Annotated in this window: 54 protein-coding genes, 1 tRNA gene and 1 pseudogene (1 of these 56 only partly in view); 38 read left to right on the top strand and 18 right to left on the bottom strand. The window is 62.6% G+C overall.

The window, feature by feature from the left end; genetic code table 11:
• Positions 1-262 precede the first annotated feature (262 nt).
• The 3 genes from clpS to Mame_RS13730 all read left to right on the top strand — a co-directional run bounded on the left by clpS (position 263) and on the right by Mame_RS13730 (position 3,934).
• Complete coding sequence (gene clpS / locus Mame_RS13720) at positions 263-616, top strand: ATP-dependent Clp protease adapter ClpS (RefSeq protein ID WP_018063049.1); 354 nt, start codon at positions 263-265, stop codon at positions 614-616.
• 10 nt (positions 617-626) lie between these two features.
• Positions 627-3,005, top strand: a complete 2,379-nt coding sequence (gene clpA / locus Mame_RS13725) for an ATP-dependent Clp protease ATP-binding subunit ClpA (RefSeq protein WP_018063050.1) — start codon at positions 627-629, stop codon at positions 3,003-3,005.
• Positions 3,006-3,337: 332 nt separating this feature from the next.
• Positions 3,338-3,934 (top strand): LysE family translocator, encoded by a 597-nt coding sequence (locus Mame_RS13730; protein ID WP_018063051.1) that lies wholly within the window; start codon positions 3,338-3,340, stop codon positions 3,932-3,934.
• A gap of 60 nt (positions 3,935-3,994) precedes the next feature.
• On the opposite strand, the pseudogene Mame_RS27525 reads toward Mame_RS13730, so the two are convergent.
• Positions 3,995-4,543: pseudogene (locus Mame_RS27525) on the bottom strand (RNA polymerase sigma factor); the annotation flags it as partial.
• Complete coding sequence (locus Mame_RS13740; RefSeq protein ID WP_018063052.1) at positions 4,440-4,832, bottom strand: COG4315 family predicted lipoprotein; 393 nt, start codon at positions 4,830-4,832, stop codon at positions 4,440-4,442. The pseudogene Mame_RS27525 and the gene Mame_RS13740, both read right to left, overlap by 104 nt.
• A 133-nt stretch (positions 4,833-4,965) precedes the next feature.
• Here Mame_RS13740 and Mame_RS13745 point away from each other — a divergent pair, with 133 nt between their 5' ends.
• Complete coding sequence (locus Mame_RS13745) at positions 4,966-6,096, top strand: ATP-dependent DNA helicase (protein ID WP_018063053.1); 1,131 nt, start codon at positions 4,966-4,968, stop codon at positions 6,094-6,096.
• An 81-nt stretch (positions 6,097-6,177) separates the two neighbouring features.
• On the top strand, positions 6,178-6,930 hold the full coding sequence (locus tag Mame_RS13750; RefSeq protein ID WP_018063054.1) for a pyridoxine 5'-phosphate synthase: 753 nt from the start codon (positions 6,178-6,180) through the stop codon (positions 6,928-6,930).
• Positions 6,931-6,942: 12 nt separating this feature from the next.
• Here Mame_RS13750 and Mame_RS13755 read toward each other — a convergent pair whose 3' ends face one another.
• Positions 6,943-7,821 carry an SDR family oxidoreductase gene (locus tag Mame_RS13755; RefSeq protein ID WP_018063055.1) on the bottom strand — a complete coding sequence of 293 codons (879 nt, stop codon included), beginning with the start codon at positions 7,819-7,821 and terminating at the stop codon, positions 6,943-6,945.
• Positions 7,822-7,963: 142 nt separating this feature from the next.
• Here Mame_RS13755 and Mame_RS13760 point away from each other — a divergent pair, with 142 nt between their 5' ends.
• Positions 7,964-8,380, top strand: a complete 417-nt coding sequence (locus tag Mame_RS13760; RefSeq protein WP_018063056.1) for a winged helix-turn-helix transcriptional regulator — start codon at positions 7,964-7,966, stop codon at positions 8,378-8,380.
• A gap of 219 nt (positions 8,381-8,599) precedes the next feature.
• Here the strand turns inward: Mame_RS13760 and Mame_RS13765 are convergent, their stop codons facing one another.
• The 4 genes from Mame_RS13765 to Mame_RS13780 form a co-directional block, all read right to left on the bottom strand.
• Positions 8,600-9,112 (bottom strand): acyloxyacyl hydrolase, encoded by a 513-nt coding sequence (locus Mame_RS13765; RefSeq protein ID WP_157624485.1) that lies wholly within the window; start codon positions 9,110-9,112, stop codon positions 8,600-8,602.
• A 184-nt stretch (positions 9,113-9,296) separates the two neighbouring features.
• Positions 9,297-9,971: a phosphoribosylformylglycinamidine synthase subunit PurQ gene (purQ, locus tag Mame_RS13770; protein WP_018063058.1), complete on the bottom strand. Its 675-nt coding sequence runs from the start codon at positions 9,969-9,971 to the stop codon at positions 9,297-9,299.
• A gap of 11 nt (positions 9,972-9,982) precedes the next feature.
• Positions 9,983-10,225 carry a phosphoribosylformylglycinamidine synthase subunit PurS gene (purS, locus tag Mame_RS13775; protein ID WP_018063059.1) on the bottom strand — a complete coding sequence of 81 codons (243 nt, stop codon included), beginning with the start codon at positions 10,223-10,225 and terminating at the stop codon, positions 9,983-9,985.
• Between the two features lie 30 nt (positions 10,226-10,255).
• Positions 10,256-11,017, bottom strand: coding sequence for a phosphoribosylaminoimidazolesuccinocarboxamide synthase (locus Mame_RS13780; protein WP_018063060.1), 762 nt, complete (start codon positions 11,015-11,017; stop codon positions 10,256-10,258).
• Positions 11,018-11,258: 241 nt separating this feature from the next.
• Here Mame_RS13780 and Mame_RS13785 point away from each other — a divergent pair, with 241 nt between their 5' ends.
• The gene (locus Mame_RS13785) at positions 11,259-11,582 is read left to right on the top strand and encodes a DUF1476 domain-containing protein (protein ID WP_018063061.1); all 324 of its coding nucleotides are present in this window, start codon (positions 11,259-11,261) and stop codon (positions 11,580-11,582) included.
• Positions 11,583-11,676: 94 nt separating this feature from the next.
• On the opposite strand, the gene Mame_RS13790 is transcribed toward Mame_RS13785, so the two are convergent.
• Genes Mame_RS13790 through Mame_RS13810 form a run of 5 tightly spaced genes read right to left on the bottom strand, consistent with a single transcriptional unit; the run spans position 11,677 to position 17,122 of the window.
• Entirely contained in the window at positions 11,677-12,882 is a 1,206-nt protein-coding gene (locus tag Mame_RS13790) for a molybdopterin molybdotransferase MoeA (protein ID WP_018063062.1), read from the bottom strand.
• A 3-nt stretch (positions 12,883-12,885) separates the two neighbouring features.
• Positions 12,886-13,377 (bottom strand): cyclic pyranopterin monophosphate synthase MoaC, encoded by a 492-nt coding sequence (gene moaC, locus Mame_RS13795; protein ID WP_018063063.1) that lies wholly within the window; start codon positions 13,375-13,377, stop codon positions 12,886-12,888.
• Positions 13,374-14,183: an indole-3-glycerol phosphate synthase TrpC gene (gene trpC, locus Mame_RS13800; RefSeq protein ID WP_018063064.1), complete on the bottom strand. Its 810-nt coding sequence runs from the start codon at positions 14,181-14,183 to the stop codon at positions 13,374-13,376. Before trpC ends, moaC begins: the two co-directional genes overlap by 4 nt.
• A complete protein-coding gene (gene trpD / locus Mame_RS13805) occupies positions 14,180-15,214 on the bottom strand; it encodes an anthranilate phosphoribosyltransferase (protein WP_018063065.1) in 1,035 nt (344 codons plus the stop codon). Before trpD ends, trpC begins: the two co-directional genes overlap by 4 nt.
• A gap of 12 nt (positions 15,215-15,226) precedes the next feature.
• A complete protein-coding gene (locus Mame_RS13810) occupies positions 15,227-17,122 on the bottom strand; it encodes a SurA N-terminal domain-containing protein (protein ID WP_018063066.1) in 1,896 nt (631 codons plus the stop codon).
• Between the two features lie 253 nt (positions 17,123-17,375).
• On the opposite strand from Mame_RS13810, the gene Mame_RS13815 reads away from it, so the two are divergent.
• The 17 genes from Mame_RS13815 (at position 17,376) to Mame_RS13895 (ending at position 35,927) form a co-directional block, all read left to right on the top strand.
• Positions 17,376-21,251: an autotransporter domain-containing protein gene (locus Mame_RS13815; RefSeq protein ID WP_079920809.1), complete on the top strand. Its 3,876-nt coding sequence runs from the start codon at positions 17,376-17,378 to the stop codon at positions 21,249-21,251.
• 78 nt (positions 21,252-21,329) lie between these two features.
• Entirely contained in the window at positions 21,330-22,208 is an 879-nt protein-coding gene (locus Mame_RS13820) for a VOC family protein (protein ID WP_018063068.1), read from the top strand.
• 1 nt (position 22,209) lies between these two features.
• Complete coding sequence (gene kdsA, locus Mame_RS13825) at positions 22,210-23,049, top strand: 3-deoxy-8-phosphooctulonate synthase (protein WP_018063069.1); 840 nt, start codon at positions 22,210-22,212, stop codon at positions 23,047-23,049.
• A 207-nt stretch (positions 23,050-23,256) separates the two neighbouring features.
• Entirely contained in the window at positions 23,257-24,531 is a 1,275-nt protein-coding gene (gene eno / locus Mame_RS13830; protein ID WP_018063070.1) for a phosphopyruvate hydratase, read from the top strand.
• Between the two features lie 274 nt (positions 24,532-24,805).
• Positions 24,806-25,126, top strand: coding sequence for an FtsB family cell division protein (locus Mame_RS13835; protein WP_018063071.1), 321 nt, complete (start codon positions 24,806-24,808; stop codon positions 25,124-25,126).
• Positions 25,127-25,273: 147 nt separating this feature from the next.
• The gene (gene pdhA, locus Mame_RS13840; protein WP_018063072.1) at positions 25,274-26,296 is read left to right on the top strand and encodes a pyruvate dehydrogenase (acetyl-transferring) E1 component subunit alpha; all 1,023 of its coding nucleotides are present in this window, start codon (positions 25,274-25,276) and stop codon (positions 26,294-26,296) included.
• A 16-nt stretch (positions 26,297-26,312) separates the two neighbouring features.
• Positions 26,313-27,707 carry a pyruvate dehydrogenase complex E1 component subunit beta gene (locus tag Mame_RS13845; protein ID WP_018063073.1) on the top strand — a complete coding sequence of 465 codons (1,395 nt, stop codon included), beginning with the start codon at positions 26,313-26,315 and terminating at the stop codon, positions 27,705-27,707.
• Positions 27,708-27,758: 51 nt separating this feature from the next.
• Complete coding sequence (locus Mame_RS13850; protein ID WP_412768641.1) at positions 27,759-29,126, top strand: pyruvate dehydrogenase complex dihydrolipoamide acetyltransferase; 1,368 nt, start codon at positions 27,759-27,761, stop codon at positions 29,124-29,126.
• Positions 29,127-29,136: 10 nt separating this feature from the next.
• On the top strand, positions 29,137-29,775 hold the full coding sequence (locus Mame_RS13855; RefSeq protein ID WP_018063075.1) for an SGNH/GDSL hydrolase family protein: 639 nt from the start codon (positions 29,137-29,139) through the stop codon (positions 29,773-29,775).
• A gap of 76 nt (positions 29,776-29,851) precedes the next feature.
• Complete coding sequence (locus Mame_RS13860) at positions 29,852-30,088, top strand: YdcH family protein (RefSeq protein ID WP_018063076.1); 237 nt, start codon at positions 29,852-29,854, stop codon at positions 30,086-30,088.
• A 66-nt stretch (positions 30,089-30,154) separates the two neighbouring features.
• Positions 30,155-31,600, top strand: coding sequence for a dihydrolipoyl dehydrogenase (lpdA, locus tag Mame_RS13865; RefSeq protein WP_018063077.1), 1,446 nt, complete (start codon positions 30,155-30,157; stop codon positions 31,598-31,600).
• A gap of 70 nt (positions 31,601-31,670) precedes the next feature.
• The gene (locus tag Mame_RS13870; RefSeq protein WP_018063078.1) at positions 31,671-31,922 is read left to right on the top strand and encodes a GlsB/YeaQ/YmgE family stress response membrane protein; all 252 of its coding nucleotides are present in this window, start codon (positions 31,671-31,673) and stop codon (positions 31,920-31,922) included.
• Between the two features lie 139 nt (positions 31,923-32,061).
• On the top strand, positions 32,062-33,036 hold the full coding sequence (gene lipA, locus Mame_RS13875; RefSeq protein WP_018063079.1) for a lipoyl synthase: 975 nt from the start codon (positions 32,062-32,064) through the stop codon (positions 33,034-33,036).
• 55 nt (positions 33,037-33,091) lie between these two features.
• Positions 33,092-33,469: a fluoride efflux transporter CrcB gene (crcB, locus tag Mame_RS13880; protein WP_026173179.1), complete on the top strand. Its 378-nt coding sequence runs from the start codon at positions 33,092-33,094 to the stop codon at positions 33,467-33,469.
• A gap of 61 nt (positions 33,470-33,530) precedes the next feature.
• Positions 33,531-34,520 carry an RluA family pseudouridine synthase gene (locus Mame_RS13885; protein ID WP_018063081.1) on the top strand — a complete coding sequence of 330 codons (990 nt, stop codon included), beginning with the start codon at positions 33,531-33,533 and terminating at the stop codon, positions 34,518-34,520.
• Position 34,521: 1 nt separating this feature from the next.
• The gene (locus Mame_RS13890) at positions 34,522-35,187 is read left to right on the top strand and encodes an HAD-IA family hydrolase (protein ID WP_026173180.1); all 666 of its coding nucleotides are present in this window, start codon (positions 34,522-34,524) and stop codon (positions 35,185-35,187) included.
• On the top strand, positions 35,184-35,927 hold the full coding sequence (locus Mame_RS13895; RefSeq protein WP_018063083.1) for an ATP12 family chaperone protein: 744 nt from the start codon (positions 35,184-35,186) through the stop codon (positions 35,925-35,927). The genes Mame_RS13890 and Mame_RS13895 overlap by 4 nt, the downstream gene beginning before the upstream one ends.
• A gap of 328 nt (positions 35,928-36,255) precedes the next feature.
• Here Mame_RS13895 and fghA read toward each other — a convergent pair whose 3' ends face one another.
• Genes fghA through Mame_RS13915 form a run of 4 tightly spaced genes read right to left on the bottom strand, consistent with a single transcriptional unit; the run spans position 36,256 to position 39,137 of the window.
• A complete protein-coding gene (gene fghA / locus Mame_RS13900; RefSeq protein WP_026173181.1) occupies positions 36,256-37,086 on the bottom strand; it encodes an S-formylglutathione hydrolase in 831 nt (276 codons plus the stop codon).
• A gap of 13 nt (positions 37,087-37,099) precedes the next feature.
• The gene (locus Mame_RS13905; protein ID WP_018063085.1) at positions 37,100-37,549 is read right to left on the bottom strand and encodes a YaiI/YqxD family protein; all 450 of its coding nucleotides are present in this window, start codon (positions 37,547-37,549) and stop codon (positions 37,100-37,102) included.
• Positions 37,546-38,010: a GNAT family N-acetyltransferase gene (locus tag Mame_RS13910; RefSeq protein ID WP_018063086.1), complete on the bottom strand. Its 465-nt coding sequence runs from the start codon at positions 38,008-38,010 to the stop codon at positions 37,546-37,548. Before Mame_RS13910 ends, Mame_RS13905 begins: the two co-directional genes overlap by 4 nt.
• Positions 38,010-39,137 carry an S-(hydroxymethyl)glutathione dehydrogenase/class III alcohol dehydrogenase gene (locus Mame_RS13915; RefSeq protein WP_018063087.1) on the bottom strand — a complete coding sequence of 376 codons (1,128 nt, stop codon included), beginning with the start codon at positions 39,135-39,137 and terminating at the stop codon, positions 38,010-38,012. Before Mame_RS13915 ends, Mame_RS13910 begins: the two co-directional genes overlap by 1 nt.
• Before the next feature lie 192 nt (positions 39,138-39,329).
• Here Mame_RS13915 and Mame_RS13920 point away from each other — a divergent pair, with 192 nt between their 5' ends.
• Positions 39,330-39,707, top strand: a complete 378-nt coding sequence (locus Mame_RS13920) for a helix-turn-helix domain-containing protein (RefSeq protein WP_018063088.1) — start codon at positions 39,330-39,332, stop codon at positions 39,705-39,707.
• Between the two features lie 5 nt (positions 39,708-39,712).
• On the opposite strand, the gene lipB is transcribed toward Mame_RS13920, so the two are convergent.
• A complete protein-coding gene (gene lipB, locus Mame_RS13925) occupies positions 39,713-40,429 on the bottom strand; it encodes a lipoyl(octanoyl) transferase LipB (RefSeq protein ID WP_018063089.1) in 717 nt (238 codons plus the stop codon).
• Between the two features lie 194 nt (positions 40,430-40,623).
• On the opposite strand from lipB, the gene Mame_RS13930 reads away from it, so the two are divergent.
• A tRNA-Leu gene (locus Mame_RS13930) sits at positions 40,624-40,708 on the top strand.
• A 161-nt stretch (positions 40,709-40,869) separates the two neighbouring features.
• Here the strand turns inward: Mame_RS13930 and Mame_RS13935 are convergent.
• Entirely contained in the window at positions 40,870-41,511 is a 642-nt protein-coding gene (locus Mame_RS13935; RefSeq protein ID WP_018063090.1) for a trimeric intracellular cation channel family protein, read from the bottom strand.
• A 575-nt stretch (positions 41,512-42,086) separates the two neighbouring features.
• On the opposite strand from Mame_RS13935, the gene Mame_RS13940 reads away from it, so the two are divergent.
• The 12 genes from Mame_RS13940 to Mame_RS13995 all read left to right on the top strand — a co-directional run.
• Positions 42,087-43,067 carry an ABC transporter permease gene (locus tag Mame_RS13940; protein WP_018063091.1) on the top strand — a complete coding sequence of 327 codons (981 nt, stop codon included), beginning with the start codon at positions 42,087-42,089 and terminating at the stop codon, positions 43,065-43,067.
• 48 nt (positions 43,068-43,115) lie between these two features.
• Positions 43,116-44,168: a sugar ABC transporter substrate-binding protein gene (locus Mame_RS13945; protein WP_018063092.1), complete on the top strand. Its 1,053-nt coding sequence runs from the start codon at positions 43,116-43,118 to the stop codon at positions 44,166-44,168.
• A gap of 119 nt (positions 44,169-44,287) precedes the next feature.
• Positions 44,288-46,393: an ABC transporter permease gene (locus Mame_RS13950; RefSeq protein WP_033409443.1), complete on the top strand. Its 2,106-nt coding sequence runs from the start codon at positions 44,288-44,290 to the stop codon at positions 46,391-46,393.
• Positions 46,390-47,502, top strand: a complete 1,113-nt coding sequence (locus Mame_RS13955; protein WP_033409392.1) for an NHL repeat-containing protein — start codon at positions 46,390-46,392, stop codon at positions 47,500-47,502. The genes Mame_RS13950 and Mame_RS13955 overlap by 4 nt, the downstream gene beginning before the upstream one ends.
• Positions 47,499-48,995: a sugar ABC transporter ATP-binding protein gene (locus Mame_RS13960; RefSeq protein WP_018063095.1), complete on the top strand. Its 1,497-nt coding sequence runs from the start codon at positions 47,499-47,501 to the stop codon at positions 48,993-48,995. Before Mame_RS13955 ends, Mame_RS13960 begins: the two co-directional genes overlap by 4 nt.
• A 158-nt stretch (positions 48,996-49,153) precedes the next feature.
• Positions 49,154-49,894 (top strand): SDR family NAD(P)-dependent oxidoreductase, encoded by a 741-nt coding sequence (locus Mame_RS13965; protein ID WP_033409446.1) that lies wholly within the window; start codon positions 49,154-49,156, stop codon positions 49,892-49,894.
• A 67-nt stretch (positions 49,895-49,961) separates the two neighbouring features.
• Positions 49,962-51,332 carry an MmgE/PrpD family protein gene (locus Mame_RS13970; protein ID WP_018063097.1) on the top strand — a complete coding sequence of 457 codons (1,371 nt, stop codon included), beginning with the start codon at positions 49,962-49,964 and terminating at the stop codon, positions 51,330-51,332.
• Complete coding sequence (locus Mame_RS13975; protein ID WP_018063098.1) at positions 51,329-52,294, top strand: branched-chain amino acid ABC transporter permease; 966 nt, start codon at positions 51,329-51,331, stop codon at positions 52,292-52,294. The genes Mame_RS13970 and Mame_RS13975 overlap by 4 nt, the downstream gene beginning before the upstream one ends.
• A complete protein-coding gene (locus tag Mame_RS13980; RefSeq protein WP_018063099.1) occupies positions 52,291-54,072 on the top strand; it encodes a branched-chain amino acid ABC transporter ATP-binding protein/permease in 1,782 nt (593 codons plus the stop codon). The genes Mame_RS13975 and Mame_RS13980 overlap by 4 nt, the downstream gene beginning before the upstream one ends.
• On the top strand, positions 54,059-54,769 hold the full coding sequence (locus Mame_RS13985) for an ABC transporter ATP-binding protein (RefSeq protein WP_018063100.1): 711 nt from the start codon (positions 54,059-54,061) through the stop codon (positions 54,767-54,769). Before Mame_RS13980 ends, Mame_RS13985 begins: the two co-directional genes overlap by 14 nt.
• Before the next feature lie 28 nt (positions 54,770-54,797).
• Positions 54,798-56,015: an ABC transporter substrate-binding protein gene (locus Mame_RS13990; RefSeq protein WP_033409395.1), complete on the top strand. Its 1,218-nt coding sequence runs from the start codon at positions 54,798-54,800 to the stop codon at positions 56,013-56,015.
• 79 nt (positions 56,016-56,094) lie between these two features.
• On the top strand, positions 56,095-56,830 hold the 5' portion of the coding sequence (locus Mame_RS13995) for an N-acyl homoserine lactonase family protein (protein WP_018063102.1). 68 nt of this gene lie beyond the right edge of the window; 736 of the gene's 804 nt are visible here — the first part of the coding sequence; its start codon is at positions 56,095-56,097; the stop codon falls past the right edge of the window.

The raw sequence follows: 56,830 nt of genomic DNA on the forward strand, positions 1-56,830 counted from the left end.
ATCTCTTCAGTTCCTTTGTCGTCAGTTTCGTTTTCTGAGACCACGTCCGTGTCGCGGCCTGTTCCGCCCGCGCGGACGCCGACCGTGTCCCTGCAATCCCGAGATGCTCGAAATTCCGCTATTTTGTTAATGACAAGCCCGGAACATCGGCATTAAGATCGGATCAGTCGAAGGGAGCTTGAAACGGACTCGGTAGATACAGATATGAACACCAACAAAAGACTTGGTGAACACGCCTGAGAGACTTACGGAGTTAGTGAGAATGATCGCGATGTCGATCCGGATGCAGAACGATCCCTCCAAGAATGGGGACAATCCGAGCCGCGGAACGGCGGTCATCGCGCGTACCAAGCCGAAAACAAAGAAACCCAGCCTGTACCGGGTTCTCCTGTTGAATGATGACTACACACCAATGGAATTTGTCATCCATATTCTGGAGCGTTTCTTCCAGAAGGATCGCGAAGCGGCGACCCGTATCATGCTCAACGTGCACAACAATGGCGTGGGCGAATGCGGGGTCTTTACCTTCGAAGTGGCCGAAACCAAGGTCACGCAGGTGATGGATTTCGCGCGCCAGCATCAACATCCATTGCAATGTGTCATGGAAAAGAAGTGAGGAACTGATCGTGCCAACTTTCTCCCCCAGTCTTGAAAAGGCGCTGCATCAAGCTCTGACCTATGCCAACGACCGGCACCACGAATATGCAACGCTGGAACACCTCCTGCTGGCGTTGATCGATGATGGTGACGCAGCCGCCGTCATGGGTGCCTGTAATGTCGATCTCGACGCATTGCGCAAGATTGTTACCGAATATGTCGATACCGAACTTGCGAACCTGATCACCGGCTATGACGAGGACTCCAAGCCCACATCGGGCTTCCAGCGCGTCATTCAGCGCGCGGTGATCCATGTGCAGTCCTCCGGTCGCGAGGAAGTGACCGGCGCCAACGTGCTCGTCGCCATCTTTGCCGAGCGCGAGAGCCATGCCGCCTATTTCCTGCAGCAGCAGGAGATGACGCGTTACGACGCGGTGAACTACATTTCCCATGGCATCGGCAAGCGTCCTGGCTCCTCCGAGACCCGTACGCCGCGTGGCGTCAACGAGCCGGAGGAAAGCGATGCCAGCGGCCAGCGCGAGAGCGAGGACAGCGCTCGCAAGCAGCCGGATGCGCTGAAGGCCTATTGCGTCAACCTCAATGAAAAGGCGATGAGCGGCAAGATCGATCCGCTGATCGGCCGCGACGCCGAGGTCAACCGCACCATCCAGGTGCTGTGCCGCCGGTCCAAGAACAATCCGCTCTATGTCGGCGATCCCGGCGTCGGCAAGACGGCGATCGCCGAAGGTCTTGCCAAACGGATCGTTGAAGGCAAGGTGCCCGAAGCGCTGATCGACGCCACCATCTTCTCGCTCGACATGGGCACGCTGCTGGCCGGCACACGCTATCGCGGCGACTTCGAGGAGCGGCTGAAGCAGGTCGTCAAGGAACTTGAGGAGTATGAGGGCGCGGTGCTGTTCATCGACGAGATCCATACCGTGATCGGCGCCGGCGCCACGTCCGGCGGGGCGATGGACGCCTCGAACCTGTTGAAGCCGGCGCTGTCATCGGGCGCGATCCGCTGCATCGGTTCGACCACATACAAGGAATACCGCCAGTTCTTCGAAAAGGACCGCGCGCTGGTGCGCCGGTTCCAGAAGATCGATGTCAACGAACCCTCCGTGGACGATGCCATCGCGATCATGAAGGGCCTGAAGCCCTATTTCGAGGAATATCACAACCTGCGCTACACCAACGACGCCATCAAGGCGGCGGTGGAACTGTCCGCCCGCTACATCACCGATCGCAAGCTGCCCGACAAGGCGATTGATGTGATCGATGAGAGCGGTGCGGCGCAGATGCTGGTGCCGGTATCGCGCCGTCGCAAGATGATCACCGAAAGGGAGATCGAGGCGACGATCGCGACCATGGCGCGGATCCCGCCGAAGACCGTCTCGAAGGACGACGAGCAGGTGCTCGCCAATCTGGAACAGGAACTGCGCTCGGTGGTCTATGGGCAAGACAAGGCGATCGACGCGCTGGCGACCTCGATCAAGCTCGCCCGGGCGGGCCTGCGCGAGCCCAACAAGCCGATCGGCTCCTACATCTTCTCCGGCCCTACGGGCGTCGGCAAGACCGAGGTGTCGAAGCAACTTGCCTCCTCGCTCGGCGTCGAGCTTTTGCGCTTCGACATGTCGGAATACATGGAGCGGCACACTGTCTCGCGTCTGCTCGGCGCGCCTCCCGGCTATGTCGGTTTCGACCAGGGCGGTCTTTTGACCGATGGCGTCGACCAGCATCCGCATTGCGTCGTGCTGCTGGACGAGATCGAGAAGGCCCATCCAGACATCTACAACATCCTGTTGCAGGTGATGGACCACGGCTCGCTGACCGACCATAACGGCAAGAAGATCGACTTCCGCAACGTCATCCTGATCATGACGACCAATGCGGGCGCTGCCGAAATGTCGAAGTCGGCGATCGGCTTCGGGTCGTCGCGGCGCACCGGCGAGGACGAGGAAGCGCTCAACCGCATCTTCACACCGGAATTCCGCAATCGTCTCGACGCGATCATCCAGTTCGCGCCGCTGCCGACCGAGGTCATCCATCAGGTCGTCCAGAAGTTCGTCATGCAGCTCGAAAGCCAGCTTTCGGAACGCAATGTCACCTTCGAACTGGAGGACAAGGCCGTCGAATGGCTCGCCGAACGCGGCTACGACGAGAAGATGGGCGCGCGGCCGCTGTCGCGGGTCATCCAGGAGTACATCAAGAAGCCGCTCGCCAACGAGATCCTGTTCGGCAAGCTCAAGAAGGGCGGCGTCGTCCGCGTCGGCGTGGCCGAAAAGGATGGCAAGCCGGAACTGACGCTGGAGGCGATCCCCGAGGCAACGCCGATCAAGCCCAGCGAGCTGAAGTCGGACGGCCCCAAGGGCAAGTCCGGCAAGGCGGCCTCGGCCGCCGATACCTGATCTTTAACCGGGCCCGCCTTCAATCGAAGCGCGGGCCCGCTTTTACCGTGACATATTGGGCGGAAGGTCTGTTCTGCCGTTCTCTCGGGATGGTGCCGAGAGCGCCATTTTTCGCTCATCCCCCGTTTGCGATCGCTCTGGTTGTTTTGCTTGGAAGGCCGGATTCTCGTCAGGGGAGGCTTGAGCTATGGGGCCGGGGATATCGGAAAAGCTTGCTCCCGGACTGCTATGGAAGGTAGAAGACGAGTTTCTGCCGATGGCGTTTCCCTTTACGGCGAACAGCGGCGGCAGAGGCTTTGCTGGCGGCAAATTCAGTTCGGGAAACGGGCGACATGAACCATGAAACATTGCTGGCCCTGTTCGGTTTCGCGGTCGCCGCCTCGTTCACGCCGGGACCGAACAATTTCATGGTGTTTGCGTCGACGGTGAATTTCGGCTTTTACCGCACGATCCCGCATATGGCCGGCGTCGTGATCGGCTTTATGGTGCTGCTGGCTTCGATCGGCGCCGGGCTCGGCGCGGTCGTCGCCGCCTTTCCCAAACTGCTGATCGTCGCCAAGATCGCTGGAGGCGCGTATCTTGTCTGGATCGCCTGGAAAATCGCCAACACAAGGCAGATGGATTCGGGCCGGACGGTCTCCGGCCGGCCGTTGACCTTCCTTCAGGCCGCCGCCTTTCAATGGGTCAACCCGAAGGCCTGGATCATGTCGCTGACGGCGATATCGGTTTATACCTATCCGGACCGCTATGCGTTTTCGGTCGCGCTGGTGTCAGGCATGTTCGGCGTGGTGTCGGTGCCGAGCCTTTCGATCTGGGGCGGTTTCGGCGCTGGGCTGCGCGACTGGCTGTCTGTCGGCAACCGGCTTCGATGGTTCAACATCGCGATGGCGATCCTGCTGGTGGCAAGCCTCTGGCCGATGCTCTCCTGATAGCGCTGCGGCCAGCCGCCGCCGCGCCCGCGACAGGCGCGACATCACCGTGCCGAGGGGAATGGCGAGCCTTTCCGCGATCTCCTCATAGCCATAACCCTCGATATCCCTGAGGATCACGACGGCGCGGAAATCCGGCTCAAGCGCGTCAAGCGCGGCCTCGACGCCGAGCCGGTCGATCTCGACGGCTTCCGTCGAATTGTCGGCAAGGCCGCAATCCTCGTCCAGAACCATCATCGGTAATACGCGGTCATGGCGGCGACGATTGGCGTCGATGTGGCGCATGATCGCGTAAAGCCAGCCGCCGAGATTTTCGCCCCGCCACTGGCCGCGGCGCTCGAAGGCGACCGTGAGCGTGTTCTGCAAAAGATCGTCGCCGTCGGCGGCCGATCCGGCCAGCGCACCGGCCATGCGGCGAAGCCGCGGCAGTTGCTCGAGCAACTGAGTCTCGAATGCGATGCGTGGCGGCGCAGCCTCGCAGCGACGCTGCGCCGTTCCGGCGCGATCATGCAGCCGGTCGCGCCACCTGCCAGTTGCCGTGATCGGCGTTCTGGCCGGTGATGTCGCCGGATTTCTTGTCCGCCGAGCGGAAGTAGAGGGGTTCGCCATTCAATGCCCACTGTCTTTGGTCATCCTTGCGCACCACAAAGCTGTAATGTGCGAAGGGTTGCGCGGATGGGTTGGCGAGATATGGGGGCCATTCCCTGGCGCAGCTACCGTAGCAAACGGATTGGTGCCTTGCGTCCTTGTCATAGGTGTAGAGCGTCTGGCCGTTCTGGCCGGCGAGAACCGGGCCGTCCGGCGTGTTGATGGCCTGGAAGGTGGTGGTGCCGGCATGGGCCATTCCTGCAAAGGCCGCAAGTGCCGCGGCTGCGAGGATCGGTGTCTTCTTCATCATGGTTGTCGTTCCGTGTCGTGATAACCGCAGATTGCGGTGGTTACATGCCATAGACACCTCGGCGGGTGGTTTTATTCCCGGACCTTGCGGTTTTTTGTTGCCGAGCGGCGGCGAATCCTGCCAATTCACGCTCATGGATTTCTCACCGCAACAGGATGAAGCGCTACAGGCGGTGGCGCGCTGGCTGAAGGAAGGCCGGGCCCCGGTGTTCCGCCTTTTCGGCTTCGCCGGAACGGGCAAGACCACGCTTGCGCGCTATTTCGCCGAGCATGTCGACGGCGAGGTGTTGTTTGCCGCCTTCACCGGCAAGGCCGCGCAGGTGCTGCGCTCGCGCGGCGCCACCAATGCCCGCACCATCCATTCGCTGATCTATCGCCCCAAGGGCGAGGAAATGATCGAGGACGAGGAGACCGGCAAGACCTCGGTTTCGCCGATGTTCACCCTCAACCGCCAGAGCCCGCTCGCCAAGGCGGCGCTGATCATCATCGACGAATGCTCGATGGTGGACGAAAAGCTCGGCCAGGATCTGGTTTCCTTCGGCACGCCGGTGCTTGTGCTCGGCGATCCCGGCCAGTTGCCGCCGGTTTCGGGCGGCGGCTATTTCACCAATCACGAACCCGATTACCTGCTGACCGAAATCCATCGCCAGGCCCGCGACAATCCGATCATCGACCTTGCCATGAAGGTGCGTGAGGGCAAGGAGATCGGCTATGGCGATTACGGCCTTGCGCAGGTCATCTCCAAGCATGACGTCACGCAGGAACTGGTGCTAGAGGCCGATCAGGTTCTGGTCGGCACCAATCGCACCCGCCGGCGCTATAACCAGCGGCTGCGCGAGCTTAAGGGTTTTTCGCAGATTCACCCCCAGGCCGGCGACAAGCTGGTTTGTCTCAGAAACGATCCGGCGAAGGGCCTGCTCAACGGCTCGCTGTGGAAGGTGATGTCAGCCTCGCGCGAAACCGTGAAGCCCGGCATCAATCTTCTGGTGAACCCGGAGGAGGACGACCCCGATCGCGGCGCGTCTCGTATCAAGCTGCTGAAGGCGGCGTTCGAGGACAGTGAAACCGAGATTCCGTGGTCGACCAAGAAGCGCTATGACGACTTCGATTACGGCTATGCGCTCACGGTGCACAAGGCCCAGGGCTCGCAATGGAACAATGTCGTGCTGTTTGACGAAAGCTGGGCGTTTCGCGACACGCGGGAGCGCTGGCTGTACACGGCGATCACCCGCGCGGCCGAAAAACTGACCATCGTCATGCAATGACGCAACCTTTTGTTGCCGCAAGGCGCACTTTGTCGCATATACGGCAAGACGCCTTTCGGCGCGGTCCATCTGGAGGGAGCCATGGTCGCCAAGCTGTCCGTTAACCTGAATGCGATTGCCCAGTTGCGCAACCGGCGCGACCTGCCATGGCCGAATGTACGCCATTTCGGCAGGATTGCGCTTGAAGCGGGCGCGCATGGCCTGACGGTGCATCCAAGGCCCGACCAGCGCCACATCCGGTTTTCCGATCTTCCGGTCCTGCGGGCGCTGATCGATGATGAATTTCCACAGGCGGAGTTCAATATCGAAGGCTATCCGAGCGATTTCTTTATCGGACTTTGTCTTGAAACCGAGCCCGAGCAGGTGACGCTGGTGCCGGATGACCCGGCGCAGGCGACCTCCGACCATGGCTGGAAATTCGCCGCGCATCGCGACCTGCTGAAGAAGTCGGTCGATAAGCTCAGGAAGAAGAATATCCGGGTTTCGATGTTCGCCGATGGCGATGCGACCGACGCCGAGCTTGAGGACGCGCGCGCGAGCGGCGCGGACCGGATCGAACTCTATACCGGCCCCTATGGCGCGTGTTTCGACGATCCTGACAGGGAGGCCGCGCTGGCAAAGCAGTTGGGCGACACCGCCCGACGCGCCCGCGAACGCGGTCTCGGCGTGAATGCCGGCCACGACCTGACCGTCGCCAACCTTCCGCCGCTTGTCGCGGCGATACCGGATCTGGCGGAGGTCTCGATCGGCCATGGCCTTACCGCCGATGCCCTGGAATATGGCATGGCGGAGAGCGTGAGACGCTTCCGCCATGCCTGTGGCGAACCGGTCTGAAACGGCGCAGCTTCAGGCGGACAGGTTGTTCTCGAAGAAGGCGCGAAGCGGCTTCGGCTTGCGACCGGTGAGGCGCTCGAAATCATCGTTGATGATGTCGAAACGGCCCGTGCGGATATTGTCGTCCGTGCTGACGAGCATGTCCACGAGGAAGGGCGGCAGCCCGAAGCCTTCAAGGGTCTTGCGCAGCGTGTCGCTGTCGACATGCTGTACCTCGAGCGGCTTTCCGCTGAATTCCCGTGCCAACGCCGCAATCTCATCGATGGAATAGCCCTGGGGGCCGACAAGCGTGTAGATCGCGCTCTCGTCGGTTTGCGCAAGCAGGGCGGCGGCAAGCGCCCGCGCGCAATCCTCATGGGCGACGTAGCTGAGCTTGCCGTTGCCGGCCGCCGACATGATCACGCCGTGCTCCAGCGCCTGCGGCAGGCTCATCAGCAGGTTTTCCTGATACCAGGTATTGCGCAGGATGGTGTAGCCGAGACCGCTATCCTTCACCGCCTTCTCGCTTCCCAGATGATCGCCCGCGAAGCTGATGAGCGAATCTTCCGGGTTCGGCAGCGAGGTGTAGATGATATGGCGGGCACCGGCTGCCTTGGCGGCGTCCACCGCGGCGCCGTGCTGGGCGACCCGATCGGTTCCCGGGGCGACGGCATCGGTGGAGATGATCGCGACCCGCTCTGCGCCGGCGAATGCCGGGCCAAGCGTTTCAGGCGCATTGAAATCGGCCTGCCGCACGACGACGCCTTTTTCGGCATAGCCGGCGAGTTTGGTAACGTCGCGCGTGGTGGCGATGATCCGGGCGGGATCCTTGCCGGTGGCCAGAAGAAAGTCCAGCGTTTCGCGGCCGAGCTTTCCGGACGCGCCGGTCAAGAGAATTGTCGGGTTGGTCATGGGGTGGTCTTCCTGTAAGATTAAAACTATTAAAGAGCTCTAGTCTCAAAAAGAGACCGCTATCTCATCTAATGTGATTTTCGATGATGTAAAGACGGGTTTAATTTGTTCGCAGGTTACACTGCTGTGCCTAGGAGATGAAATGACTGACGATCTTTCCGCATGGAGTCGCGCGCAAATCGCCGAAATCGTGTCCGACGATATGGTCGAGAATTGTCCGGTGCGCGATGTGCTCAATCAGGTTGCGGGAAAGTGGAGCACGCTGCTGCTCATGGCGCTTTCGAGCGGTCCCATGCGCTTTGCCGAGTTGAAGCGGATGACGCCTGACATCTCGCAACGCATGCTGACCAAGACGCTGAGGGACCTGAACCGGGACGGCTACATCACCCGCACCGTGTTCCCGACCAAACCGCCCAAGGTGGTTTATGATCTGACGGCAACGGGGCGTTCATTTCTTGAGCCGTTTTCGCTGCTGGTCGCCTGGGCGAAGGATAATCACAGGCAGATACGCGATGCGCGCATTGAATTCGATCGCGCCGAGAGCGACATGGTCTCTTGAGGATCGCCGAAAAACGAAACGCCCCGGAGCAGGGGGGATGCCGGGGCGTTTCTTTGGGGGTCATGCTCGAACGTATAACCACAAAACGCGGCCTGTGTCCGTATGGTTCCCATATATGGTTAATATTCCGGCGATTTAAAGGCGGCGAAGACTGCTGGGGTTTTCGGAACGCAGCGCACTGCGATGCTCAAGCCGACGCCTTCGTCAGTTTGACCGGAATCAGAAGCTGCGGCCAAGCCCGATGCCGCCATAGGTCAGGCCGCTGTTGGGGGAGGCGAGATCGGCGTTGGAGGAATGGCGCACCGTGGCCGTCAGGCTCCAGCTTTCGTCGAGATTGACGCCGAGAGCGACATATTCGTGAAACAGGACGTGCGAGCCGACGCCGGGTCCGCGACCGCCCTCGTCAATATCGGCGTTGGTCAGCGCGCCGCCGAAACCGATATCCGCGAAGGTCGGTCCCAGCAGCGGAAACTTCCAGCTCGCGCCCGCCATGATCTGCGACGATTCGTCATCGGTCGAGATGCTGGCGCTCAGAAAGAAACGGGGGTGGAAAACCTTGTCGAAACCTTCCCGGCCTTCACTGTGCAACGGATCGAAGAACACGCTGGGGATCAGGAATACGCCGCTTTCAAAATCCGACTTGGCGCCGAGCGAGGCTGCCACTTCGAAGCGGACTTCATCGAAAATACCGTCGCTGGAAACGGGCGCGGGAGAGGCGGGTGCGCTATCCATATCGGCGCCAGAGGCAGCAGTTGCGGTGATCAGGGCAAACGCAATTGCTGCCGCCGACGTCGGAAATCTGTTCAGATGCATAGGGCCGACCTAATCGAATCAATACAGCAGCAATCGTGCGCTGCCTTATTTTTTCCTAATACTGATCATTCTCACGTTCAGGTCAAGCCAAACATGCGCCGTGTCAGGCAATCTCAACCTGGCCCAGCGCCGCCTCGAAAAGGCGACGGCCGTCGGTGCCGCCATGGGCCGGCTCGATCAGATTTTCGGGGTGCGGCATCATGCCGAGAACATTGCCGGCTTCGTTGACGAGGCCCGCGATGTCGTTGACCGAGCCGTTGGGATTGGTGCCCTCCGCATAGCGGAACACGACCTGGCCGCGATCTTCGAGAGCCGCAAGTGTATCGGCGTCGGCGAAGTAATTGCCGTCATGATGGGCGACAGGGCAGCGGATCACTTCGCCGGCGGCGTAGAGGCTGGTGAAAGCGGTGCGGTTGTTCGCCACCGTCAGGCGGACCTCGCGGCAGACGAATTTCAGCGATGCATTGCGCATCAGCGCGCCCGGCAGAAGGCCGGCCTCGAGCAGGATCTGGAAGCCATTGCAGACGCCGATGACGCGCACGCCCGCGCGGGCCTTCTCGGCAACCGCGCGCATCACCGGCATGCGGGCGGCGATCGCGCCGCAGCGCAGGTAGTCGCCGTAGGAGAAGCCGCCGGGGATCACGATCAGGTCGACATCCGGCAGTTCGGTCTCGGTCTGCCAGACGGTGACCGGATCGGTGCCGGAAATCTGCCGGAGGGCTGCGAACATGTCGCGGTCGCGGTTAAGACCGGGAAGCTGGATAAGAGCGGATTTCATGGCGGCTCCGTTCAGTTCAGCTCGATGGCGTAGTTTTCGATCACCATATTGGCCAGCAGCTTCTCGCACATCGCGGCGACGTCGGCTTCCGCCTTGGCGCGGTCATCGGTATCGAGCGCGAGGTCGAAGACCTTGCCCTGGCGCGCGCCGGAAAGGCCCGTAAAGCCGAGGCCATGCAGCGCGCCTTCGATCGCCTTTCCCTGCGGATCGAGTACGCCGTTTTTCAAGGTGACGATGACGCGTGCGTTGATCACTGGCTTAACCTCAGCTTCTGTTCGAAAATTCTATTTGACCAGGACGGGGCCGGCGGCGCGCGTCGGCTCGTTCTCATTCATGATGCCGAGCCGGCGGGCGACCTCGGAATAGGCGCTGACTGCAACGCCATCGCCGCCCTCGACGCGCGAATCGAGGCGTTGGCGGGTCGCCAGATCCATCAGGCGACAGGAATCAGGGGAAATCTCGTCGGCAAGGATGATGCGCATCATGTCGCCCTCGAACAGGCGGCCGCATTCGATCTTGAAATCGACGAGCTGCATGCCGGCGCCGAGAAACAGGCCGGACAGGAAGTCGTTGATCCTGATCGCCAGCGCCATCATGTCGTCGAGCTCCGGCGGCGAGGCCCAGCCGAAGGCGGTGATGTGTTCCTCGGTCACCAGCGGATTGCCGAGCTCATCGGAATTCAGGCTGAACTCGACGATCGAGCGGGGCAGGGGAACGCCCTCCTCGATGCCGAGACGGCGCGACAGCGAGCCTGCCGCAATATTGCGCACGGTGACGATCAGCGGAATCATCTCGACTTCGCGCACGAGTTGTTCTCGCATGTTCAGGCGGCGGATGAAATGGGTGGGAATCCCGATCGCGTTCAGATGTCCGAAGACATATTCCGAAATGCGGTTGTTCAGAACACCCTTTCCGTCGATCACGTCGGCGCCCGCACCCGGCTCGGTGCTGGCGTCGTCCTTGAAGAACTGGATCAGGGTTCCGGGCTCGGGGCCCTCATAGAGGACTTTACCCTTGCCTTCATAAACCCGGCGGCGACGACTCATCTCTGTCTCGTATACGTTGGCGCGCCAAGCGCGCTGAAATCATCAGTTTCGCTGCAATAGCGAGTTTGCGCCGCTTTCTCAATCAAAACCACGTGTTTTTCAAGGCAATTGCGGTTTTGCACCTTTTGCTGACGACAAACTGTCGCATGCGGGCAAATTTTGAAGCAAATGCCGGTTTTTTTCTTCTCAATCGCGCAAAGACATACCATCTTAGGAGGACAAGATTATCAGGGAGGTCGACATGGCAGATCGAATCTTTGCAGACCGCGGGCGCGCCCACGAGGCCGCCTACACGGCGGAACAGCATGCGCATTTCAACACGCTCGCCCGGCGCAACCGGATGCTGGCCAACTGGGCGGCAGGACTTTTGGACCGTGAAGGCGACCAGGCCTATATCAGCGAAGTGATGGCCAGCCATTTCATCGAGGCCGGCGATGCCGACCTGACGGGAAAGCTGATGGCGGACTTCGCCGCCGCCGGCGTCCAAATGGATGAGCAGACGATTCATGCCAAATTGAACGAGTTCATGCTCGCGGCCGCTGCCCAGGAAAAGGGTTCGGCCTGAGGCAGCTGGAGCGGTCTCCGTTTTCCAGGAAGTCGTGACCGCTCTCTGCCTCTTTTTCAGGGGCGGCCGATGGGGCTGCTCCTCGGCGCATCGCTCAGCCGAGGTTCACGATCCTGACAGTCTCGCCCGCTTCAACCGCCTTGGCGTGGGGCGGGCGGACGATCAGACAATCCGCTTCGGCAAGGGTGGCCTGCAGGGATGAATCCTGCCGCTCGAACATCTCGACGCGACCTTCGCAATCAAACCGGCCGCGCATATAGTGCTGGCGCGGGCCGTTGTCGGCGAGCGCTGATGCGGCGATTGCCGTGGTCTCGCGGTTGCGCGGCGGGAAGTGTCCGACATGGCGGATGAGCGGCTCGGCAAAGAGCAGGGCGCAGACGAAGCTCGAGACCGGGTTGCCGGGCAGGCCAAGCACCCGCATTTCCCCTAGCCGGCCGACCATCAGCGGCTTTCCCGGCCGCATCGCGATCTTCCAGAAATCGAGTTCCATGCCCATGGCGGCAAGCGTGGGGCGGATCAGGTCGTGATCGCCGACCGACGCGCCGCCGATCGTCACCAGAATATCGGCCTTCGCCTCGACCGCTTTTTCCACGGCCCCGCGTATCGCCGCTTCGCTGTCGCCGGCAATGCCGAGATCGATGACATCCGCGCCATTGTCGCGGGCAAGAGCGGCAATGGCGACGCTGCCGGAGGCCGAAATCTGGCCGGGGCCTGGAAGCGTGCCGGGCGGCACCAGTTCATTGCCGGTGGCAAGCACGGCGACGCGCGGCCGGCGGAAGACGGGAAGCACAGCGTGGCCGCCGGCTGCCGCAAGCGAAAGCGCGCGGGCGTCAAGCGTGCGGCCGCGGCTGAGCAGGATATCGCCTGCGGCAAAATCCTGTCCGGCATACCGGATATTGTCGCCCACGGTGGCCGCAGTCTTGAAGAACACGCCGGCATCGCCGCGCTTTTCGGTATTTTCCTGTATCACCACGCTATCGGCGCCTTGTGGCAGCGGCGCGCCGGTGAAAATCCGCATCGCGGTTCCGGCGGTCACATGCGCGTCCGGCATCGCGCCGGCGGCGACCTCGCCGATGACCTGAAGCTCCGCGCCTTCGGGCCCGATATCGCCCGCGCGCACCGCATAGCCGTCCATGGCGGAGGCCGCGAAGGGCGGCTGGGTGATACGGGAGGCGATATCCTCGCAAAGTACGCGCCTATTGGCATCGGCAAGCGCCATGGTTTCCGTGTCGCTTACCTGCGGAGCATGCTCCAGCAGGATCTCGCCGGCTCTTTCAACGCTCAGCAGGGGATCGGCCATGGCTCAGCCTTCGCGCTTGAAGTCGCCGCTCGCGCCGCCGGATTTCTCGACCAGCCGTATCGCGCCGATCTCCATTTCGCGATCGGCGGCCTTGGCCATGTCGTAGATCGTGAGGCAGGCGATGGAAACGGCGGTCAGCGCCTCCATCTCGACGCCGGTCCGGCCGGAAAGCGAGGCAGTGGCGACGACCCTCAGACCCGGAAGCGCGGTGTCGGCTTCGATGTCGACGGCGATCTTCGTCAGCATCAGCGGATGGCAGAGCGGGATGAGGTTGGCGGTCTGCTTCGCGCCCATGATCCCTGCCAGCCGGGCGGTGGCGATCACGTCGCCCTTCTTGGCGTTGCCGCTTTCGATCAGCGCGAGCGTTTCCGGCTTCATCCGGACATGGCCTTCCGCCGTGGCGGAGCGGATTGTCTCCGCCTTGGCGCCGACATCGACCATGCGGGCCTCGCCGGTCTCGCCGATATGGGTCAGGCCGGCGGGCTTGTCGGTCATGGCGCGGCCTCGGCTGTGCCCTTCAGCAGCGCACGGGTGGCTGCGGCGATATCGTTCTTGCGCATCAGGCTCTCGCCCACGAGGAAGGTTGAAATGCCGACCTTTTTCAGCCGCAGGCAATCGTCATGGACGAAGATGCCGCTCTCGCCGACGATCAGCCGGTCCTCCGGGATCATCGGAACGAGCCTTTCGCTGGTCTCAAGCGAGACCTCGAAAGTGCGCAGATTGCGGTTGTTGATGCCGATCAGCGGCGAGGAGAGCTTCAGCGCCCGCTCGCATTCCGCCTCGTCATGGACCTCGATCAGCGCGTCCATGCCGAGTTCGAAGGCGGTCTCCTCCAGGAGCCGGGCCTCGTCATCGGAAAGGCTCGCCATGATGATCAGGATGCAATCGGCCTGCCAGGCGCGGGCCTCGTAGACCTGATAGGGCTCGAACATGAAATCCTTGCGCAGCGCGGGAAGGGCGCAGGCCGCCTTGGCGGCGGCAAGAAATTCCGGCGCGCCCTGGAAGCTCGGCGTATCGGTCAGCACCGAAAGGCAGGCCGCCCCGCCTTCTTCATAGGCCGCAGCGAAGGCCGGCGGATCGAAATCCGGGCGGATCAGCCCCTTGGAGGGGCTTGCCTTCTTGATTTCTGCGATCAGGCCGAATGCGCCTCCGGCCTTTTTGGCGAAAAGCGCATCGGCGAAACCGCGCGGTTGATCAACGTCGCGGATCCGGGCCTTCAGCTCATCGAGCGGCACAGTGCTCTTGGCGGCGGCAATTTCCTCGCGCTTGTAGGCTTCGATCTTCTTCAGAATATCGGTCATGGCCGGATTCCATGTTCGGGCTTTCGGTTTGAAACGGCAACCAGCCGCTCGAGCGCAAGCGTCGCCTTGCCGCTTTCCAGCGCATCCGTGGCAATCGCCATACCGTCGGAGATCGTATCGGCCTTGCCGGCGACAACGAGGGCCGCGGCGGCATTGCAGAGCGCTATGTCGCGATAGGCATTCTTTTCGCCGGCAAGCACCTTGCGCAGCGCGGCCGCATTGACCTTGCCATCGCCGCCGCGCAGCGCCCTGAGTTCGGCTTGTGGAACGCCGAAATCGGAGGGCGAAAGCGTGAATTCGCGAACCTTGCCATCGGCAAGCTCGGCCACCAGCGTCTCGCCGGTCGTGGTGATCTCGTCGAGGCCCTGGCCGTGGACGACCCAGACCTTTTCCGATCCGTGGTCACGCAGGACCTCGGCGAGCGGGCGCACCCATTCGGCGGCAAACACGCCGAGCAATTGGCGTTTGACGCCCGCGGGATTGGAGAGCGGGCCGAGCAGGTTGAAGATCGTGCGGGTGCCGAGCTCCACGCGCGACGGACCGACATGGCGCATGGCGGCGTGGTGCTTCTGCGCGAACATGAAGCCGATGCCGGCCTCTTCCAGGCAGGCCTCGATCAGGGCCGGCGTGATATCGAGATCGACGCCGAGTTCCGACAGGCTGTCGGCGGTGCCGGAGCGGGAACTGAGCGCGCGGTTGCCGTGCTTGGCGACGGTGACGCCGGCGCCGGCGGTGATGATCGCCGCCAGCGTGGAGATATTGTAGGTCCCCGCGCCATCGCCGCCGGTGCCGACGATATCGATGGCATCGGCCGGGGCTTTGACGGGCGTCATCTTGGCGCGCATGGTCGAGACGGCGCCGACGATCTCGTCGACCGTCTCGCCCTTGACCCTCAGCGCCATCAGAAAGCCGCCGATCTGCGAGGGCGTGGCCTCGCCCGACATCAGCAGATCGAAGGCCTGGCGGGCTTCGTCACTGGAAAGCGACTGGCCGCTTGCGACTTTCGCGATGAAGGGCTTCAACTCGGACATAGTTCGCTCTTCTTATCTGAGGTTGATCGCCTGCTGGGCCAGCGTCTGGTTGATCGTGACGCCATATTCGCCCTGCAGCTTGTTGATCATTTCGTCGAGAATGTCGTCGCCGGCATAGGATGCTATGGCGTTGACCGCCTGGTCGTCGCCGGATGCGGCCAGCGTGCCGACCGGGTTGACGACGGCCACGACCTTCAGCACCACCTGTTCGGTGCCGCTGTCGCGCGGCGCGGTGGCCACGGTGCCGAGCGGGCCGCTGAAGGCGGCGGCGACGGCTTCCGGGCCGAGATCGTCATTCTGCGTGGTGCGGGTGACGGAGGTCACGCTGTTGACGTCGATCGCCAGCTCGTCGGCAATCTGCTGCAGGCTCTCGCCGCCCTCGACGCGGGCCTGCAACTCGCTGGCCTTGTCGGCAAGAGCCTCGCGCTGCTGCTCGGCCGCCCAGTCGACCTCCACCTGGCTGCGAACCTCGTCAAATTCGCGGTCGCGCGAGGGGGTGATGTCGACGACCTCGTACCAGACGACGCCGCCGTCATTGAGCGTGAGCGGCAGGTTCTCGACGCCGATATCGCTGTCGAAGGCTGAAGCAACGAGTTCTGTGCCTAGCGGAATATCGGCAACGGGAGTGCCGCTTTCATCGTTGCCCTGGGCGTCGATGGCGTCGATGGTCACCGGCTCAAGGCCCAGGCTTTGGGCCGCTTCGGCCATCGAAGCACCGCCGGCGCGCTGGTCCTCATACTGGTTTTCGACATTCAGGATATCGTCCGTTGCCTGCTGCTCGGCGAGTTCCTGACGGATCCGGTCCTTGACCTGGTCGAAGGGCGTGACCTGTTCGGGCGAGATCGCGGTGACGCGCAGGATCACAGGGCCGAAATTGCCCTGGACGACTTCGCTGGTGCCGCCCTCGTTCTCGATGGCGAAGGCCGCCTCGTCGATCGAGGCGTCCGGAAACTGGCCCTTGGTGAAAATGCCGAGGGTCACGTCGCCGGTGGTCTTGCCCTGTTCGCTGATAAGCTGGTCAAAGGTCTTGGTGCCATCCGCGAGCGCCTGGGCGGCCTGTTCGGCTTCGGCCTGATCGGAGAAGGTGAGCTGCTGAATGCGGCGCTCCTCCGGCGTGGTGAAGCTCGAAATCCGGGCATCGTAATCCTCGCGCACGGCGGCATCGGTGATGGCAGCAGGATCGGCGATATCGGAGGGATGCAGCGCCACATAGGAAACCTTGCGGTATTCCGGGGCGCGATAGGCGGCCTTGCGCTGCTCGAACCAGGGCTTCAACACCTCGTCGCCCGGCGATTTCACCGGCTCGATGAAGGCGTTGTTGAGGACGATGTAATCGACGCCGCGGGACTGGTTGCGGTATTCGCTGATGGCATCCACCAGGGCTTTGGGCGGGACGAAGCCGTCGGCGATGCCATCGACGACCTGGGAGCGCACGGCGACCTTGGAACGTTCGGCGACATAGTCATCCTCATTGAGGCCGACATTGCGCAACAGCGCGCTGAAGCGCTGGCGGTCGAAACGGCCGTCGGCATTCTGGAAGGCGGGATCCTGGGCGATGATCTCTGCCAACCGGTCTTCTGAGAGGCCGAGATTCATGTCGTCGGCGAGCTGGTCGAGCGCGGCGCCGGCAACGAGCTGGGCATTGACCTGCTGGTCGACGCCGATCATGCGGGCTTCCTCGCCGGTCAGCCGCCGGCCGAACTGGTTGCTGAGGCTGTTCAACTGGCGCTGATAGGCGAGGCGATACTCATTGGCCGAGACTGTCTTGTCGCCGACCTTCAGCACCACATCGGAATTGCCGGACAGGAACGCGCTCGACGCCCCCCATACGCCGAAGGAGATGATCAGCAGGATCAAGAGGAGTTTCGCGACCCAGGTCTGGGCGCCTTTGCGCAGTGTCTCAAGCATTCTTGTGCAGTCCCTGTTTGCCGGTCCTTCGGTTTTGTGACGCTTCATAGACGAAGATGCAACCGAATTGAAGCCGCAGATGCGATGGCCGGCCGGGCAGGGGATGATAACCGTTCATTAACCATAAATATTAAGCATGTTCGCAAAAGCACGCATGGCAATAGGTTCTTAAGGACCTGCAACCAGAATCACCCCAGTTTTGGACAGTCGGCCGATTCCCCGGATTAGCGGATCGCGTCGCAAGGGGTAGATAATGCGTGGTTTGAAATTTCGGCAGGGCGCTGCCAGAGCGTTGTTCCTGAGTTCCTCGGCACTTCTGGTGGCCTGGAGCGCGCCGGGGCTGGCCGCCGATTTCAACTGGACGGGCGCGACCTCCACAGACTGGTACGCGACCGAGAACTGGACCGTCGACGGCAGCCAGCCGCCGCTTCCGCCGAAATCCGGTGACAACGTAACCATCAACACGCTGAACAATGCGCCGGTGCTGACTCCAGACCGCGGCACGGAATATATCAGCAACTTCATCGTGGGCGACACGGCCGCCGGCAAGCTCACCTCCAACGCCACGGTCAGCGGCGAGGTGGTCACGCTCGGCGCGTCCGCCGGCGGCAACGGCACCATCATCGTTCAGGGCGCGGGCAGCGCGATCCAGTTCGACAAGCAGATCGTGGTCGGGGGCGCGGGCACCGGCACGCTGACGATGCAGTCCGGCGCCAAGGGGCAGACCGGCGCGATCACCATCGGCAACGCGGCAAGCGGTGAGGGAACCTACACGCTCGACGGCGCGGGAACGGAGATGCGCACCTATGGCACCGGCGCCAACAGCGTGGTGATCGGCAATCTGGGCACGGGCACGCTCAACATTACCGGCGGGGCCAAATTCGAATCGAATCAGACGATCATCGGACAGGGCGCTGGCGGCGACGGCGCGGTCGTGATCTCCGGCGCGAATTCGGAATGGAACGGCTATGGTGACCTGACGGTTGGGCTGTCCGGAACCGGCTCGGTGACCGTGAACAATGGCGGCCACGCGATCAGCGGCTCGCTCAGCATCGGCCAGAACAACAGCTCCACAGGCAACATCGCGACGGTGACGGGGGCGGGCTCGCTCTGGAACGTCTATAACGACATCGCGATCGGCGGCAACGTGGCCGGCGGCGGCTCCGGCGGCGAGGGTGAACTGTCCGTTCTCGCCGGCGCGACGATGACCGCCAGCAACATGACGGTCGGCTATGTCACCGGCGGCGAAGGCACGGTCACGATCGATGGCGCGGGCACGCAGCTGCAGCTTTCGGCAGCGCTGAAGGTCGGCAATTCCGGGGATGGCGGCCTTACCGTATCGGACGGTGCGACGGTCACAGCCGATTACGCGATGCTGGGCGTCAATGCAACGGGCTACGGCGGAACCGTAATCACCGGCGCCGGCAGCAGCGTGACGCTGACCAACAGGATGACGGTGGCCGCCAAGGGCGATGGCGCGCTCGGCATTTTCGATGGCGGCACGCTGAATTCCAATGGCGGCGTGATCGGCCGCGACGCCGACAGCGAGGGCGCCGTTGCGCTGACGACCGGCGGCGTCTGGACCAACACCTCCAATCTCACTGTCGGAGAGGATGGCACCGGCCTTCTCGGCATCGGTAGCGGCGCGAAGGTGACCAACAAGACGACCGTGCTCGGCGCTTCTGCGACCGGGAGCGGCGGGGTGCTGGTCGCGGGCGCCGGATCGAGCTGGGACGTCGACGGCGGCATCACCGTCGGCGCAGGCGGCACGGGCCTGTTCTCGGTCACGACCGGTGCGACGGTCACCAGCACGGCGAGCGTTGTGGCCGATGCGGCGGGATCGTTCGGCCTTGCCGAAGTCTATGGTGGCAGTTGGACGGTCAATGGCGACCTTGTAGTCGGCAATGGCGGGACAGGTGTCCTCGACGTCGCAGAGAACGGTATCGTCACAGCCGACAGCCTCGTTCTTGCCGCCGCCAGCGGTTCGCAGGGCGGCCTCGTCATCGGCGGCATTCCGGGTGTCGGCAGCGCCGTGGCGCCGGGCGAAGTTGCGATACCCACCATCACCTTCGGCGAGGGCACGGGCCTCATCGTCTTCAATCATACATCGTCTGACTATGTCTTCGCGCCGACCATCAGCGGGGCGGGGCAGATAGCTGCGTTGTCCGGCACCACGATCCTGACTGCCGACAACACCAATACCGGCCTGACGACGATCGGCTCCGGCGCTGAAATCCAGGTTGGCGCGGGCGGCACGACGGGAACGCTCGGCGGCGATGCCGCGATCGATGCCGGCGGCACGCTGAGCTTTGCCCGCTCCGACGATATCGAGTTCCGCGGCGCGCTGAGCGGCGGCGGCGCTCTGGTGCAGAAGGGACCGGGAGAACTCAATCTTTCCACCGACAGCACGGATTTCACCGGTTCGCTTGAAGCGGCCGGCGGCACGCTGGATATCGACGCCGACCTGCGCGGCGCGACCGCCGAAGTGGTGAGCGGCGCGACGCTTGGCGGCTCGGGCATCATCGGCGATACGCATGTGAGCACCGGCGGCACCTTCCGCGGCGGCGACAGCAAGGGGTCGATCACGGTCGACGGCGATCTCGATTTCGATCCCGATGCCACCTATGTCGCGGTGATCACGATCAATCAGGAACCGGCGATCGTCACCGGCACCGTCGCCTTCGACGACACCGCGATCGATCTCGATTTCGATCAGGGCGGGGTGCTGAAGAAGGAATACACGCTGCTTCAGGCAGGCAACCTGACCGGCACCTATGATCCCTCGCTTGATTCGCTCCCCTCCCAGTTCCGCGGAACGATAACCGACGAAAACAATGCGCTGAAGCTCGGCCTTGCCTATGTCGGCGGCAATTTCAATTTCTCCGCGCTCGGCCAGGGCGTCAACACGGCGCTCGTCAATGCCTTCAATGACGGCGTGCCGCTGCAGGGAACGCTTGCGGCCGGCATGTTGCAATCCGGCCAGGCCTATGAGGCGGCGATGACGACGCTCGGCGGCGAACTCGGCATCAATGCGACGATGACGGCGACGCTCGGCATGGACAATTTCCTGCGCCGCTCCTCCAATCCCAACCGCTTGCTCGCCGGCTGGCGTCCCATCGAAAAGGATGCCGATGAGGACACCGTGCAGAACGCGCCGGCGGCGACATCGGGTCTCGCCTACTGGGCGGTCGGCGGCTATGACGGCTATGCGGGCGCTGCCGGCGATCCGCGTTGGGATTGGTCCGCGGCCCGCCGTCAGGGGATTTATGCCGCGCTCAACCCGGTCAACACCGGCTGGCTGGAGTATAACGGCGGCAGTTCGAGCGTGGATGGCGATGCCCAGGCCGGCAATTCCGGCGCGGATATCGACAGCAGCATGATCGAGGGCGGCTATCTGGCGCGGCTGGACGATGCCAACGCGATCGGCATCGTGTTCGGCGGCGGAAGCTCGACCTACAAGCAGACGGATCAGGACGGCAAGGCGGATTCGCAGAGCTTCCACGCCGCCATCAACGGCGTGACCCAGACGAAAGAAGGGTTTTATGCCACCGCTGCCCTCGGCGGCGGCGTCGACAACATCGATACAAAGCGCACGGTCGCCTTCGGCAATGCCGTCGACCAGTTGCGCGGCTCCTATTCGGCAACCACCGTCGGCGGCCGGATCGAGGCGGGCGGGCGCATCGTCCAGAACGGCGTGGCGTTGATGCCGTTCGTGGGGGCGAGCGCGGTCTATACCCATGCGCCCGACTATCAGGAAGAGGTCGAGGCCGGCTATGGCAATGCGGCGCTCGCCTATTCCGATGTCGGCCTGTTCCGCGGCACGGTCGAGGCTGGGCTTGGCTTCGATACGGCGGCCGGCGACGTGGCGCGCCGGTTCGCGCTCAACGGACGGGTTTCCTATCTCTATCGCTATGGCGGCGGCGGCGATGCCAGCGCCAGTTTCCTGGCGGTGCCGGGCTACGGCTTCTCGATCTCCAGCAACGCGCCCACCGGCAGCGCCGTCGCCGCCAATGTCGCAGCGAGAATCCAGTTGACCAGCCAGGCCGATCTCAGCCTTGGCGCCTATGGCGAATGGGGCGAGAGCTATTCGGCGCTGATCGCATCGGCGAAACTGCGTTACGTCTGGTAGGAGTCGGCGCAGACCGCCGCGCTCCTTCTTGAGGCGCGGGCTTTTCTGTGCCATCAAGAGCGCCGAAAAGGAGGGGCCATGTCTCTTTCCCACCGTCCTATCGATCATCTGGTTCTGCCGGTCGTCGATCTTGCGACCGCGCGGCTCAGGCTTTCCGCGCTCGGCTTCGCCGTGGCGCCGGAGGCGCGGCATCCGTTCGGTACGGAGAATGCCTGCGTCTATTTCGCCGATTCGACCTATCTCGAACCGCTCGCGATCGCCGACCAGCAAATCTACGACCAGAATATTCCGAAAACCGAATTCGTGCGCCGCGACCGCGCCTACCGCTTCCGTAACGGCGATGACGGGTTCTCCGCGATCGTCTTCAAGAGCGAGAATGCGGCGGCCGACCATGCCGCATTCGCCGAAGCCGGCATTGGCGTCGGCGATCTGTTCAGCTTCTCCCGGCCCTACAAGCTTGCCGACGGGACGGAAGCCACAGCCGGTTTCAAGCTCGCCTTCGCCGCCGATCTGCGCGCGCCCGACCTGTTGTTCTTCACCTGCGAACGCATGCAGGCGCTTGCCCCCGACGAGACCCTCATGGGCCATCAGAACGGCGTGACCGGCATTGCTGGCGTCTTGCTCGGCGAGGACTACCCGATGGAATTCGAGCCGCTGCTGCAGACGCTCACCCGCGCCGGCGAGGCCGATATCCATCCCGACGGCTTCAGCACCGATGCGCTGACGGCGAAGCTTTCGGTCTTCACCTTTGATCATCTCTACAGGCAATATGGCATCGCTCGTTCCGGCGCGGGCCGCGGGATCGAGCCCGCCGCTATTGTGTTCGAGGTGGCCGACCTGGAAAACCTCGCCGATATTCTGAAAGCCAACGAGATCGCCTCACGGCAGACCGGCGACGGCATCGCCGTGCCGCCGGCGCCCGGCCAGGGCGTGACCTTCATATTCAGGGAATACTAGCATGACCGACCGTACCGTGACCGCCGGCGCCGGCGAAAAAGCAGTCGCCTTTTCCAATAGCGGGAAGCTGTCGCTGATCGCCGGGCCGTGCCAGATGGAAAGCCGCGATCACGCCTTCATGATGGCCGGAAAGCTTTCGGAAATCTGCGCGGATGCCGGGATCGCGCTGGTCTACAAATCCTCCTTCGACAAGGCCAACCGCACCTCGCTCAAGGCGACGCGCGGCATGGGGCTCGACAAATCGCTCGAAGTCTTCGCCGACCTGAAGAGAGAGTTCGGCTTTCCGGTGCTGACCGACATCCACACCGAGGAGCAATGCGCCGAGGTAGCGACCGTCGTCGACGTGCTGCAGATCCCGGCCTTCCTGTCGCGCCAGACAGACCTTCTGGTCGCCGCCGCGAAGACCGGCCGGGTGATCAACGTCAAGAAGGGCCAGTTCCTGGCGCCCTGGGACATGAAAAACGTCCTCGCCAAGATCGTCGACAGCGGCAATGATAATGTTCTGCTGTGCGAGCGCGGCGTTTCCTTCGGCTACAACACGCTGGTTTCCGACATGCGGGCGCTGCCGATCATGGCATCCACCGGCGCGCCGGTGATCTTCGACGCCACCCATTCGGTGCAGCAGCCGGGCGGGCAGGGCGGTTCGACCGGCGGACAGCGGGAATTCGTCGAGACGCTGGCGCGCGCGGCCGTTGCCGTCGGCGTTGCCGGCGTTTTCATCGAGACCCATGAGGATCCTGACAATGCGCCTTCGGACGGTCCCAACATGGTGCCGCTCGATGACATGCCGCGGCTTCTGGACAAGCTTCTTGCTTTTGACGCCATTGCCAAGGGAAGGTAAGTTCTTTCGAAATCGGGCGATCGTGCCGCAAATATGCGCGGCTTGATCGCCAAAATCATTCATTCGTCATAGTGCTGGCGCACGAACTGCATTAAGCAGAACTCCGACGACGCGGTCCGCCTGCTGAAGGGGTGGCCCTCGCAAGGCTCCAGCGCTTAGACGCGGTCGTTTCATTTTTTTTGTAGCAAGGTCGACAGGTAGACAATCATGACGACAATCACCGACATTCTCGCCCGTGAAATCCTCGACAGCCGTGGCAATCCCACGGTCGAGGTCGATGTGTATCTGGAAGACGGCACGATCGGCCGCGCCGCCGTTCCCTCCGGCGCCTCCACTGGCGCGCACGAAGCCGTCGAACTGCGCGATGGCGGCGAACGCTATCTCGGCAAGGGCGTGGAAAAGGCGGTCGATGCCGTCAACAACGAGATCCTCGAGGCGATTGTCGGGCTCGACGCTGAAAACCAGATGGAAATCGATCAGGCCATGATCGAGCTTGACGGCACCGCCAACAAGGGCCGCCTCGGCGCCAACGCCATTCTCGGCGTGTCGCTTGCCACCGCCAAGGCCGCCGCCACCGCCTGCGGCCTGCCGCTCTACCGCTATGTCGGCGGCGTGTTCGCTCACCAGCTGCCGGTTCCGATGATGAACATCATCAATGGCGGCGAGCATGCCGACAACCCGATCGACTTCCAGGAATTCATGATCATGCCGATCGGCGCCGATACGCTGCGCGACGCGGTGCGCACGGGTTCGGAAATCTTCCACACGCTGAAGAAGGAACTTTCGGCCGGCGGCTACAATACCGCGATCGGCGACGAGGGCGGCTTCGCGCCGGCGCTTCCGAGCACCACCTCGGCGCTCGACATCATCATGAAGTCGATCGAAAAGGCCGGTTACAAGCCCGGCGAGGACGTCTACCTCGCCATGGACGCCGCTTCGACCGAATTCTACAAGGGCGGCAAATACGTGATGGAAGGCGAAGGCAAGACACTGGATTCCGGCGAGATGGCCGCCTATCTCGCCGACCTGATCGGCAAATACCCGATCTTCTCGATCGAGGACGGCCTTGCCGAGGATGACTGGGACGGCTGGAAGGAACTGACGTCGCTGATCGGCGACAAGTGCCAGCTCGTCGGCGACGACCTGTTCGTCACCAATACCAAGCGCCTGAAGGACGGCATCAGGATGGGCGTCGCCAATTCGCTGCTGGTCAAGGTCAACCAGATCGGCTCGCTGACCGAAACGCTCGACGCCGTCGAGTCCGCGCACAAGGCCGGCTACACCAGCGTGATGTCGCATCGCTCCGGCGAGACCGAGGACGCCACGATCGCCGATCTCGCGGTCGCCACCAATTGCGGTCAGATCAAGACCGGCTCGCTGTCGCGCTCGGATCGTCTCGCCAAGTACAACCAGCTCATCCGCATCGAGGAAGAACTGGGTAGCCAAGCCGTCTACGCCGGCCGGTCGATCCTGAAGGGTTGATTTTTCGGAAGCTCCGGCCTCGCCTGGAGCCCCAGCCCATAATCTCCCCCTCAAGGGGGGAGATTGTTGGCGGCCAGTTCCTTGGTTGAAACCAACGTTGAGCGAAACTGAGATTCCAGAGGGTATCATTGCCCCTCAGCCGGGCCTGATTGCCGCTCCGGCTTTGCCTCAAAAAGCCGCACTTCGTCCCATCCCCCGACACCCGGTTTAGCCTTGGTTAAGGTTCACGCGCTAGTGTGACTCCATTGTATTGCGTAGCCTTCCGGACAGCTTCATGTGGACCCGACATCATAAATCCCGGTTTTACGGCCGCCTGATCGTACCGGCGATCACCGTCTGCTTCATGAGCTATTTCATCTATCACTCGATCCATGGCGATTACGGCCTGATTGCCGGCGAGCGATTTGCGGCCCACAAGGCGCTCAACGAGCGCAAGCTGGAGAAGCTCGTGGCCGAACGCGAGGCGAGGGAGAAGCATGTCAAGATGCTCTCCGACGGCTCGCTGATGAAGGATGCGCTTGACGAGCATGCGCGCTACGCGCTCAACCTGCTGAAGCCGGACGAGATCGTGATTTTCGAGCGACATCTGCAATAAACTGAAATCAAGTTAATTCAATCTTTTATAAATAATTTCAATATTTTGAGTTGTCATAGAGCGTGCTAAATCTAGCATTGCCGTGCCGCACAAAACCGCCTATTGTGACTGCCAATTCCACGTCTTTCCTCAACGAAGGAGACCCTGATGGCGTCCCAAGCGTCCGCTTCACGGAAATCACCCAAAAAAGAAGATAACAAACGGATCGTCGAATTCGATCGCGATCAGGAAATGCATGCGCTCCGCGAAATGCTGATGATCCGCCGCTTCGAGGAAAAGGCCGGCCAGCTTTACGGCATGGGCTTCATCGGCGGTTTCTGTCACCTCTATATCGGTCAGGAAGCCGTCGTCGTCGGTATGCAGATGGCGCTGAAGGACGGCGACCAGATCATCACCAGCTACCGCGACCACGGTCATATGCTCGCAACCGGCATGGAAGCGCGCGGCGTGATGGCCGAGCTGACCGGCCGCCGCTCGGGCTATTCCAAGGGCAAGGGCGGCTCGATGCACATGTTCTCCAAGGAGAAGGCGTTTTACGGCGGCCACGGCATTGTCGGCGCGCAGGTTCCGCTCGGAACCGGTCTCGCCTTCGCCAACCGTTACCGCGAGAACGACCATGTCGCCGTCGTCTATTACGGCGATGGCGCGGCCAATCAGGGCCAGGTCTATGAAAGCTTCAACATGGCCGAGCTTTGGAAGCTGCCGGTGGTCTATGTTGTCGAAAACAACCGCTATGCCATGGGCACCTCGGTTACGCGCTCGTCGGCTGAGACCGACTTTTCCAAGCGCGGCGCATCTTTCAACATTCCCGGCAAGCAGGTCGACGGCATGGATGTCCGCGCCGTCAAGGCGGCTGCCGAAGAGGCGGAAAAGTTCGCGCGTGAAGGCAACGGGCCGTTCATTCTCGAAATGATGACTTACCGCTATCGCGGCCACTCGATGTCGGACCCGGCGAAATACCGCTCCAAGGACGAGGTCCAGAAGATGCGCGCCGAGCACGACCCGATCGAGCAGGTCAGAAAGCGGCTTCTGGACAAGAAGTGGGCGACGGAAGACGAGTTGAAGGCGATCGACAAGGACGTGCGCTCGGTCATCTCCGACGCCGCCGATTTCGCCCAGACCGATCCGGAGCCGGATGCGTCCGAGCTCTACACCGACATCCTGCGCTAAGACGGGGAGGGATACCATGCCTACCAATATTCTCATGCCGGCACTCTCCCCGACGATGGAAGAGGGCAACCTTACAAAGTGGCTCAAGAAGGAAGGCGACAGCGTCGCCGCCGGTGACGTGATCGCCGAGATCGAGACCGACAAGGCGACGATGGAAGTCGAAGCCGTGGACGAAGGCACGATCGGCAAGATCCTGGTTGAGGAAGGCGCCGAAGGCGTCAAGGTCAACACCCCGATCGCCGTGCTCCTGGAAGAGGGCGAAAGCGTCGACGATATCGGCAAGGCCGACGCCGCCGAGCAGCCGAAACAGTCTGAAAAGGCCCCCGAGGTCGAGCAGGAAGAAAAGCCGCAGGCTTCCGCTTCCAACGCGCCGGCCGAACCGAAGGCCGTCGAGGTCGCCTCCGATCCGGATATTCCGGAAGGCACAGAAATGGTTTCGACGACGGTGCGTGAAGCGCTGCGCGATGCCATGGCCGAAGAAATGCGCGCCGATGGCGATGTCTTCGTCATGGGCGAGGAAGTCGCCGAATATCAGGGCGCCTACAAGATCACGCAGGGCCTGCTGCAGGAATTCGGCGCCAAGCGCGTGGTCGATACCCCGATTACCGAGCATGGCTTCACCGGGGTTGCCGTTGGCGCAGCGCTGGCCGGGCTGAAGCCGATCGTCGAGTTCATGACCTTCAACTTCGCCATGCAGGCGATGGACCAGATCATCAACTCCGCCGCCAAGACGCACTACATGTCCGGCGGACAGATGGAGAGCTCGATCGTGTTCCGCGGTCCGAACGGCGCGGCAGCCCGTGTGGCGGCCCAGCACTCGCAGTGCTACGCCTCGTGGTACAGCCACATTCCGGGCCTCAAGGTCGTGATGCCCTATACGGCTGCCGACGCCAAGGGGCTCCTGAAGGCGGCGATCCGCGATCCCAATCCGGTGATCTTCCTCGAAAACGAAATCCTCTACGGTCACAAGTTCGATGTGCCGAAGCTTGATGATTTCGTGCTGCCGATCGGCAAGGCCCGCATTCACAAGCAGGGCAAGGACGCAACCATCGTTTCCTTCGGCATCGGCATGACCTATGCGGTGGAAGCGGCGGCCAAGCTTGAGGAGGAAGGGATCGACGTCGAGATCATCGATCTGCGCACCATCCGCCCGATGGATCTGCCGACGGTTATCGAATCGGTGAAGAAGACCGGTCGTCTGGTCACCGTCGAGGAAGGCTTCCCACAGTCCTCCGTCGGCACCGAGATCGCGACCCGCGTCATGCAGCAGGCCTTCGATTACCTCGATGCGCCGATCATGACGATCGCCGGCAAGGATGTTCCGATGCCCTACGCCGCCAACCTCGAAAAGCTCGCCCTGCCGAACGTCGGTGAAGTCATCGATGCGGTCAAGGCCGTCTGCTACAAGTAAGGGAGCGTCAAGATGCCCATCAAGATTACGATGCCGGCGCTTTCGCCGACCATGGAAGAGGGCAATCTTTCCAAGTGGCTGGTCAAGGAAGGCGACAGCGTTTCGGCCGGTGATGTGATTGCCGAGATCGAAACCGACAAGGCGACGATGGAAGTCGAAGCCGTCGACGAGGGCACGGTCGCCAAGATCGTTGTGCCGGAAGGCACCGACGGCGTGGCGGTCAACGCCCTGATCGCGATCCTTGCCGAAGATGGCGAGGACGTTGCCGAGGCCGCCAAGGCGGCCGAAGGCGGCGGCGAGGCTCCGGCCAAGGCGGAAAAGCCGAAGGAAGACAAGCCGAAGCAGCCCGCCAAGGAAGAGGACAAGGCCGAGAAATCGTCCTCCGACGAAACGGCCGAGAAGGTCGCCAAGGGCGGCATTCCATCCTCCGACACGCCGGTTCCCGAACCCAAGGCGCCGGCAGCGCCCAAGGCCGATGGCGAGCGTATCTTCGCCTCGCCGCTTGCCCGCCGTCTCGCCAAGGAGGCCGGTCTTGATCTGACGGCGCTTTCCGGTTCCGGCCCGCATGGCCGCATCGTCAAGCGCGATGTCGAGAAGGCGGAGAGCGAAGGCGTCGGCAACGCCGCTGCCAAGCCGGAAGCCGGCAGACAAGAGGCTGCCGCCGCGCCGCTGCCGAAGGCGACCTCCGAAGAGGCGGTTCTCAAGCTGTTCGAGGAAGGCTCCTACGAACTCGTGCCGCATGACGGCATGCGTAAGACGATCGCCAAGCGTCTCGTCGAATCCAAGCAGACCGTGCCGCATTTCTATGTCACGGTCGATTGCGAGCTCGACGCGCTGCTTTCGCTCAGGAGCCAGCTCAACAAGGCGGCCCCCGTCAAGGACGACAAGCCGGCCTACAAGCTCTCGGTCAACGACATGGTCATCAAGGCCATGGCGCTTGCACTCCGGGATGTACCGAGCGCCAACGTCTCCTGGACGGAAAACAACATGGTCGTCCACAAGCATGTCGATGTCGGCGTCGCCGTGTCGATCCCGGGCGGTCTGATCACCCCGATCGTGCGCCGGGCGGAGGAAAAGCCGCTCTCGGTCATCTCCAACGAGATGAAGGATCTGGGCAGCCGCGCGCGCGACAAGAAGCTGAAGCCCGCCGAATACCAGGGCGGAACGACGGCCGTTTCGAACATGGGCATGATGGGCGTCAAGGATTTCGCCGCCGTCATCAACCCGCCCCACGCCTCGATCCTGGCGATCGGCGCGGGCGAGAAGCGGCCGGTGGTCAAGAATGACGAACTGGCGATCGCGACCGTGATGTCGGTGACGCTGTCGACCGACCACCGCTGCGTCGATGGGGCGCTTGCGGCCGAAGTTCTGGCGGCGTTCAAGGGCTACATCGAAAACCCGATGTCGATGCTGGTCTGAGGGCGGTCCGATGAAGACGGTTCTCTGCTACGGCGATTCGCTGACGTTCGGCCATGATGCGGCCGGGCAGGACCGTCATGCGCATGAGGACCGCTGGCCGATGGTGTTGCAGAAGGCGCTGGGGGAGGGCGTTCACGTTCTCCCCGAGGCGCTGGGCGGCCGCACCACGGCCTTTGACGATCACACGGCGGCGGCTGACCGCAACGGCGCCAGGGTTCTGCCGACGCTGCTTGCCAGCCACACGCCGCTCGATCTGGTCATCATCATGCTCGGCACCAACGACCTGAAGCCCTGGACCGGGGGCGGGGCGTTGGCGGCCAGAAACGGCATGAAGCGGCTGATCGAGATCGTAAGGGCGCATCCCTATCCCTTCGATCATACCGCGCCGGACATTCTGGTGGTTGCCCCGCCGCATGCGGTGCCCACGGCCAACGATACCGGCATGGGGTTCCTGAAGGGCGTGGTCGAGCAATCGCAGATGCTCTCGACCTTCTACAGCGAACTGGCCGATGAGTTGGGCTGCGGTTTCTATGATGCGGCCTCGGTTTCGCGCGCAAGTCCGGTGGACGGCGTCCATCTCGATGCGGAAAATACCCGCGCCATCGGCCGCGGCCTCGAACCGATCGTCAGGATGATGCTCGGCCTGTGATTTTTTTTGATTAATATCAAGGAGTGGACACGAAGCGCGGATAGGGTGGATATCAACCACAACAGAGGAGATATCCATGTCGAACACCCCGCACGAACTGGCCGATGAATTCCCGGAATTCGCCGACCGGATTCACGAATTGAAGGTCGAGGACGCGCATTTTGCCAAGCTCTTCGACGACTATCATGAGGTAAACCGCGCGATCCACCGCGCGGAGGAAAACATCGAACCGACCGATGACGTGCATATGGAAGAAATGCGCAAGCGCCGGATGGTTCTGAAGGACGAAATCTACGGGATGCTGAAACAATAGAGCGGCGGCATCCCGCAAGCGGGCCGGGCGGTTTATTGCCCGGCTCCCCTTAAAGGAGATGTACCCGTGTCTGAGACCTACGATGTCCTCGTCATCGGCGCCGGCCCCGGTGGCTATATCGCCGCCATCCGCGCCGCCCAGCTTGGCCTGAAGACTGCTGTCGTCGAGCGTGAGCACATGGCCGGCATCTGCTCCAACTGGGGCTGCATCCCGACCAAGGCGCTGCTCAGGTCCGCCGAAGTGCTCGACAACACCAATCATGCCAAGGAATACGGGCTCGTCATCGAAGGCCAGGTCAAGGCCGATCTCGATGCCATCGTGAAACGCTCGCGCGGCATTGCCGAGCGGATGAATGCCGGCGTGATCTATCTGATGAAGAAGAACAAGGTCGACATCATCTGGGGCGAGGCGACGCTGTCGAAGCCCGGCGAGGTGACCGTCTCCGAGGTGAAGAAAAAGATCGTAGAGCCGCAGGCCCCGACGCCGAAGGGCGCCAAAGGTCCAGGCACCTACAACGCCAAGCACATCATCGTTGCGACCGGCGCACGGCCGCGCGCGCTGCCCGGAATCGAGCCCGACGGCAAGCTGATCTGGACCTATTTCGACGCGCTGAAGCCGGCCAAGCTGCCGAAATCGCTGCTGGTGATGGGCTCGGGCGCGATCGGGATCGAATTCGCCTCCTTCTACCGCTCGCTCGGCGTCGAGGTGACGGTGGTCGAGGTGATGAAGCAGGTCATGCCTGTCGAGGACAACGAGATCGCCAAATTCGCCCAGAAGCGGCTGGAAAAGCGCGGCATCAAGATCATGCTCGAAGCCAAGGTCGCGAAGGTCGAAAAGGGCGGCGACAACATTACCGCCCATGTCGAGACCAAGGACGGCAAGGTCGAGAAGATCACCGCCGACCGGATGATCTCGGCCGTCGGCGTTCAGGGCAATATCGAGAATATCGGGCTGGAAAAGCTTGGCATCAAGACCGATCGCGGCTGCATCGTCATCGACGACTATTGCAAGACCAATGTCGAGGGCATCTATGCGATCGGTGATGTCGCCGGCCCGCCGATGCTCGCCCACAAGGCCGAGCACGAGGCTGTGATCTGCGTCGAAAAGATCGCCGGCGAGAAGAACGTCCATCCGCTCGACAGGCTGAAGGTGCCGGGCTGCACCTACTGCAATCCGCAGGTTGCCTCGGTCGGCCTCACCGAAGCCAAGGCCAAGGAAGCCGGCCATGAGGTCCGCGTTGGCCGCTTCAGCTTCGCCGCAAACGGCAAGGCGGTGGCGCTCGGCGAGGATCAGGGCATGGTCAAGACCGTGTTCGACAAGAACACCGGCGAGCTGCTCGGCGCCCATATGGTGGGCGCGGAAGTGACCGAACTGATCGAGGGCTTCGTGGTCGCCATGAACCTGGAGACCACCGAGGAAGAACTGATGCACACGATCTTCCCGCACCCGACGCTTTCGGAAACGATGAAGGAAAGCGTGCTCGACGCATATGGGCGTGTACTTAACGCATGATTCCTCTATGTTATCGGTAGCGGGAACGAGAGGACCTGCTTCGACGTCTAGCAAAAAGGGAGACGCATTTATGGAAGAACAGGGTGTAGGCTGGATTGCCGCCATCATCATCGGCGGTATCGCCGGATGGCTCGCCGAGAAGTTCATGAAGTCCAATATGGGCATTCTCATGAACATCATCCTCGGCATTGTCGGCGCCATTGTTGCAAACGCAATTCTGGGCGTGTTCGGCATCGCCCTTGGCGGATGGCTGGGCTATCTGATCGCCGGTTTTATCGGCGCGGTGATTCTGATTTTCGTCGGACGCATGATCCGGCGCTGAGGCATTTCGCTGTTGGACGCAACGTCCGCGAAAGTGCCGTAAGAACAAGATAGACCGGAGCCGCGAAACGCGGTTCCGGTCTAACGGAAAACGAGGCCGCCCGGGCCGGAGAGGCCCGGCGGCGCTGAAGGACGAACAGATGGTTACGCTTCTCGATACGACAAGTGACGCACAAAAGCGCGTGCGCCATCCCGAAAAGGCGCACAGGCCCGATACCGAAGTGCTGCGCAAGCCGGACTGGATCCGCGTCAAGGCGCCGGTCTCGCGCGGCTATCAGGAAACCCGCGGCATCGTGAAGGACAACAAGCTCGTCACGGTCTGCGAGGAGGCCGGTTGTCCGAATATCGGCGAATGCTGGGACAAGAAGCACGCCTCGTTCATGATCATGGGCGAAATCTGCACCCGCGCCTGCGCCTTCTGCAATGTCGCGACCGGCAAGCCCGGCGCGCTCGATCCGAACGAGCCGGAAAATATCGGCAAGGCCGTCGCCCAGATGGGGCTGATGCATGTCGTGATCACCTCTGTCGACCGCGACGATCTGGCCGATGGCGGCGCGGAGCATTTCGAGAAGGTGATCCACGCCATCCGCGCGGCCTCGCCCGCCACCACGATCGAGGTGCTGACGCCCGATTTCCTGCGCAAGCCCGGCGCGCTGGAACGCGTGGTGGCCGCAAGACCCGACGTCTTCAACCACAATCTCGAGACCGTGCCGTCGAACTATCTGACGGTTCGCCCCGGCGCGCGGTATTTCCATTCGATCCGGCTTTTGCAGCGGGTCAAGGAACTCGATCCGAACATGTTCACCAAGTCCGGCATCATGGTCGGCCTCGGCGAGGAGCGCAACGAAGTGCTCCAGCTCATGGACGATCTGAGGACCGCCGATGTCGATTTCCTGACCATCGGCCAGTATCTGCAGCCGACCCGCAAGCATCACCGCGTGGTGAGTTTCGTCACGCCGGACGAGTTCAAGTCCTACGAGACGGTGGCCTATACCAAGGGCTTCCTAATGGTGTCCGCAAGCCCGCTGACGCGTTCCTCGCATCACGCGGGCGAGGACTTTGCCCGGCTGCGCGAGAACCGCGCGAAGAAGCTTGCCATGGTGGCGGCTGAGTAGTCCGAGAATCCGATCCGTCCCGCAGCAATAACGGAGCAGATCTTTGCCAACATTCCTGCAACATGCACTTATCGTGGCCGCCGGCGGCGCGCTCGGCTCCGTTGGTCGTCATTTTATCGGCGTTCTGGCTACGCGTATGGGCGCCATCACTTTCCCTTGGGGCACGCTGGCGGTCAATATCATCGGCTCACTGCTGATCGGGCTGCTGGTGGAGGCCGTGGCGCGGGTGCTGAACGAATCCGCCGAGGCGCGGATGTTCATCGTGATCGGCTTTCTGGGCGGCTTCACCACCTTCTCCTCGTTCTCGCTCGACGCCATGAACATGATCGAGCGTGGCGACGTGCTGCCCGCCATAGCCTATGTCATCGGCAGCGTGGCGATCGGGCTGGGAGCGGTCTGGGCAGGGCTCGCCATCGGGCGGTTGGTATTTTAGCCCGTTTCATTCCACGCGATCATGCGATAGAAGCCTTCTCCTGAGAACAAGGGCGTACCGCATGGCAGGCATCGAACATATCAAGGTGGATCACGACGAGGCGGGCATGCGCCTCGACCGTTGGTTCAAGCAGCATTATCCGGGCCTCGGCTTCGGCGCGCTGCAAAAGCTGCTGCGCTCCGGGCAGATACGCGTCGATGGCGGGCGGGTGAAAGCCGATACCCGGGTCGAACCGGGCCAGATGATCCGCATCCCGCCGATGAATGTCGACCCGAAGAAATCCGGCCCGATACCGGGCAGGGATCTGAAGCATTCCCCGGATGGCGAGCTTCTCTCACGCATGCTTTTGCATGAGGATGAACGGGTGTTTGTGCTCAACAAGCCCGCCGGCCTCGCGGTGCAGGGCGGCTCCGGCGTCGTGCGCCATATCGACAAGATGCTGGAGGCCTGGACCAACAAGAAGGGCGAAAAGCCGCGCCTCGTGCACCGCCTTGATCGAGACACCTCCGGCGTGCTGGTGATTGCCCGCTCGCGCCGCGCCGCGCAATCGCTGACGGAAGCCTTTCGCCACCGCACGACCAAGAAGACCTACTGGTCGCTGGTCAAGGGCGTGCCGCGCCAGCGCGAGGACAAGATATCGACCTGGCTGGTGAAGGAACAGACGCCCGATGGCGACCGCATGCGGATCGCAAAGCATGGCGAGGCGGATGCCGATCATGCGGTTTCCTTCTATCGCGTGGTCGACACGGCGGCCCATACGCTCGCCTGGCTGGAAATGGAGCCCTATACCGGGCGAACCCATCAGTTGCGCGTCCACGCCCATCATATCGGCCACCCGATCATCGGCGATCCGAAATATTTCGATGACGATCCCAACTGGGAGTTTCCGGGCGGCATCCAGAAGCGGCTTCACCTTCATGCCCGCCATATCGATGTGCCCCATCCCGACGGCGGACGGCTGAAGGTCACCGCCCCGCTGCCGCCGCACATGGTGCAGAGCTGGAACCTGCTCGGCTTTGACGCCGACCGCGAGGATCTCGACAAGGAATGACATGAGACTTGTATTGTTCGATTGCGACGGCACGCTGGTGGATACGATCGCCATCATCCAGGAATCGATGGCGCGCACCTTCACCCGTTTCGGCTATCCGGTTCCAGCCATCGAGAAGACCCGCGCCACCGTTGGGCTGACGCTCGACGTGTCGATTTCGCTGTTGCTTGGCCGCGAGGGGCCGGATGAGGAATGCCGCGAGATGATGGCTTATTACCGCTCGCTGTTTTCCGAGGTGCGTTCCGACCCGGCCATGCAGGAGCGGCTGTTTGAAGGCATCGCGCCGATGCTGGAGCAGCTTTTCCTGCAGGATGATATCCTGATCGGGGCCGTGACCGGAAAGTCGCGGCGCGGGCTCGACCACATGCTCGATCTGCACGGCTATGCCAGCAAGTTCGTGGTTTCGCGCACCGCCGACGACTGCCCGTCCAAGCCGCATCCGGCGATGGTGCTGGAATGCTGCGTCGAGACCGGCATCGAGCCGGCCGAAACCATGGTTATCGGCGATTCCGTCTATGACATGCAGATGTCCCGTTCCGCCGGCGCCGATGCGATCGGCGTATCCTGGGGTTATGGCGCAACCACCGACCTGACCACCTCGGGCGCCTCCGCGATTGCCGAAAGCCCGGACGATATCCTGAAACTCGTGCTGAAGACCATCCAATGACCGATCCGATCCGCCGCTCGCAGGAACTGATGCGGGCCGAACTGCCGAAGAAGTTCTATCAGACCGCCACAGTCGAGCAGGAGGGCGAGGGGTTCGCAATCAAGCTCGATGGCCGCGGCGTCAAGACGCCCGGACGCAATCCGCTGATCCTGCCAACGCCGGCTGCGGCCGAAATGGTGCGCGCCGAATGGCAGGCGCAGGAGAAGGTCATCGATCCGGCGAAAATGCCGGTCACGCGGCTTGCAAATACCGTGATCGATGGCGTGGCGCAAAACGCCGATGCGGTGTTCGAGGAAATCCTCGCCTATGCCGGCAACGACATGCTGTTCTATCGCGCCGAAAGCCCTGAAGAGCTGGTAGCCCGTCAGGCCGAGCGCTGGGATCCGGTTCTCGACTGGATGGCGGAAGAATTCGGCGCGCGTTTCGTGCTCGTGGAAGGCATTATGTTTTCCGAGCAACCAACTGAAAGCATTGCGGCTTTCAGGAGCGAGATCGACCGTCACCGCGCGCCTTTCGCGCTTGGAAGTCTCCACGTCATGACGACGCTCACCGGCTCGGCCCTTGTGACGCTCGCGCTGGCGCGCCGCCGCCTGACGCTGGACGAGGCCTGGGCGCTCGCCAATCTGGAAGAGGACTGGACCATCGAACACTGGGGCGAGGACGCCGAAGCCGCCGCCCGCCGCGCCAAGCGGTTCGAGGACATGAAGGCCGCGCATGATTTGTTCGTGTCGCTGGGGTAGGCGACGCGGGCAGAGCTTCGGTGCTTCGAAGCGCCACCGTTTTCCCTGTAATCCGCCCCCTTGAGGGCGAGGCTATCGCATATGGTCTCCCCGCATAGCCCCTCAATCTTCTCGCCCCGGAGGGGAGAGATGTCGCGACAGCGACAGTGAGGGGGGAGCCTATCCCCGCGAGCGCCGTCACGATTTGAAACGCCAGCGGGAGAGAGTATTGGGAGCAGGCTGCTACGCCATATGCCATAGCCCTGGCCTCAAGGGGGGAGATTGTGAACGGCAAGGCTCCCAATACCTACCAATGGCTACATGGTCGGCGGCGCTGTTCGGCGGTCACTCAAACCCGTTCCGCGTGCCAGCGCAGGTGATCGTCCATGAAGGTGGAGATGAAGTAGTAGGAGTGGTCGTAGCGCTCGTGCATGCGCAGCGTCAGGTCGATATCCGTGTCCTTGACCGCCTCCTCGAACAGCCAGGGCTTCAGCCCGTCCTCCAGGAAATTGTCGGCCTTGCCCTGGTCGATCAGGAAGGCGGGAAAGCGCGCGCCGTCTTCCACCAGCGCGCAGGCATCATGCTTGCGCCAGACGGACTGGTCGGCCCCGAGATATTTCGTGAACGCACCCTGCGCCCAGGCCGATGTGGAGGGGGACACGATCGGCGCGAAAGCCGAGCAGCTCTTGTAGCGCCCGGGGTTTTTCAGCGCCAGAGTCATCGCGCCGTGGCCGCCCATGGAATGGCCGAAAATCCCCTGGCGATCCATGTCGACGCGGAAGCTCTTGGCGATCAGCGCCGGCAACTCCTCCGTGATGTAGCTTTCCATCCTGTAGTTCCGCGACCACGGCTCCTCGGTGGCATCGACATAGAAGCCTGCCCCCTTGCCGATCTGCCAGTCGGTGAGCGCATCGGGAACGTCTGCGCCGCGCGGGCTGGTATCCGGGCACACGATGATCAGGCCGAGCTCGGCGGCCATGCGCCGGTACTCGCCCTTTTCCATGACGTTGGCATGGGTGCAGGTGAGGCCGGAGAGATACCAGAGCACGGGGCAGGGCCGCTCCGTGGCCTGCGGCGGCAGGAAGACCGCGAAGGTCATCTCCGTGCCGCAAACCTGCGATTCGTGCGAGAAGACGCCCTGCATGCCGCCAAAGGCGGTGTTTTCGGAAATGATGTTCATCGTGATTCCTTCGTCATTCACCGGATGCCTTCGCCTTGCGGCAAAGCTGTTCCATGGTCTGTAAAAAGGCCGATCGGTCGCGGGCCGAGAACGGGGCGTTGTAGCCCTTGCTCTCGCCGGTCTCGCGCAGATGCTGGCCGAGATCGCGCATGGCGCGGGCCATGCCAATATTCTTGTCGTCGAAGACCCTGCCGGTCGGGCCGGTGACAAGCGCGCCGGCAACCACGCAACGCTCGGCAAGCGGCACATCGGCGGTCACGACGATATCGCCCACACCGGCGCGCTCGGCTATCCAGTCATCGGCGGCATCGAACGCGCCGGAGACGATGACATTGGAGATCATCGGATTGCGCGACGGGCGCAGGCCGGTATTGGCCACGAAGGTGACGCGCATCCCGTGACGCTCCGCCACCTTGATCACCTCCGGCTTCACCGGACAGGCATCGGCATCGACATAGATCATGAGGCGATCCTCTCGGCGGCGCGGATCATGTCCACATGCGGGATGCCATCTTCGAGATATTCCGCCGAGGTCACGCTGAAGCCGAGACCGCCATAGAAGCGCTGCAGATGCGCCTGCGCGGAAATCGCGATAACGGCGCCCGGCGAAAGCTTGCCGCAGGCGGCAATCGCCTCCCGCATCACGCGCTCGCCAAGCCGCTGGCCGCGATAGCCGGGCGCGACGACGACGCGGCCGATTCGCGCTTCGCCCGCAGTCTCACCGGCTGCGAAGATACGGGCATATGCGGCCAGCCGACCGTCGTCCAGAAGGCGCAGATGCAGCGCCTCAGGGTCCTTGCCATCGATCTCGGGGTAGGGGCAGTTCTGCTCGACCACGAACACGTCGATTCGCAACCTGAGCAGGTCATGCAGTTCGCCCGGCGTGAGCGCGTCCAGCCGGGCGATATCGACGGTCAATGCCATCAGTAGAGGACGACCGAGCGGATGCTCTCGCCGCTATGCATGAGATCGAAGCCCTTGTTGATGTCCTCGAGCTTCAGCAGATGGGTGATCATCGGATCGATCTCGATCTTGCCGTCCATGTACCAGTCGACGATCTTCGGCACATCGGTGCGCCCGCGCGCGCCGCCAAAGGCGGTGCCCATCCACGAGCGCCCGGTGACGAGCTGGAACGGACGGGTGGAGATTTCCTGGCCCGCGCCGGCAACGCCGATGACGACCGACTTGCCCCAGCCGCGATGGGAGCTTTCCAGCGCCTGACGCATGACGGTGGTGTTGCCGGTGCAGTCGAACGTGTAGTCCGCGCCGCCGATCGTGTCCGCGCCGCGCTTGGTGAGGTTGACCAGGTAGGGCACGATCTCCTCGCCGATCTCCTTGGGATTGACGAAATGGGTCATGCCGAAGCGCTCGCCCCATTCCTTCTTGTCGTTGTTGAGATCGACGCCGATGATCATGTCCGCGCCGGCAAGCCTGAGCCCCTGGATGACGTTGAGGCCGATGCCGCCGAGGCCGAAGACGATCGCGGTCGAACCGATTTCCACCTTGGCCGTGTTGATCACCGCGCCGACCCCTGTCGTCACGCCACAGCCGATATAACAGACCTTGTCGAAAGGCGCGTCCGGGTTGATCTTGGCGACCGCGATTTCGGGCAGCACGGTGAAATTGGCGAAGGTCGAGCAGCCCATATAGTGGTAGAGCGGCTTGCCATCGAGCGAAAACCGGGACGTGCCGTCCGGCATCAGACCCTGGCCCTGGGTCGAGCGGATAGCGGTGCACAGATTCGTCTTGCGCGACAGGCAGGACGGGCATTCGCGGCATTCCGGGGTGTAGAGCGGGATCACGTGATCGCCCTTCTTCACCGAGGTCACGCCCGGGCCGACATCGACCACCACGCCCGCGCCCTCATGGCCGAGGATCGCCGGAAAAATGCCTTCGGGGTCGGCGCCCGACAGGGTGAAATCGTCGGTATGGCAAATGCCCGTGGCCTTGACCTCGATCAGGACTTCGCCCGCTTTCGGCCCTTCGAGCTGAACATCCATGATTTCCAGCGGCTTTCCCGCTTCAACAGCCACTGCGGCGCGTACATCCATTGGCGTTACTCCCGGATTCTCTTGTTTTCGTGCACAGAGTTTCGCATGCGCGCTCCATCGTCGGCAAGTATGCAAGCGACTAATTTCAGCTGATTTGCGGAAAGCGGCGGGCGTGGGTGGCGGTTTTGCCCGCGATTGGCTATGAAGGGTCAAGATCGGGCAAACCGGCGCGGTTTTCGGGAAGGAAGCGCAATGGACGAGAAATTCTACGCCGACGACACGCTCGGCGGCAGGCTGCTTGCCGCCCGCGAGAGCGCCGGGCTCAGCCTCAATACCGCGGCCGAGCGGCTTGGCGTCGCACCCCTGACGCTGCGGAACTGGGAATGCGACCGCGCCGAACCCACCGTCGAGCGCCTGGTGAAGATCGCCGCGATCTTCGGCGTGCGACCGTTCTGGCTGATTTCCGGCGACTGGGAAGAAGACTGCGGCGAGGCCGGGCTTAAACACACCGACATGGTGATGGGCATCAACCGCGTGGGAAAAACCGGCCGTCGCGACGGCGATGCGAAAGGCAGCGCATCGCGCGCGCGTCTTTCAGGCTTTGCGACAGGCAACAGGACGCTGCAGTAGCAGGGTCAGCCCTCGTTTTCGGTTTCCCCGAACACATCCTCGAAGGCCTTGCGCAGCGCGATATCGACATCGCCCATGGTCACCGGCAGGCCGAGATCCACGAGACTGGTGACGCCATAGCCTGAAATGCCGCAGGGCACGATGCCGCCGAAATGCTCGAGTTCCGGCTCGACATTGATCGACAGGCCGTGAAAGCTCACCCAGCGCCGAAGCCTGATGCCGATCGCCGCGATCTTGTCCTCGGCCATGGAGCCGTCCGGCAGCGGCGGGCGTTCGGGCCGCCGGACCCAGACGCCGACCCGGTCCTCGCGCCGCTCGCCGCGCACATTCATCTGGTCAAGCGTCTTGATGATGGTTTCCTCGATCGCGGCGACAAACGCGCGCACATCGCGGCGGCGGCGCTTCAGATCGAGCATCAGATAGGCGACCCGCTGGCCGGGGCCGTGATAGGTATATTCGCCGCCGCGGCCGGTGTCATAGACAGGGAATCGGTCTGCGATCAGCAGGTCGCCGGCATTGGCGCTGGTGCCGGCGGTATAGAGGGGCGGATGCTCGACCAGCCAGACGAGTTCGTCCGCCTCGCCGGACGCGATCAGGTCGACCTCACGCTCCATTTCAGCCAGCGCTTGCGGGTATTCCGTCAGTCCCTCGCTCACCCGCCAGCGCACCGGCGGGCTGCCGGGTTCGGGCTGCATCAGGGTCTCGATGTCGCTTCTTTGCATGTGCGGATCCTTCGGCCTTCTCCTTGCAGATTTGGGGCGGGACGGCAAGCGCCGCAAGGCCTGCCGCTGCGGGCGGAAAGCGCGGTTTCACACTTCGCGTGCAGAAATGAAAAAAAACGATCAATGGCGCTTGTGTGGCGAGTTTGCTTTTGCTACATGCTGCGGCGCCGGCACAAACCGGCATCTACCACGATGCGGTCGTGGCGGAATTGGTAGACGCGCAGCGTTGAGGTCGCTGTGGGGCAACCCGTGGAAGTTCGAGTCTTCTCGACCGCACCATTTTCAAAGTTATCATCGTTGTTTTTACGGCATGCTTTCCCCTGCCGGGCGTTTTCGCGGCGCTGCACGGTATCCGGGACGCGTTTCAGCGCTCGATTCGGCTTGTGTAGACCTCGCCGGTCTTGGCTTTGGCATGGCCGGGAGCAGGGCTTATTGCCGGTTCAGTCTAGATCGTGCTTGTAGATGAATTTCGGCATGCTCCAGTTGTACCGCAAAGCCAGCATTCGGAGGCAAAGGCCTGTGGCGACGGCCAGCAGCAGAACCAGATTGTGATCGAACCCCAGCCGCCCGCCGCCGGCAAAAATTGCGCTGGTGATGATCGAAACCGTCGCATAAAGCTCGGCGCGCAACAGGAGCGGCACGTCGTTGCAGAGGATATCGCGCAGGACGCCGCCGACACAGCCACTGATCATGCCCGCCGCTATGACGACAAGTATCGGCTGATCCAGGCCGATCGCGATATTGCTGCCGATGACGCTGAAAACAACGAGCCCGACTGCATCGAGAAACAGGAATAGACGTTGCAGCCGGTGCATGTGCCTTGCAATCATGATCGTCAGTATGGCGGCGCCGCTGGTTACCAGAAGCAGGCTCGGCGAGCCGACCCAGGACAGGGGATGATGATCGAGAAGCAGGTCCCGCACCGAGCCGCCGCCCAGTCCCGTGACGCAGGCCAGCAATATGACGCCGACCCAGTCCATGCTACGCCGCCCGGCTGCAAGCGCTGCGGTCATGGCTTCGGCAGCCAGGGCAACCAGGTAGAATATGTGCAGGATGTGCAGAGTTGTCGGATCGGTTATCATGGCATGCTCCCGGGCTGTCTGAGGCGTCACTATTCCTCTACACCATCCGCCTGAAATTCGAGAAGCCGCCAGACGCTTCCCGGCACCCGCGCTTTCGGTTAACGGGCCGAGGTAAGCCGGGTGTCAGCCGATCCAGTTGGCGGTCAGTTTTGGCCGGACAGCCATAGGAGCGTCCGGGCCAACCACGGCAGCGCGTTCTATTCATGCCATGAGCGAGCCACACGTCTTTCATCCAGCGTGAAGCCGGACGCCGGCGGATGGTCGCGCTCGGGGCCGCGATGCCCCATTTCCACAAGCCGCAATCGCGTTTTCATCATCCTGGACGGCCTTTGGCGTTTCGAAACGAGTGCGACATTTCCAAGTCGTTCCGGTCGTCATTCGGTCACCTGAAACGGAATGATTTTAATATTGTATTATTGTAGTTTTGTGGTAGAGAAGACTCCGGTTGATCGGCCCGCGGGGGAGCGCGGCGCGACAATGTGACCGGAGGAGGGGACATTGAGGCAAGCAGTCACGACAGCCGGGCATTCCGGCGATCTCCGCGAGACGGCGTCGTTCGGGCCGGGGCGGGTTTGATGATGAAGAGCCTGGTGTCCGACCTCAATCAGGAGAGGGTCGTTTTCCTTCTCTTCGTGCTGATCTTCCTGATTTTCGCGCTAGCATTGCCGGGCTTTCTGAATACCCAGAATCTCGTTCTCCTGATGCGCGGCGTCTCCGTTCTCGGCATCCTCAGCGTCGGCATGTGCATCGTCGTCATCGGACGCGGGATCGACCTTTCGATGGTTGCGACGATGGCGCTGTCAGTGGCCTGGGCGCTGCAGTTGAACGCCGACGGAATGAGCCTCACGATGGCGCTGACGATCGGGATCGCAAGCGCGGTTCTGGTCGGGCTGATCAACGGCGTGTTGATCGCCTATGCCGAAATCCCACCGATCTTCGCCACGCTCGCCACCGGCGCCTGTGTCTACGGTTTCGGGCGCTTCGCGCTGATCCACAGCGATCTGGTCTATGTCACGCCCGCCGTTGGCAATCTCGTGGAGCTGGGCCAGGGCCGCTTTCTCGGCCTGCCGATGCCGGTCGTTGTGTTTGCTGCGGTCGCCGCTTTGGTCGGCGCCATACTGCACTTCACAAAATTCGGCCGCTTCAGCTACGCGGTCGGCGACAATTATGCCACGGCTCGGGTCAGCGGCGTGCCGATCCGCCATGTGCTCATCGGCCAGTATGTGCTGAGCAGCCTCGTTGCCTTCATCGCCGGCCTGACCCAGGCCATGACCGTCAGCAGCATGAACACCCGGATTTCCGATACGTTGCTGATCTACGACGTCATCCTCGTCGTCGTGCTCGGCGGCGTGGGCCTCTCCGGCGGGCGCGGCGGCATCCGCAACGTCATCGTCGGGACTCTGCTGATCGGCACCTTCCTGAACGGCATGACGATCATGGACGTCCAGTTCACCGTGCAGAACGCCATCAAGGCGGTGATCCTGCTCGTGGCGATCACGATCGACACGCTCGTCAACCCGCGTGACGAGCAGACCTCACAGCACGGGGATATCTAAGCCGGCGAGGGGCTGGCGGAAAACCGGAATTCAACAGGAGGAGAAGGCATGTTTTCATTTCATCAACTGAAGCGGGGGGGCGTTTTCAAGCGGTTCCTGGCGCTCGGAGCTGCAATCGGGCTGGCCGGATTGACGGTTGCTCCGCAAATCACGGCGGCGCATGCCGAAGGATTGGAGGATCCCACGCTCGCGCCCTATTTCGAAGCCTTCAAGGGCAAGAAGATCGGCTATGTGCCGTTCTCGATGAGCTTCGATCTCGCGCAGGGCTGGCTCGCCGGCATGCAGAAACAGGCTGACGAACTCGGCTACGAGATCATCGTGCGCGATCCCAACTGGAATACCGATGTCGGCTCGCAGGCGATGAACCAGCTCATCAACGAAAAGCCCGACATCATCGTCTACATGAACCCCGATCTGCAGTCCTACGCCAAGATCCTGAAGAAGGCGAAGGCCGCCGGCATCCAGCTCGTGGCTGTGAACCTCAAATCGGTGGTGCCGACCCACTATATCGGCGAGGACTGGCAGCTCAACGGCGCGGCGGAAGCGGAATACATCGTTTCAAAGTGCGGCGAGGGCACCGGGCGTTCCGGCAAGGTGGCGATCCTGCAGGGCATCCTGACCTCGGCCGCCAGCGCCTACCAGCTTAAGGGCGTGAGTGACGTCTTCGCCGAGCATCCGGAAATCGAGGTCGTGTCCAACCAGTCCGCCAACTGGGATGCCGGCAAGGCGCATGAGATCACCCAGACGGTGCTGCAGCAGCATCCTGATCTCTGCGGCGTCGTCGGCTTCTGGGACGGCATGGACATTGGTGCTGGCGCAGCCGTCAAGGAAGCGAACCTTGCCGAGCCGGTCTATGTGGTGACGTCGGGCGGGGGCGCCAAGGAAGCGGCCTGCGACAAGCTCCTGGACGGCACCTATTCCGCCTATATGAGCTACGATGTCCGCACGATGGCGCATGACATCAACACCGTCATCAAGATTCTCCTGCAGTCCAAACCGCCGGTCGACATGCCGGCCTTCAGCCTGCCGACCGACATGGTCGTGCTGACGAAGGACAATCTGAAGCCCGATTCCTGCTGGGTGATGGACGACTTCAAGTAACGCGCGACGCGATCACCGGGCCGGCATTGCCGGCCCGGCACACTTTCCCATTGCTTCGAGATCAGGCCGTCATGGAAACCATCAGTCAATCGTCGAAATCCTCGCAGAGAATTTCGGATATGTTCGTGCGTTGGCGCCACAAATGGATCCCGACCCATATTTTCGGCGAGCTGCTGTCGAAAAGCTGGATCGACAATATCGTGCCGGCCGCGATCCTGGTCGCCATCATCGTGGTCTTCGGCAGCATCGTTCCGAATTTTTTCCTGCCGGCCAATGTCTCCGACGGCACCCGCCAGATCGGCGAGCTCGGCTTCGTCGTGCTGGGCATGATGCTGGTGGTGCTCGGCGGCGGCATCGATCTCAGCGTCGGCTCCAATTTCGCGCTCGGCAATCTGTTCGCGCTCGCGCTCACCAATATCTTCGGACTGCCGGTTGGCGTTGTCTTTGTCGCCGTGGTGGCGCTCTGCTCCTTCGTCGGTTTGATCAACGGCCTGCTCGTCGGCGTTTTGAAACTGCGGGCGTTCCTCACGACGCTCGTCATGCTGATCGGCATAAGGGCGCTGGTCGATACGCTGCTTCTCGCTTATGCCCTCCAGATTTCCGCCGGATATTACGACAACGCCATCTGGGATTTCCTCGGCGCGGGCAATATTCTCGGTATTCCGGTCAGCTTCGTGCTGTTCCTGGTGGCGGCCGCGCTGATGCATATCGTCATCAGTCGTACCCGGCTTGGCTGGCACGTGATGGCGGTCGGCGGGTCGCGACGGTCGGCGCATAATGCCGGCATCAACGTGCCCTACACAGTCTGCATCACCTATGTGCTTTCCGGCGCGTTCTGCGGCATCTCGTCGTTCTTTTACGCCGCAAGGCTCGGCAATGGCGGCTCCTATCCGGGCGTCGGCCTGGAGGTTCTGGCGCTGACGGCGGTGATCGTCGGTGGCATAAGCCTTGGCGGCGGCCGCGGCTCGGTCGCCAAGGCCGTCATCGGGGCGATGATCGTGCAGATCGTCAGCCTGGCGGTGGTGCAGCTTGGCCTGCAGAGCGGCGCGGGCCAGTTCGTGCTGGGGCTGATCCTGCTCGCGGCAATCGGCTTCGACGTGCGCTGGGTCAAGAACCGCGACAAGATCCTCTCGCGCGTCTACATGTCGCCGACCTATTACGCGCTGCCCGCGCCACCCTCCACCGATGCGGGAACGGGCTCGCCGTTCGCGGCCAATGACAGGCTGGGTGCTGTCGATATTCACGGCGTGGGCCAGCTTGACGGCCCGGAGGATGTTATCTTCGACAGCGCCGGCAATCTCTATTGCGGCGACCGTCACGGCAATATCATGCGGCTCGACGGCCCGGATCACCAGGAAGCCCATGTTTTCGCCCATATCGGCGGCCATCCGCTCGGCATGGCGATCGACGCCCAGGACAATATCGTCGTCTGCGTGGGCGGCATGGGGCTCTACCGCGTTCACCAGGACAGGACCGTCGAAAAGCTGACCGACGAAACCAACCGCTCGCTATTCTCGATCATCGATGATTCCCGGCTGCGGCTGACCGATGATTGCGACATCGCGCCGGACGGCCGGATTTTCTTCAGCGAGGCGACCATTCGGTTTGACATGGCAAGCTGGCCCTCCGATGCGCTTGAAAGCCGGCCCAGCGGACGGATCGTCTGCTATGATCCGGCGAAGAAATCCACCCACACGGTCGCCCGCAACCTGACGTTCCCGAACGGCATCACGCTTAGCCACAACGGTCAGTCGATCCTGTTTGCCGAAAGCTGGGCCTGCCGCATCAGCCGCTACTGGTTCGACGGGCCGAAGGCCGGCAAGGTCGAGCCCGTTGTCGAGAACCTGCCGGGCTATCCCGACAACATCAACCGGGCGAGCGATGGCACCTACTGGATGGCGGTGATGGGCATGCGCTCGCCGGCGCTCGATCTGGCGCTGCGCATGCCGGGCTTCCGCAAGCGGATGGCGCAGGAAGTCTCGGCCGATGAATGGCTTTACCCCAACATCAACAATGGCTGCATCCTGCGCTTCAGCGAAGACGGAAAGGTGCTGGAAAGCCTCTGGGACAAGGCGGGCGAAAACCACCCGATGATCACCTCGATGCGCGAGCACAAGGGCCGGCTCTATATCGGCGGCATCTTCAACAACCGCATCGGCAGCCTGAAGCTCGACGGTGTCGACGAGACCTGGACCGGTTTCTCCAGCTATTGGGGGCGGACATGATGAATTTTCTGAGCAGGCTCATCCGCAGGGACGGCGCGACGGTGCCTTCGATGGACGGCGTGTTGCGTCCGAATTCGAGGCTCGACGAGGCCCCGGTGCTCGCGGCCGCGGCGGAGCCGGACAATCTCGCCGCGTCGGGCGACGATCTCGTCTTCTCCAGCGCGAACGCCCTTTACCGGCTGACGCGCGCGACATCCGGAGAGCCGCAACAGATCCATGCATTCGAGACCCCGGTGACGGCGCTGGCGTCCGGCTCCGACGGCGCCCTTGCCTTCGGCCTTTCGGGCAATGGCGTCAGGATAGTCGGCGGCGCTCATGACGGATTGCAGGTGGACCGCTTCGGCTCATCGCCCGCATTCGGCCCGACCGCGCTTTGTTTCCATGGGCCGCATACGCTGTTCGTGGCGATCGGATCGGCGCATAACGAGGCGGGTGAATGGCAGCGCGACCTGATGGAAAGGCGGTCGAGCGGGTCGGTCTGGAAAGTCGATCTGACAAGCGGAGCCGCAGCCGCCATCGCAACCGGATTGGCGTTTCCCAACGGGGTGCTCGTTCACGATGGCGGGCTGGTGGTTTCGGAAAGCTGGAACCATCGTCTGTTGCGCTTTGATCTCCGGAAGGCCAATGCCCGCCCGCAGATCGTGGCGGATGATCTTCCGGGCTATCCCGGCCGGCTGTCGGCAAGCGCGGATGGCGGCGCCTGGCTTGCCGTGTTCGCGCCGCGCAGCCAGCTCATCGAGTTCGTCCTTCGCGAACGCGGCTATTGCGGCCGGATGCTGGCGGAACTGCCGAAGGAATACTGGGTCGCGCCGTCGCTGCGCTCGGGCCTGTCGTTTCGCGAACCGATGCAGGGCGGGGCCGTGCGGGTCCATGGCATCTACAAGCCCTGGGCGCCGACGCGATCCTACGGGCTTGCGGTTCGGCTCGGGCCCGACCTTCAGCCATTGCAATCCTTCCACAGTCGCGCGGATGGAAAACGGCATGGCATTGTCAGCCTGTGCGAATGGAACGGCGCGGTGGTATTCGCCAGCCGGGGCGACGGCGTGATCGGAGCGATAGCGCCCGATACCGACAATGGCGCCCTCGATCATGCGGGAGAGGAACAATGACGCCTTTGCTCCAGCTCAAGAAAATTACCAAGGAATACAGGGGCGTACCCGCGATTTCCGATGTTTCGATTGAACTCGAGGCGGGCCGCGTTCACGCGATCCTGGGCGAGAACGGGGCAGGCAAATCGACGCTGACGAAAATGATTGCCGGCGCGGTTGCCCCGACCAGCGGCGAAATACTGCTGGATGGCAAGCCGATCACCCTGTCATCGCCCGGCGATGCGCTGCGGCACGGCATCGCCATGGTGTTTCAGGAGACCAGCCTGGTGCCCTCGCTGACGGTGGCGCAGAACCTGTTTCTCGGCGACGAGCAGGTCTTCAACCGGTTGCGCGGGCTCTACATCGCCGCGCAGCAATTCCTGCAATCGCTGAACTTTCCGGTGGATCCGACCGCCAATGTCTCGACGCTCGGCGCGGCCCAGCGGCAGATGGTGGAGATTGCCCGTGCGGTGCGCAAGAACGCGCGCGTCATCATTTTCGATGAACCGACGGCGACGCTGACGCCCGAGGAAAAGCACTATTTCTTCGAGCTCATCGAGCGGTTGAAACAGCGCAATGTCTCGATCGTCTTCATCTCGCATGCGCTGGAAGAGGCGCTCGCGATCTCCGACAGGATCACGGTGCTGCGCGACGGTCAGCACGTTATCACCGACGATACCTCGAAATTCGATCGCGACCTGATCATCCGATCGATGGTTGGTCGAACATTGTCGAGCCAGTTATATGAACGCGCGGCCGGCCGGCCGACGCGGCCTTACGGCAAGAAGGTGCTGAGCGTGCAGAACCTGTCCATGGGGCGGATGGTGCGCAATACCTCCTTTTCGGTCTATGCGGGCCAGATCACCGGCGTTTTCGGGCTGATCGGGTCGGGGCGGACCGAATCCTTCAAGGTCGTGTCGGGCGTCGTGAAGCGAAACTTCTTTCACGGCGGCATCGTACGGCTGATGGGCAGGGCGGTGCGCTACCGGATTCCCCGGCCGGCGGTGAAGGCGGGCGTTTCCTATGTCACCGAGGATCGCAAGGTCGAGGGTATTTTCGAGACCATGTCGATTGCCGAGAGTATCCATATCGGGGCGCTGGCCGCCGACAAGGGCGGCTCGTGGTTCGTGAGCCGGCGCAAGATGCGGCAGCTCGCCGACCACTGGACCAAGGCGCTCTCGGTCAAGTCGATCGATCCCAATGCCCGGGTGCTGGAGCTTTCGGGCGGAAACCAGCAGAAGGTGGTGATCGCCAAGGCGCTGGTGCAGGATCCGAATATCGTGATCTTCGACGAGCCGACGCGCGGCGTCGATGTCGGCGCGATTGCCGAAATTCACGAGATCATCCAGAAGCTCGCCGATGACGGCCTCGCCGTGGTGGTGATTTCCTCGTACCTGCCGGAAGTGCTCAACCTCTCGGATCGCATCCTGGTGGCGCGGCAGGGTCGTATTGTCGAGGAGTTCTCGATGGAGGAGGCAAGCGAGGAAAAGATCATGTACGCCGCCGTTCACTGAGGTCCGCTTTCTGGTGCAGAACCGGCAATGCGGATGATGCCTGTGGAGAGGAGACCATGCGAAGGCTTATGTCATATTTTAATATTGTATTATTGTCGTTATATGCTACGGATTATTGAAGCGCGGCGGGAGACCGCGCGAAACGGGAGGTGATTTTCATGCTGGAAGGACTGCGCGCCATCGTCACGGGCGGCGGAAATGGGCTCGGACGCGCGATCGCGCTCGACCTGATTGCCCGCGGCGCAACCGTCGGCGCATTGGACATTGACGGAGAGGCTTTGTCCCGGATGGCGGACGAGGCTGAGGGCGGCAGGCTTGTGCCCCTGCGCTGCGACATCTCCGATCGCGGCGCGACAATGGCCGCGATCGAAGGCTTTGCCGAAAACCGCGGGCTCGATATCCTCGTCAACAATGCCGTGGCGTTCCACTATGCCGAACTGGAGGTCTTTCCCCCCGAAAAGATCGATCGGATGCTGGATGTCGGGCTCAAGGGAACGTTCTGGGCATCGCAGGCGGCCATTCCATTTCTGAAAAACAGCGAAAACGCCAGCATCGTCAACCTGTCCTCGATCGCGGTGTCGATCGCGATCGGCACGGCCTCGGTCTACACCTCGATCAAGGGCGCGCTCGATGCGCTGACCCGCCAGCAGGCGGCTGAACTCGGCCCCAAGGGCATCCGAGTCAATGCCGTCGCGCCCGGTTCCGTGCGCACGCCCGGCGCGTCCGCCGTCATCACCGACAGCGGTTGGGAGGAGCGGACCGCGAAATCGCTGCTCGGCCGGCTTGCCGAGCCTGAGGATGTCGCCCGCGCGGTGGCGTTTCTGGCCTCGTCCGATGCCCGCTGCATCACCGGTGTCACGCTCAAGGTGGATTGCGGCATGACGATCAAGGGGGCGTGACGGACGATCGCGCAAAAGCAGGCAGTCGAAAGGATAGGGCGGATAGCCCGATGGGAGGGAGAATTTCATGACCGCACGAACCGTTCTGACGGATCTGGTCGATCAGGCTTTCGAGAAAAACGAATTTCCCAAGGCCGCGCGCGAAAAGGCTGTGATCTGCCTCGCAGACTTCCTGTCGTGCGCCATTGAAGCGGCGGATCTGCCGTGGAGCCGGCAGTCCCTTGCGCTTGCCACCGGCCGGGCTGGCGAGTGCGCCATCATTGGCGAGGCTGGCGGGTTTGTTGCGGAAGATGCGGCCTTTGCCAATGCGGTGCGCGGGCACGGTCTCGTGCGAGAGGACATGCATGCCGGCAGCCTTTCGCATATGGGCGTTGTAATCTGGCCCGTGCTTCTGGCGCTTGCCGGTGAGGCGGCGGACCTCGCGACACGACCGCTTGATGCGGCGATTGCCGGATACGAGATCGGCGGTCGTGTCGGCCGGGTCCTGATGACGCCGGAAATGGCGCGGCTTTTCCGTCCGACCGGACTGATCGGGCCACTTTCCGGCACGCTCGCGGGCGCCCTGCTTCTCGGTCTCGACAGAGAGACCACGGTCAACGCGCTGGCGCTGGCCATCAATTCCGCCGGCGGCCTCAACGAATGGCCGCACAGCGGCGCGGACGACATGTATTTCCATCCGGGCTTCGCCTCGCGCAACGCGCTCACGGCCCTTCGGCTGGCGCGTCTCGGCGCGCATGGCTCCGCGAGCGCCATTGACGGCGTGGCCGGGCTGTTCGCAGCTTTCGGACGCCAGAAGGCGCCCTCCGAAATCGTCCTCTATCCAGAGGGAGACTGCGAGATCATGGCGGTGTTCAACAAGGAAGTGCCGGCCTGCAATTTTGCCCAGTCGCCCTGCCAGGCGGCGCTTGCCGCCGCGCAGCAGATCGGCGAGGGCGACAGCATCAAGACCATCCATCTGTCGACCTATGATGCCGCGCTCAACTATCCGGGCTGTAACTATCGCGGACCGTTCGAAACGCCGCTGCAGGCGAAGATGAGCATCTTTTTCGGCATGGGGGCGGCGGTTGCGCGCGGCGAGATTGCCGAGGCGAATTATGCGCTGCTCGATGATCCGCGCATCGCCGAACTGATCGGGATGACCACGGTTTCGATTTCCGACGAGCTGAACAGCGCCTTTCCCGCCCGCCAGGGCGCAAGGGTGAGGATCGAGACGGCAGCGGGCGCGGTGATCGAGGAGGCGCTGGACGATATCCGCTCTGCATCGCCCGCGCTGGTGCGCGAACGGCTGTCGAAGGTGGCGAAAGGTCGGCTAGGTGCCGGTCAGGCAGGCGATCTCGACGGCGCGATCGATCACCTTTCCAGGGGCGGCAATGACGCCGCGAGCCTTGCCGCTGTGGCAAAGCTCGCCGCTGCACACGCCGGGGAGGGCGTCCCGTGACGGATTTCCAGTTCTTCATCGAGAATGTCCTTCAGCTCCTGATCACGGGCATATCGCTCGGCGCGATCTACGGGCTGATGTGCGTCGGCCTTGCGATGATCTTCGGGATCATGCGGGTCATCAACTTCGCCCAGGGCGATTTCATGATGGTCGGCATGTATGCCGCCTATTTCGTGTTCACCGCGCTCGGCTTTCAGGCGCTGTTCGGAAGCGGCCTCGGTCCCTACCTTTCCGTCATCGCCGCAGCGCCCGCCATGTATGCCTTCGGCTGGCTGATCCACCGCTTCCTGATCCGCCGCGTCACCGGCCGGCAGTCGATCGAGATGGAAGGCGATGGCCATTATGCCCAGCTCATCCTCACGCTCGGCATTGCGCTGATCCTGCAGAACGGCGCGATGATCCTCGTCGGCGCCGATCTGGTTTCGATCCGCACGCCGCTTTCGAGCGAAGCCTGGGTGCTGGAGCCGTTCGGCGAGAGCATGCCGATCATGCTGTTCTTCAACAAGTCGCGCATTTTCGCCATGCTGGTCTCGGCAGCGGTCATCATTGCGCTGTGGCTGCTGATCCAGCGCAGCTTCCTCGGAAAGTCGCTGAGGGCGGCCGCCGATAATGCGGAGGCGGCCACCTATATGGGCATCGATGTCGACCGGGCGCACCGGATCGCGTTTGCGATCGGCACGGCGGTCACGGCGATTGCCGGCGGGCTTCTCGCCACCAGCTATCCCTTCAGTCCGTTCGTCGGTCTCGAATATGTGATCATCATGTATGCCGGCGTCGTGCTGGGCGGCATCGGCAGCATTATCGGCGCGTTCTGGGGCGGGATGATCATCGGCCTGGTGCAGCAGTTTTCGACGCTGGTTCTGCCGACGCAGCTTCAGAACGCGACCATCTTCGTGTGTTTCCTGCTCGTTGTCATGCTCCGCCCGCAGGGCCTGTTCGGACGCAATGTGGATCGGACATGATGATGAAGACAGGCAGCAAATCTCTCCTCTATTTCATCGTTCCGGCGCTCGCCTATCTCGCGCTTTCGGCATTCGTGACCAATTCCTACTACCAGCTCATGCTGACGCTGATCCTGATCTGGGCGATCTTCGGGCTGAGCTGGAACATTCTGAGCGGCTATACCGGGCTGATATCCTTCGGCCATGCCGCCTTCTTCGGGGCGGGCGCCTTCGCCACGGTGCTGGCGCAGATCTACTGGTCGATCACGCCCTGGGTGATGTTCTTCGCGTCGGGCGCGATCGGCGCGGTGCTTGGCGTTGCCATCGGCTTCCCGACCTTCCGCCTGCGCGGCCACTATTTCGCGCTCAGCATGCTCGCCTATCCGCTGGCCTTCATGTACGTCTTCCTCTGGCTTGGCTTTCCCGAGGTCAGCGTGCCGCGCGTGCATGACAATCCGGCCGCCTACATGCAGTTCTCCGACGGGCGGGTTTACACGCTGATCGCGATGGCGTTTCTGATCGTCGTGGTGCTGTTGTCGCGCAAGATTGAATCCTCCCGCTTCGGCATGGCGCTGATCGCGATCAAGCAGAACGAGGCGGCGGCAGAAGCGGCCGGGATCGACTCGCTGCGCTGGAAGCTTCGCGCCATCGCCGTCAGCGGCGCGATCGCGGCGATGGCCGGCTCGCTCTATGCGGTCGTCATTCTGGTGATCACGCCGCAATCCGTGTTCGGCATGCTGGTGTCGGCGCAGGCGCTGACGGTGGCGATGTTCGGCGGGATCGGCACGTTCTGGGGGCCTATCATCGGCGCGGGTTTCCTGATCCCGATCGCGGAAATCCTGCATGCCGAGCTCGGCAGCATTCTTCCCGGCATTCAGGGTGTGGTCTACGGCGTCGCGATCGTGGTGCTGATCACGCTCGCGCCCGAAGGGATGTTCTGGAAGGTGCGCGACTGGATGGGGTCTGCCCGGAAGAAGGCCGCCTCCGAAACGCATCCTGAAACGCAACCGATGGACGAGGTCGCCGTCGAACCGCGGAAATTCACGCCGGCTGCCGATGGCGCCGACATCGTTCTCGATGTCCGCGGCATGTCGAAGAATTTCGGCGGGCTGAAGGCGGTGCAGGATGTCAGCTTCCAGGTGCGGCGCGGCATGATCCTCGGCATTATCGGCCCGAACGGCGCCGGCAAGACCACGCTTTTCAATCTCCTCAACGGTTTCCAGACGCCGACATCCGGTCAGGTCTTCGTCAATGGCAAGGACATGGCGCGCAGCAAGCCGCATGTGCTGTGCCGGGCAGGGGTTGGCCGCACATTCCAGATCATGCGTCCGTTCACCCGCATGAGCGTGCGTGACAATGTCCGAACCGGGGCCTATGTGCGGGCCGGGAGCGAGGCCGAGGCGGCTGAGGTTGCCGACGATGCCCTGCGCCAGGTCGGGCTGTCGGCGATCGCGGACCGGCTCGCCGGCGAACTCACCACCAAGGAACTGCGCCTGATGGAACTGGCGCGCGCCCTTGCCGGCAAGCCGCACACGCTGCTTCTCGACGAGACGCTTGCCGGCCTCGGCCGCGACGAGGCTGCGGAAGTGGTGGCGGTGATCCGGCGGCTGTCAGCGAGCGGCGTGACGGTGGCGATCATCGAACACACGATGCAGGCCATGGTGCAGCTGGTCGACCGCTTTCTGGTCCTCGACCACGGTCAGGTGATCATGGAGGGGGCTCCGGAAGAAGTCACCAAGAACCCGCACGTCATCGAGGCCTATCTTGGCAAGAAGTGGAGCGCCCATGCTGAAGATTGAAAATCTCACCGTCGGCTATTCCGCGAGCGTTCCGGTGCTGCACGATGTTTCGATCAGCATCGGGGCCGGCCAGTTCATCTCCGTCGTCGGGCCGAACGGCGCTGGCAAGACGACGCTGTTCAAGGCGATTTCGGGAACGCTGACACCGTCAAGCGGCCGGCTGAGCTTCGAGGGCGAGGACATTTCCAGCCTCGAGCCGTCGCGGCGGCCGCATCTGGGCATCGCCCATGTCCCGGAAGGCCGGCAGGTGTTTCCGTCGATGACCGTCCTGGAAAATCTCGAAATGGGCGCGGTGCCCAAGGCCGGACGGGACGAATGGGCGACGAACCTGGAACGGATCTACACCTGGTTTCCGGTGCTGAAGGAGCGCGCCGGGCAGTATGCCGGCACGCTTTCCGGCGGCCAGCAGCAGATGCTCGCCATCGGTCGCGGTCTGGCGTCCTCGCCGAAGCTGATCATGCTCGACGAGCCGTCCATGGGGCTTGCCCCGTCGATCGCCGATTTCGTGTTCGAGAAGCTGATGGAGATCAGGCGGGATCTCGGCCTTGCCATCCTGCTGGTCGAGCAGCGCGTGGCGGAGGCGCTGCAATTTGCCGATCGCGGTTACGTGCTCGAAACCGGTCGCATCGTTCTGGAAGGAGACGGCGACACGCTGATGGCCGATGACCGCATCCGCCAGGCCTATCTTGGAATGTAACCAGAACTGAACAAAGGAGGAGGAAAACATGACAAATCCATTGAAGAGAAGTCTCGCATTTGCGCTCGCGGCGAGCACCGCCGCGATGGCCGGCATACCCGCGCTGGCGCAGGAAAAGCCAATCCAGATCGGCCTGATCGCGCCGACATCGGGCATCTACGCCCGTCCCGGCACGGTGATGAAAATGGGCGCGGAACTCGCCGTGCAGGACGTCAATGAAGCCGGCGGCATTTCCTGCATGAACGGCGCGCCGCTGGAGCTTGTCGTGATCGATTCCGGCGATACGGTCGAGAAGGCCACCAATGCCGCCCAGCGCATGGTTGCCGAATATCCGGAACTGGTGGGTGGCACGGGCGCCTATCTCAGCTCGTTCACGCTCGCCGTGACCGAGGTAACGGAGCGGGCCAACCTGCCGATGCTGACGCTGTCCTATTCCGACCTGATCACCGATCGCGGTTTCAAGAACGTGTTCCAGACCTCGGCCACGGCCGGCGTCCAGGCGCAGCTTGCCCTGCCGATCATTCTGGACCTTGCCGAGGCACAGACCGGCAAACGACCCGAGACGGTTGCGATCATCACCGACAATACCGCCGCGTCGCTCTCGTCTGTCGAGCGCATGACGAACGGCCTCTTGGACGATGTCGGCCTCGAAGTGGTGCTGGAGGAAGTGTTCACGCCGCCGCTCGCCGACGCCACCTCGCTTGTCCAGCAGGTGCGCCAGAAACGGCCGGACCTCCTGTTCTTCCTGCCGACGGTGATTTCCGACAGCAAGCTGATCCTGGAGAAGATGAAAGAATTCCGGGTTCAGGTGCCGGTGATCTCCTTCGGCATCGCGATTGCCGAACCGGAGGTTTTGAACACCATGCCGCCGGAAATGCTTGAAGGCGTGATGTCCGCCGTCGCCAACTGGGGCACCAAAAGCCAGGAAGAACTCATCGAGCGGTTGAACACCGTCTATGGCGAGCCCTGGATGACCCAGAACGCCGTTTCGACCTATGGCGATATCTGGCTGTTCAAGGAAGCGCTGGAAAAGAGCTGCAGCCGCGATCGCGCCGCGCTGGGCGATGCATTGCGCGAGCTCGATGCGGGTCCTGCCGAATACTATCCCGGCGGCACGCTGAGCTTTGACGACAAGGGCCGGCGCGAGGGTGCGAGCCTGACGATCATCCAGTGGCAGGATGGTGTTCCGGTGACCGTGTTCCCGGAAGACCTGGCGCTTTCGCAGCCGAGCTGGCCGAAGAAGTAGTAGTCTGCGTCCGGCGGTCGGGTGATCGCCGGACGCGCGTTTCCGCGCGGGCAAAATGAATCGTTGAAGCGAGAGCAGCATGACCGATAGATATGAAATCCTGGCACTGAAATACGCCCGCAACGACCGTCCGGCGTCGCAGAACTTCATCGGCGGCGATGCCCACGACCACTCGATGCCGATCGATTATTATGTCTGGGTGATCCGTAACGAGGCGCGCACCATCGTTGTCGATACCGGTTTCAATCCGCAATCGGGCACAAGGCGCGGCCGTGAACTCATTACGCCGGTCCATACGGCTTTGTCGGCCGTCGGCGTGGATTTCAACGCCGTCGAGCATGTGATCACCACGCATATGCATTACGACCACGCCGGCAATAACGACCTGTTCCCGAATGCCTGCTTCTACATGCAGGAGAGCGAGATGCGCTACGCGACCGGCCCCTGCATGTGCCATCATTTCCTCAACCACCCCTACGAGGTTGACGATGTCGTCGGCATGGTCCGGCGCACCTATGCCGGCAAGGTGTCGTTCTGCCTGGGCGATCGCGAGCTTTTCCCGGGCGTGACGGTCCATCACATCGGCGGCCACTCTCACGGCCTGCAATGCGTGCGGGTTGAGACCAAACGCGGTCCCGTGGTGCTCGCATCCGATGCCAGCCATCTCTACCAGCACTTCCAGACGGGGCGGGTGTTTCCGACCTGCGACAGCGTTTCCGACACGGTCGTTGGCTACCAGCGGCTGAAGGAGCTGGCGGGCAGGGACAGCCATATCGTGCCCGGGCACGATCCCGAGGTGATGAACCGCTATCCGG

Source organism: Martelella mediterranea DSM 17316 (assembly GCF_002043005.1).
Classification (GTDB): Bacteria; Pseudomonadota; Alphaproteobacteria; order Rhizobiales; family Rhizobiaceae; genus Martelella; species Martelella mediterranea.

Bases quoted from the DNA above. Each gene is read 5' to 3' on its own strand.
- clpS (WP_018063049.1), top strand. From the start codon at position 263: ATGATCGCGATGTCGATCCGGATGCAGAACGATCCCTCCAAGAATGGG.
- Mame_RS13730 (WP_018063051.1), top strand. From the start codon at position 3,338: ATGAACCATGAAACATTGCTGGCCCTGTTCGGTTTCGCGGTCGCCGCC.
- Mame_RS13740 (WP_018063052.1), bottom strand. From the start codon at position 4,832: ATGATGAAGAAGACACCGATCCTCGCAGCCGCGGCACTTGCGGCCTTT.
- Mame_RS13745 (WP_018063053.1), top strand. From the start codon at position 4,966: ATGGATTTCTCACCGCAACAGGATGAAGCGCTACAGGCGGTGGCGCGC.
- Mame_RS13750 (WP_018063054.1), top strand. From the start codon at position 6,178: ATGGTCGCCAAGCTGTCCGTTAACCTGAATGCGATTGCCCAGTTGCGC.
- Mame_RS13755 (WP_018063055.1), bottom strand. From the start codon at position 7,821: ATGACCAACCCGACAATTCTCTTGACCGGCGCGTCCGGAAAGCTCGGC.
- Mame_RS13760 (WP_018063056.1), top strand. From the start codon at position 7,964: ATGACTGACGATCTTTCCGCATGGAGTCGCGCGCAAATCGCCGAAATC.
- Mame_RS13765 (WP_157624485.1), bottom strand. From the start codon at position 9,112: ATGGATAGCGCACCCGCCTCTCCCGCGCCCGTTTCCAGCGACGGTATT.
- purQ (WP_018063058.1), bottom strand. From the start codon at position 9,971: ATGAAATCCGCTCTTATCCAGCTTCCCGGTCTTAACCGCGACCGCGAC.
- Mame_RS13780 (WP_018063060.1), bottom strand. From the start codon at position 11,017: ATGAGTCGTCGCCGCCGGGTTTATGAAGGCAAGGGTAAAGTCCTCTAT.
- Mame_RS13785 (WP_018063061.1), top strand. From the start codon at position 11,259: ATGGCAGATCGAATCTTTGCAGACCGCGGGCGCGCCCACGAGGCCGCC.
- Mame_RS13790 (WP_018063062.1), bottom strand. From the start codon at position 12,882: ATGGCCGATCCCCTGCTGAGCGTTGAAAGAGCCGGCGAGATCCTGCTG.
- moaC (WP_018063063.1), bottom strand. From the start codon at position 13,377: ATGACCGACAAGCCCGCCGGCCTGACCCATATCGGCGAGACCGGCGAG.
- trpC (WP_018063064.1), bottom strand. From the start codon at position 14,183: ATGACCGATATTCTGAAGAAGATCGAAGCCTACAAGCGCGAGGAAATT.
- trpD (WP_018063065.1), bottom strand. From the start codon at position 15,214: ATGTCCGAGTTGAAGCCCTTCATCGCGAAAGTCGCAAGCGGCCAGTCG.
- Mame_RS13810 (WP_018063066.1), bottom strand. From the start codon at position 17,122: ATGCTTGAGACACTGCGCAAAGGCGCCCAGACCTGGGTCGCGAAACTC.
- Mame_RS13815 (WP_079920809.1), top strand. From the start codon at position 17,376: ATGCGTGGTTTGAAATTTCGGCAGGGCGCTGCCAGAGCGTTGTTCCTG.
- Mame_RS13820 (WP_018063068.1), top strand. From the start codon at position 21,330: ATGTCTCTTTCCCACCGTCCTATCGATCATCTGGTTCTGCCGGTCGTC.
- kdsA (WP_018063069.1), top strand. From the start codon at position 22,210: ATGACCGACCGTACCGTGACCGCCGGCGCCGGCGAAAAAGCAGTCGCC.
- eno (WP_018063070.1), top strand. From the start codon at position 23,257: ATGACGACAATCACCGACATTCTCGCCCGTGAAATCCTCGACAGCCGT.
- Mame_RS13835 (WP_018063071.1), top strand. From the start codon at position 24,806: ATGTGGACCCGACATCATAAATCCCGGTTTTACGGCCGCCTGATCGTA.
- pdhA (WP_018063072.1), top strand. From the start codon at position 25,274: ATGGCGTCCCAAGCGTCCGCTTCACGGAAATCACCCAAAAAAGAAGAT.
- Mame_RS13845 (WP_018063073.1), top strand. From the start codon at position 26,313: ATGCCTACCAATATTCTCATGCCGGCACTCTCCCCGACGATGGAAGAG.
- Mame_RS13850 (WP_412768641.1), top strand. From the start codon at position 27,759: ATGGAAGAGGGCAATCTTTCCAAGTGGCTGGTCAAGGAAGGCGACAGC.
- Mame_RS13855 (WP_018063075.1), top strand. From the start codon at position 29,137: ATGAAGACGGTTCTCTGCTACGGCGATTCGCTGACGTTCGGCCATGAT.
- Mame_RS13860 (WP_018063076.1), top strand. From the start codon at position 29,852: ATGTCGAACACCCCGCACGAACTGGCCGATGAATTCCCGGAATTCGCC.
- Mame_RS13870 (WP_018063078.1), top strand. From the start codon at position 31,671: ATGGAAGAACAGGGTGTAGGCTGGATTGCCGCCATCATCATCGGCGGT.
- lipA (WP_018063079.1), top strand. From the start codon at position 32,062: ATGGTTACGCTTCTCGATACGACAAGTGACGCACAAAAGCGCGTGCGC.
- Mame_RS13885 (WP_018063081.1), top strand. From the start codon at position 33,531: ATGGCAGGCATCGAACATATCAAGGTGGATCACGACGAGGCGGGCATG.
- Mame_RS13890 (WP_026173180.1), top strand. From the start codon at position 34,522: ATGAGACTTGTATTGTTCGATTGCGACGGCACGCTGGTGGATACGATC.
- Mame_RS13895 (WP_018063083.1), top strand. From the start codon at position 35,184: ATGACCGATCCGATCCGCCGCTCGCAGGAACTGATGCGGGCCGAACTG.
- fghA (WP_026173181.1), bottom strand. From the start codon at position 37,086: ATGAACATCATTTCCGAAAACACCGCCTTTGGCGGCATGCAGGGCGTC.
- Mame_RS13905 (WP_018063085.1), bottom strand. From the start codon at position 37,549: ATGATCTATGTCGATGCCGATGCCTGTCCGGTGAAGCCGGAGGTGATC.
- Mame_RS13910 (WP_018063086.1), bottom strand. From the start codon at position 38,010: ATGGCATTGACCGTCGATATCGCCCGGCTGGACGCGCTCACGCCGGGC.
- Mame_RS13915 (WP_018063087.1), bottom strand. From the start codon at position 39,137: ATGGATGTACGCGCCGCAGTGGCTGTTGAAGCGGGAAAGCCGCTGGAA.
- Mame_RS13920 (WP_018063088.1), top strand. From the start codon at position 39,330: ATGGACGAGAAATTCTACGCCGACGACACGCTCGGCGGCAGGCTGCTT.
- lipB (WP_018063089.1), bottom strand. From the start codon at position 40,429: ATGCAAAGAAGCGACATCGAGACCCTGATGCAGCCCGAACCCGGCAGC.
- Mame_RS13935 (WP_018063090.1), bottom strand. From the start codon at position 41,511: ATGATAACCGATCCGACAACTCTGCACATCCTGCACATATTCTACCTG.
- Mame_RS13940 (WP_018063091.1), top strand. From the start codon at position 42,087: ATGATGAAGAGCCTGGTGTCCGACCTCAATCAGGAGAGGGTCGTTTTC.
- Mame_RS13945 (WP_018063092.1), top strand. From the start codon at position 43,116: ATGTTTTCATTTCATCAACTGAAGCGGGGGGGCGTTTTCAAGCGGTTC.
- Mame_RS13950 (WP_033409443.1), top strand. From the start codon at position 44,288: ATGTTCGTGCGTTGGCGCCACAAATGGATCCCGACCCATATTTTCGGC.
- Mame_RS13955 (WP_033409392.1), top strand. From the start codon at position 46,390: ATGATGAATTTTCTGAGCAGGCTCATCCGCAGGGACGGCGCGACGGTG.
- Mame_RS13960 (WP_018063095.1), top strand. From the start codon at position 47,499: ATGACGCCTTTGCTCCAGCTCAAGAAAATTACCAAGGAATACAGGGGC.
- Mame_RS13965 (WP_033409446.1), top strand. From the start codon at position 49,154: ATGCTGGAAGGACTGCGCGCCATCGTCACGGGCGGCGGAAATGGGCTC.
- Mame_RS13970 (WP_018063097.1), top strand. From the start codon at position 49,962: ATGACCGCACGAACCGTTCTGACGGATCTGGTCGATCAGGCTTTCGAG.
- Mame_RS13980 (WP_018063099.1), top strand. From the start codon at position 52,291: ATGATGATGAAGACAGGCAGCAAATCTCTCCTCTATTTCATCGTTCCG.
- Mame_RS13985 (WP_018063100.1), top strand. From the start codon at position 54,059: ATGCTGAAGATTGAAAATCTCACCGTCGGCTATTCCGCGAGCGTTCCG.
- Mame_RS13990 (WP_033409395.1), top strand. From the start codon at position 54,798: ATGACAAATCCATTGAAGAGAAGTCTCGCATTTGCGCTCGCGGCGAGC.